The 56,502-nt window shown below is 74.1% G+C and carries 56 protein-coding genes and 1 tRNA gene (2 of these 57 only partly in view); 36 read left to right on the top strand and 21 right to left on the bottom strand.

Translation table 11 applies throughout. The features are described from left to right. The 3 genes from HOP40_RS09200 to HOP40_RS09190 all read right to left on the bottom strand — a co-directional run. On the bottom strand, positions 1 to 166 hold the beginning of the coding sequence (locus HOP40_RS09200) for a dynamin family protein (RefSeq protein WP_172156672.1). The gene continues 1,301 nt to the left of window position 1, outside the view; the window shows 166 of its 1,467 coding nt (coding positions 1-166); the start codon lies at positions 164 to 166; its stop codon lies off the left edge, out of view. Beyond that, positions 163 to 1,971 carry a dynamin family protein gene (locus HOP40_RS09195; RefSeq protein ID WP_172156670.1) on the bottom strand — a complete coding sequence of 603 codons (1,809 nt, stop codon included), beginning with the start codon at positions 1,969 to 1,971 and terminating at the stop codon, positions 163 to 165. Before HOP40_RS09195 ends, HOP40_RS09200 begins: the two co-directional genes overlap by 4 nt. Positions 1,972 to 2,074: 103 nt before the next feature. Then, a complete protein-coding gene (locus HOP40_RS09190) occupies positions 2,075 to 2,851 on the bottom strand; it encodes a hypothetical protein (protein WP_172156668.1) in 777 nt (258 codons plus the stop codon). Between the two features lie 277 nt (positions 2,852 to 3,128). On the opposite strand from HOP40_RS09190, the gene HOP40_RS09185 reads away from it, so the two are divergent. The 6 genes from HOP40_RS09185 (at position 3,129) to HOP40_RS09160 (ending at position 8,104) form a co-directional block, all read left to right on the top strand. Continuing rightward, positions 3,129 to 5,120: an Hsp70 family protein gene (locus tag HOP40_RS09185; RefSeq protein ID WP_172156666.1), complete on the top strand. Its 1,992-nt coding sequence runs from the start codon at positions 3,129 to 3,131 to the stop codon at positions 5,118 to 5,120. 123 nt (positions 5,121 to 5,243) lie between these two features. After that, entirely contained in the window at positions 5,244 to 5,492 is a 249-nt protein-coding gene (locus tag HOP40_RS09180) for a hypothetical protein (RefSeq protein WP_172156664.1), read from the top strand. Then, positions 5,489 to 5,941: a GNAT family N-acetyltransferase gene (locus HOP40_RS09175; protein WP_172156662.1), complete on the top strand. Its 453-nt coding sequence runs from the start codon at positions 5,489 to 5,491 to the stop codon at positions 5,939 to 5,941. The genes HOP40_RS09180 and HOP40_RS09175 overlap by 4 nt, the downstream gene beginning before the upstream one ends. 42 nt (positions 5,942 to 5,983) lie before the next feature. Beyond that, a complete protein-coding gene (locus HOP40_RS09170) occupies positions 5,984 to 6,805 on the top strand; it encodes a hypothetical protein (protein WP_172156660.1) in 822 nt (273 codons plus the stop codon). Between the two features lie 63 nt (positions 6,806 to 6,868). Continuing rightward, positions 6,869 to 7,195 (top strand): MmcQ/YjbR family DNA-binding protein, encoded by a 327-nt coding sequence (locus tag HOP40_RS09165; protein ID WP_172156658.1) that lies wholly within the window; start codon positions 6,869 to 6,871, stop codon positions 7,193 to 7,195. A gap of 48 nt (positions 7,196 to 7,243) precedes the next feature. Beyond that, on the top strand, positions 7,244 to 8,104 hold the full coding sequence (locus HOP40_RS09160; RefSeq protein ID WP_172156656.1) for an aminoglycoside phosphotransferase family protein: 861 nt from the start codon (positions 7,244 to 7,246) through the stop codon (positions 8,102 to 8,104). Here HOP40_RS09160 and HOP40_RS09155 read toward each other — a convergent pair. From HOP40_RS09155 to HOP40_RS09140, 4 genes are all read right to left on the bottom strand, one after another. Further along, positions 8,089 to 10,473 carry an ATP-binding cassette domain-containing protein gene (locus HOP40_RS09155; protein WP_172156654.1) on the bottom strand — a complete coding sequence of 795 codons (2,385 nt, stop codon included), beginning with the start codon at positions 10,471 to 10,473 and terminating at the stop codon, positions 8,089 to 8,091. The genes HOP40_RS09160 and HOP40_RS09155 overlap by 16 nt on opposite strands. A 23-nt stretch (positions 10,474 to 10,496) precedes the next feature. Continuing rightward, positions 10,497 to 10,907, bottom strand: a complete 411-nt coding sequence (locus HOP40_RS09150) for a VOC family protein (protein ID WP_205347136.1) — start codon at positions 10,905 to 10,907, stop codon at positions 10,497 to 10,499. 5 nt (positions 10,908 to 10,912) lie between these two features. After that, positions 10,913 to 11,392, bottom strand: a complete 480-nt coding sequence (locus tag HOP40_RS09145) for a helix-turn-helix transcriptional regulator (protein WP_172156650.1) — start codon at positions 11,390 to 11,392, stop codon at positions 10,913 to 10,915. Positions 11,393 to 12,419: 1,027 nt separating this feature from the next. Then, positions 12,420 to 12,490, bottom strand: a tRNA-Gly gene (locus tag HOP40_RS09140). 184 nt (positions 12,491 to 12,674) lie between these two features. On the opposite strand from HOP40_RS09140, the gene HOP40_RS09135 reads away from it, so the two are divergent. Both HOP40_RS09135 and dcd read left to right on the top strand, forming a co-directional pair. Then, positions 12,675 to 13,895: a UDP-N-acetylglucosamine 2-epimerase gene (locus HOP40_RS09135; protein ID WP_172156648.1), complete on the top strand. Its 1,221-nt coding sequence runs from the start codon at positions 12,675 to 12,677 to the stop codon at positions 13,893 to 13,895. Between the two features lie 21 nt (positions 13,896 to 13,916). Continuing rightward, the gene (dcd, locus tag HOP40_RS09130) at positions 13,917 to 14,498 is read left to right on the top strand and encodes a dCTP deaminase (RefSeq protein ID WP_172156646.1); all 582 of its coding nucleotides are present in this window, start codon (positions 13,917 to 13,919) and stop codon (positions 14,496 to 14,498) included. Positions 14,499 to 14,511: 13 nt separating this feature from the next. Here the strand turns inward: dcd and HOP40_RS09125 are convergent, their stop codons facing one another. Both HOP40_RS09125 and HOP40_RS09120 read right to left on the bottom strand, forming a co-directional pair. Then, positions 14,512 to 15,309, bottom strand: a complete 798-nt coding sequence (locus tag HOP40_RS09125; protein ID WP_172156644.1) for an ABC transporter permease — start codon at positions 15,307 to 15,309, stop codon at positions 14,512 to 14,514. Beyond that, positions 15,306 to 16,253, bottom strand: a complete 948-nt coding sequence (locus tag HOP40_RS09120) for an ABC transporter ATP-binding protein (RefSeq protein WP_172156642.1) — start codon at positions 16,251 to 16,253, stop codon at positions 15,306 to 15,308. The genes HOP40_RS09125 and HOP40_RS09120 overlap by 4 nt, the downstream gene beginning before the upstream one ends. Before the next feature lie 136 nt (positions 16,254 to 16,389). Here HOP40_RS09120 and HOP40_RS09115 point away from each other — a divergent pair, with 136 nt between their 5' ends. From HOP40_RS09115 to HOP40_RS09105, 3 genes are read left to right on the top strand one after another with little or no spacing between them, the layout of a single operon-like run. Beyond that, positions 16,390 to 17,568 (top strand): sensor histidine kinase, encoded by a 1,179-nt coding sequence (locus tag HOP40_RS09115; RefSeq protein WP_172156640.1) that lies wholly within the window; start codon positions 16,390 to 16,392, stop codon positions 17,566 to 17,568. Next, complete coding sequence (locus HOP40_RS09110; protein WP_172156638.1) at positions 17,565 to 18,176, top strand: response regulator transcription factor; 612 nt, start codon at positions 17,565 to 17,567, stop codon at positions 18,174 to 18,176. Before HOP40_RS09115 ends, HOP40_RS09110 begins: the two co-directional genes overlap by 4 nt. A gap of 36 nt (positions 18,177 to 18,212) precedes the next feature. After that, the gene (locus HOP40_RS09105) at positions 18,213 to 19,160 is read left to right on the top strand and encodes a hypothetical protein (protein ID WP_172153782.1); all 948 of its coding nucleotides are present in this window, start codon (positions 18,213 to 18,215) and stop codon (positions 19,158 to 19,160) included. A 60-nt stretch (positions 19,161 to 19,220) separates the two neighbouring features. On the opposite strand, the gene HOP40_RS09100 is transcribed toward HOP40_RS09105, so the two are convergent. Further along, positions 19,221 to 21,614 carry a (Fe-S)-binding protein gene (locus tag HOP40_RS09100; RefSeq protein WP_172156636.1) on the bottom strand — a complete coding sequence of 798 codons (2,394 nt, stop codon included), beginning with the start codon at positions 21,612 to 21,614 and terminating at the stop codon, positions 19,221 to 19,223. 450 nt (positions 21,615 to 22,064) lie between these two features. On the opposite strand from HOP40_RS09100, the gene HOP40_RS09095 reads away from it, so the two are divergent. From HOP40_RS09095 to HOP40_RS09045, 11 genes are all read left to right on the top strand, one after another. Continuing rightward, positions 22,065 to 22,322 carry a hypothetical protein gene (locus HOP40_RS09095; RefSeq protein WP_172156634.1) on the top strand — a complete coding sequence of 86 codons (258 nt, stop codon included), beginning with the start codon at positions 22,065 to 22,067 and terminating at the stop codon, positions 22,320 to 22,322. Continuing rightward, on the top strand, positions 22,319 to 22,732 hold the full coding sequence (locus HOP40_RS09090; RefSeq protein WP_172156632.1) for a hypothetical protein: 414 nt from the start codon (positions 22,319 to 22,321) through the stop codon (positions 22,730 to 22,732). The genes HOP40_RS09095 and HOP40_RS09090 overlap by 4 nt, the downstream gene beginning before the upstream one ends. Continuing rightward, positions 22,719 to 25,553, top strand: a complete 2,835-nt coding sequence (locus tag HOP40_RS09085; protein ID WP_172156630.1) for an ATP-binding protein — start codon at positions 22,719 to 22,721, stop codon at positions 25,551 to 25,553. The genes HOP40_RS09090 and HOP40_RS09085 overlap by 14 nt, the downstream gene beginning before the upstream one ends. Continuing rightward, positions 25,550 to 27,466: a hypothetical protein gene (locus tag HOP40_RS09080; RefSeq protein WP_172156628.1), complete on the top strand. Its 1,917-nt coding sequence runs from the start codon at positions 25,550 to 25,552 to the stop codon at positions 27,464 to 27,466. The genes HOP40_RS09085 and HOP40_RS09080 overlap by 4 nt, the downstream gene beginning before the upstream one ends. Further along, a complete protein-coding gene (locus HOP40_RS09075) occupies positions 27,456 to 28,064 on the top strand; it encodes a hypothetical protein (RefSeq protein ID WP_172156626.1) in 609 nt (202 codons plus the stop codon). The genes HOP40_RS09080 and HOP40_RS09075 overlap by 11 nt, the downstream gene beginning before the upstream one ends. 1 nt (position 28,065) lies before the next feature. Continuing rightward, complete coding sequence (locus tag HOP40_RS09070; protein ID WP_240157594.1) at positions 28,066 to 29,079, top strand: C40 family peptidase; 1,014 nt, start codon at positions 28,066 to 28,068, stop codon at positions 29,077 to 29,079. Between the two features lie 48 nt (positions 29,080 to 29,127). Then, a complete protein-coding gene (locus tag HOP40_RS09065) occupies positions 29,128 to 29,556 on the top strand; it encodes a hypothetical protein (RefSeq protein ID WP_172156624.1) in 429 nt (142 codons plus the stop codon). Positions 29,557 to 29,694: 138 nt separating this feature from the next. Beyond that, positions 29,695 to 31,548 carry a molecular chaperone DnaK gene (gene dnaK, locus HOP40_RS09060; RefSeq protein WP_172156622.1) on the top strand — a complete coding sequence of 618 codons (1,854 nt, stop codon included), beginning with the start codon at positions 29,695 to 29,697 and terminating at the stop codon, positions 31,546 to 31,548. Next, the gene (gene grpE / locus HOP40_RS09055) at positions 31,545 to 32,243 is read left to right on the top strand and encodes a nucleotide exchange factor GrpE (RefSeq protein WP_172156620.1); all 699 of its coding nucleotides are present in this window, start codon (positions 31,545 to 31,547) and stop codon (positions 32,241 to 32,243) included. The genes dnaK and grpE overlap by 4 nt, the downstream gene beginning before the upstream one ends. A gap of 15 nt (positions 32,244 to 32,258) precedes the next feature. Next, positions 32,259 to 33,434, top strand: coding sequence for a molecular chaperone DnaJ (gene dnaJ / locus HOP40_RS09050; protein ID WP_172156618.1), 1,176 nt, complete (start codon positions 32,259 to 32,261; stop codon positions 33,432 to 33,434). After that, entirely contained in the window at positions 33,431 to 33,853 is a 423-nt protein-coding gene (locus HOP40_RS09045; protein WP_172156616.1) for a heat shock protein transcriptional repressor HspR, read from the top strand. The genes dnaJ and HOP40_RS09045 overlap by 4 nt, the downstream gene beginning before the upstream one ends. Before the next feature lie 21 nt (positions 33,854 to 33,874). On the opposite strand, the gene HOP40_RS09040 is transcribed toward HOP40_RS09045, so the two are convergent. Beyond that, the gene (locus HOP40_RS09040) at positions 33,875 to 35,047 is read right to left on the bottom strand and encodes a globin domain-containing protein (RefSeq protein ID WP_420821795.1); all 1,173 of its coding nucleotides are present in this window, start codon (positions 35,045 to 35,047) and stop codon (positions 33,875 to 33,877) included. 154 nt (positions 35,048 to 35,201) lie between these two features. Here HOP40_RS09040 and HOP40_RS09035 point away from each other — a divergent pair, with 154 nt between their 5' ends. Further along, positions 35,202 to 35,870 (top strand): pyridoxamine 5'-phosphate oxidase family protein, encoded by a 669-nt coding sequence (locus tag HOP40_RS09035; protein ID WP_240157593.1) that lies wholly within the window; start codon positions 35,202 to 35,204, stop codon positions 35,868 to 35,870. Between the two features lie 6 nt (positions 35,871 to 35,876). Here the strand turns inward: HOP40_RS09035 and HOP40_RS09030 are convergent, their stop codons facing one another. Next, a complete protein-coding gene (locus tag HOP40_RS09030; RefSeq protein ID WP_240157592.1) occupies positions 35,877 to 36,902 on the bottom strand; it encodes a tetratricopeptide repeat protein in 1,026 nt (341 codons plus the stop codon). Further along, positions 36,899 to 38,101, bottom strand: coding sequence for an ATP-binding protein (locus tag HOP40_RS09025; RefSeq protein WP_172156610.1), 1,203 nt, complete (start codon positions 38,099 to 38,101; stop codon positions 36,899 to 36,901). Before HOP40_RS09025 ends, HOP40_RS09030 begins: the two co-directional genes overlap by 4 nt. A gap of 68 nt (positions 38,102 to 38,169) precedes the next feature. Here HOP40_RS09025 and HOP40_RS09020 point away from each other — a divergent pair, with 68 nt between their 5' ends. Next, positions 38,170 to 39,216, top strand: coding sequence for an NAD(P)H-dependent flavin oxidoreductase (locus tag HOP40_RS09020; RefSeq protein ID WP_172156608.1), 1,047 nt, complete (start codon positions 38,170 to 38,172; stop codon positions 39,214 to 39,216). On the opposite strand, the gene HOP40_RS09015 is transcribed toward HOP40_RS09020, so the two are convergent. Further along, complete coding sequence (locus tag HOP40_RS09015; RefSeq protein ID WP_172156606.1) at positions 39,205 to 39,615, bottom strand: type II toxin-antitoxin system VapC family toxin; 411 nt, start codon at positions 39,613 to 39,615, stop codon at positions 39,205 to 39,207. The genes HOP40_RS09020 and HOP40_RS09015 overlap by 12 nt on opposite strands. Then, positions 39,612 to 39,845 carry an AbrB/MazE/SpoVT family DNA-binding domain-containing protein gene (locus HOP40_RS09010; protein ID WP_172156604.1) on the bottom strand — a complete coding sequence of 78 codons (234 nt, stop codon included), beginning with the start codon at positions 39,843 to 39,845 and terminating at the stop codon, positions 39,612 to 39,614. The genes HOP40_RS09015 and HOP40_RS09010 overlap by 4 nt, the downstream gene beginning before the upstream one ends. Before the next feature lie 131 nt (positions 39,846 to 39,976). Here HOP40_RS09010 and clpB point away from each other — a divergent pair, with 131 nt between their 5' ends. The 7 genes from clpB (at position 39,977) to HOP40_RS08975 (ending at position 49,372) form a co-directional block, all read left to right on the top strand. Further along, a complete protein-coding gene (gene clpB, locus HOP40_RS09005; protein WP_172156602.1) occupies positions 39,977 to 42,583 on the top strand; it encodes an ATP-dependent chaperone ClpB in 2,607 nt (868 codons plus the stop codon). Between the two features lie 63 nt (positions 42,584 to 42,646). Further along, on the top strand, positions 42,647 to 43,300 hold the full coding sequence (locus tag HOP40_RS09000; protein WP_172156600.1) for a type III secretion system chaperone family protein: 654 nt from the start codon (positions 42,647 to 42,649) through the stop codon (positions 43,298 to 43,300). Positions 43,301 to 43,302: 2 nt separating this feature from the next. Next, positions 43,303 to 44,061 (top strand): SDR family NAD(P)-dependent oxidoreductase, encoded by a 759-nt coding sequence (locus HOP40_RS08995; RefSeq protein ID WP_172156598.1) that lies wholly within the window; start codon positions 43,303 to 43,305, stop codon positions 44,059 to 44,061. Next, positions 44,058 to 44,624 (top strand): orotate phosphoribosyltransferase, encoded by a 567-nt coding sequence (gene pyrE / locus HOP40_RS08990; RefSeq protein WP_172156596.1) that lies wholly within the window; start codon positions 44,058 to 44,060, stop codon positions 44,622 to 44,624. The genes HOP40_RS08995 and pyrE overlap by 4 nt, the downstream gene beginning before the upstream one ends. A 93-nt stretch (positions 44,625 to 44,717) precedes the next feature. Then, positions 44,718 to 45,392 (top strand): hypothetical protein, encoded by a 675-nt coding sequence (locus tag HOP40_RS08985; protein WP_172156594.1) that lies wholly within the window; start codon positions 44,718 to 44,720, stop codon positions 45,390 to 45,392. Beyond that, positions 45,389 to 47,776 (top strand): AAA family ATPase, encoded by a 2,388-nt coding sequence (locus HOP40_RS08980; protein WP_172156592.1) that lies wholly within the window; start codon positions 45,389 to 45,391, stop codon positions 47,774 to 47,776. The genes HOP40_RS08985 and HOP40_RS08980 overlap by 4 nt, the downstream gene beginning before the upstream one ends. Before the next feature lie 933 nt (positions 47,777 to 48,709). Beyond that, a complete protein-coding gene (locus HOP40_RS08975) occupies positions 48,710 to 49,372 on the top strand; it encodes a TrmH family RNA methyltransferase (protein WP_172156590.1) in 663 nt (220 codons plus the stop codon). A gap of 7 nt (positions 49,373 to 49,379) precedes the next feature. Here the strand turns inward: HOP40_RS08975 and HOP40_RS08970 are convergent, their stop codons facing one another. Then, positions 49,380 to 49,808 (bottom strand): DUF4262 domain-containing protein, encoded by a 429-nt coding sequence (locus HOP40_RS08970; protein ID WP_205347135.1) that lies wholly within the window; start codon positions 49,806 to 49,808, stop codon positions 49,380 to 49,382. A 63-nt stretch (positions 49,809 to 49,871) separates the two neighbouring features. Between HOP40_RS08970 and HOP40_RS08965 the strand changes: the two genes are divergently transcribed. Then, complete coding sequence (locus tag HOP40_RS08965; RefSeq protein WP_205347134.1) at positions 49,872 to 50,297, top strand: NUDIX domain-containing protein; 426 nt, start codon at positions 49,872 to 49,874, stop codon at positions 50,295 to 50,297. Between the two features lie 45 nt (positions 50,298 to 50,342). Here the strand turns inward: HOP40_RS08965 and HOP40_RS08960 are convergent, their stop codons facing one another. From HOP40_RS08960 to HOP40_RS08940, 5 genes are all read right to left on the bottom strand, one after another. Beyond that, positions 50,343 to 50,978, bottom strand: a complete 636-nt coding sequence (locus HOP40_RS08960) for a DJ-1/PfpI family protein (protein ID WP_172156584.1) — start codon at positions 50,976 to 50,978, stop codon at positions 50,343 to 50,345. A 1-nt stretch (position 50,979) separates the two neighbouring features. After that, the gene (locus HOP40_RS08955) at positions 50,980 to 51,948 is read right to left on the bottom strand and encodes a GlxA family transcriptional regulator (protein ID WP_205347133.1); all 969 of its coding nucleotides are present in this window, start codon (positions 51,946 to 51,948) and stop codon (positions 50,980 to 50,982) included. A gap of 61 nt (positions 51,949 to 52,009) precedes the next feature. Continuing rightward, complete coding sequence (locus HOP40_RS08950; RefSeq protein ID WP_240157591.1) at positions 52,010 to 52,657, bottom strand: DedA family protein; 648 nt, start codon at positions 52,655 to 52,657, stop codon at positions 52,010 to 52,012. Between the two features lie 53 nt (positions 52,658 to 52,710). Further along, positions 52,711 to 52,929, bottom strand: coding sequence for a hypothetical protein (locus tag HOP40_RS08945; protein WP_172156580.1), 219 nt, complete (start codon positions 52,927 to 52,929; stop codon positions 52,711 to 52,713). Further along, positions 52,926 to 53,507: a SigE family RNA polymerase sigma factor gene (locus HOP40_RS08940; RefSeq protein ID WP_226370083.1), complete on the bottom strand. Its 582-nt coding sequence runs from the start codon at positions 53,505 to 53,507 to the stop codon at positions 52,926 to 52,928. Before HOP40_RS08940 ends, HOP40_RS08945 begins: the two co-directional genes overlap by 4 nt. 70 nt (positions 53,508 to 53,577) lie before the next feature. Here HOP40_RS08940 and fbaA point away from each other — a divergent pair, with 70 nt between their 5' ends. From fbaA to HOP40_RS08920, 4 genes are all read left to right on the top strand, one after another. Further along, positions 53,578 to 54,609, top strand: coding sequence for a class II fructose-bisphosphate aldolase (gene fbaA / locus HOP40_RS08935; RefSeq protein ID WP_172156578.1), 1,032 nt, complete (start codon positions 53,578 to 53,580; stop codon positions 54,607 to 54,609). Positions 54,610 to 54,695: 86 nt separating this feature from the next. Then, the gene (locus HOP40_RS08930; RefSeq protein WP_172156576.1) at positions 54,696 to 55,109 is read left to right on the top strand and encodes a DUF3151 domain-containing protein; all 414 of its coding nucleotides are present in this window, start codon (positions 54,696 to 54,698) and stop codon (positions 55,107 to 55,109) included. Positions 55,110 to 55,111: 2 nt separating this feature from the next. Next, positions 55,112 to 56,194, top strand: coding sequence for an FUSC family protein (locus HOP40_RS08925; RefSeq protein WP_205347132.1), 1,083 nt, complete (start codon positions 55,112 to 55,114; stop codon positions 56,192 to 56,194). Between the two features lie 22 nt (positions 56,195 to 56,216). Further along, positions 56,217 to 56,502 carry the 5' end (the start) of a DUF6986 family protein gene (locus HOP40_RS08920; protein ID WP_172156574.1) on the top strand. 932 nt of this gene lie beyond the right edge of the window, so the window shows 286 of its 1,218 coding nt (coding positions 1-286); its start codon is at positions 56,217 to 56,219; its stop codon lies off the right edge, out of view.

Raw genomic sequence — 56,502 nt, 5'->3', positions numbered from 1 at the left:
GCAGCGTCGACTTGCCGGCCTTGACCTTGCCGGCGATCGCCACCCGCAGCGGCTCCTCGAACCGGGCCAGGTGCTGGCGCAGCCACGCCGTGGCCTGCGGGCTGTCGCGGTAGGCCTCGACGCCGTCGCGCAGCACGCCGCGCACGGCCACCCCGAGCGAGCTCACACCAGCACCTTGCGGGCCCCGGGGACCAGCGCGCGCGCCTTGTCCTCCAGCTTGGCGATCCGGGCGAGCTCGGCCTCCAGGTCGCGGATGCGCGCGTTGCGGACGTTCTCGTCGCCGCTGACCGCCTTCTGCGCCGCCTTCACCGAGCTGTCGACGGAGGTCTGCAGCTCCTCGGCCAGCGAGGTGAAGTGGTCGCGCAGCTGGCGCTGGACCTGGCGGAGCATGTCGCGGGAGTCCTTGCCGACCTGGAAGGTCACCTCGTCGAGGTGCTTGCGCACGGCCGCCTTCGCCTCGGACGTGCGGCGGGCGAGCTGGCGGGCCTGCTCCTCGCGGACGGTCTTCGCGCCGAACAGCAGCCCGGCCCCGATGGACAGCGGGTTGAGCATCGCGAACCCGGCCAGCGTGGTGGCCAGGCCGATCATCAGCATGCCGCCGTAGCCGCCGCGCGCACCGATGTAGATCTTCTGGCCCAGGCCGATGCGCTCCTGGTCGGGGCGCTCGAGGCGCTGCACCTGCCCGCCCATCTCGCCGCTGCGGTCGGTGCGCAGCGCGGGGAGCACCGAGTCGCCCTCCGCGGCGAAGTGCTCGGCGACCTGGCCCGCGAGCCACTCCGCCCGCTGCCCGGCCCACACGAAGTTGGCCGACGTCGCCGTCGCGACCTGGCCCTCCAGCCACTGCCCGAACTGGTCCCAGATGTCGGCGGGGTCGGCGGCGTCGAGCAGGCTGTCGGCCTCGCGCCCGATGGCGCGCAGGCGGTCGCGCAGGTCGTGGTCGATGTCGGCGGCCAGGTCCTGCACGCCGTCGTTGAGCGTGTGCTGCCAGCGCGCCGACCGGTCCTTGAGCGCCACGGCGCGCCCGCGCGCGATCTCCAGCTCGGACACCAGCGCCCCGGCCTGCTGCGGGTCGCGCTGGGCGGCGAGCTCGGCGCGCATGCTCGCGGCCAGCTGGTCGGCCACCGCGAGCACGTCCTGGCTGGTGGAGCGGCGGTCGAGGTCGTCGGCGCGGGCCAGCACCTCGGTGCGCAGGTAGGTCACCAGCGCGGCGAACCCGGACTCCGCGTTGAGCTCGGCGTCCTCGCTGCGCACCGCCTCCAGGCGCAGCACCGAGGACACCGGGAACAGCTCGGCGGTGATCCCGGCGCCCGCGAGGTGCCCGCGGTCGAGGTCGGTGATGCGCCGCCACTGCGGGTAGAGGTCGGTCTTGGTGATCACGCCGGCGACGTTGGGGCACAGGCGCATGGCCGTGGCCAGGAACTCCAGCTCCGGCGCGGTGTACTCCTGCGAGGCGTCGGAGACGAGCAGGACGGCGTCGGCCGTGGGCAGTGTCGCCATCGTGGCCGCGCCGTGCGCCGAGCCGAGACCGCCGACGCCCGGGGTGTCGACGAGGACGAGCCCGTCCTTGAGCAGGTTGCGCGGCAGCCCGACCTCGGCGCGAGCGAGGCCCTGCCGGTTGCCGGGGTTGCCCGCCTCGGAGACGTAGTCGGCGAGCTTCGCGACCGGCACGTCGCTGCGGCGGCGCTGCTCGCCGTCCCAGACGAGGGTGACCGACGGCTTCTCGGCGTAGAGGACGGCCGTGGGCACCGCGGTGGCGAGGTCGTCGTCGACGGGGCAGACGGGCGCGTTGATCAGCGCGTTGACGAGCTGGCTCTTGCCCTGCTTGAACTCCCCGACGACGAGCACCCGGACGTTCGGGTCCTCCAGCCGCCGGCGCGTGTGCTCCAGCCGGGCCGTCAGGTCGGGACGGTCGTACGCCGTGGACGCCCGCACCGCGAGATCGACGAGCTCCACCGCAGCAGGTACCGCCACCGACGCATCCCTCCCCTGGCAACGGGGCCACCATACGGCGAAGCCGGCTCCACTCCCGGGTATCCCCGGGGGTGGAGCCGGCTCCGTGTCGTGCAGGGGTGGATCAGAGCTCGATCTCGTTGTCCTCGACGTTGACGTCGAGGTTGCCCGAGTCCTCCACCGAGTTGTCGGTGTTGCCCGAGTCGTTCACCGAGTTGTCGATGTCGGTGTCGATGTCGGTGTCGATCTCGGTGGTGGTGGTGGTCGTGGTGGTGGTGTCGTTGTCCTGGTCGTTGTCCTGCGAGTTGTCGTCCTGCGAGCCCGACGCGCTGCTGCCGTTGTTGCCGAAGGCGCCGCCGTCGTCGACCGTCACGCCGCCCTGGATGGAGCCCTCGCCGAAGGCGCCGTCGCCGACCTGGTTGCCGTCGCCGATCACGTTGTCGTCACCGGTGACGATGTTGCTGTCCTCGATGTCGTCGCCGGCCGCCACCGCGCCGTCGCCGGAGGCGGAGACGATGTCGTTGTCGAAGGTGACGTCGCCGTCGGCGATGACCGTGCCGTTGAAGGACTGGTCGTTGTAGACGTCGTTGTCCTCGTTGGTGACGTAGGTGTCGCCGTAGTTGTGGACGATCTCGGTGAGGTGGCGGGCGATGGCCTCGTGGTCGCTCTCGCCGTCGTGGGGGACCGTGTTGGTGAAGGTGCCGCCCAGGTTGACGTCGTCGCGGCCGTTGTTCTCGACGAAGGCCACGATGGCGTCGTCGAAGTCGGCGCAGGACAGGTCGCCGAGGCCGTGGTCGGTCAGGTAGCCCGACGGGTCGGCGAGGTACTCGGCGCGCTCCTCCGGGTCACCGAAGATGTTGTTCAGGAACTCCATGATGGTGGCGCTGAGGCTGGTGCTCATGATGACTCCAGGGTGTGGGGAGGCGTTCTGGGTGGGTATCGCGTCACCGGCTGATCCGGCGTTGAGGTGAACGTTAGGAGTCGGCGGGCCCCGGGCCATCGGGGATCACCCACAGTTCGCGGGTGGTCACGCCCGGGGAACGGCGTTGGGGGGTCGTTAGGGGGTTGGGGGATGCACTCCCCGATCGGGTCGTGGTCGACACTGGGGGCTAACAACTGGGCGTGTTCCTCCGATGGCGAGGAGTAGGGCGCGCCATCGGGGGCACGAGGGGACGACCATGGGATACCAGCTGGGGATCGACCTGGGGACGACGTACACGTCCGCAGCGGTGTGCCGGTCCGACGACCGGCGCTGGGTCGAGCCCGAGGTCGTCACGCTCGGGACGCGCGGCGCGACCGTGCCGTCGGTGCTGTTCCTCGCCCCCGACGGCTCCGTCGTCGTCGGTGACGCGGCCGAGCGCCGCGCGCTGACCGACCCCGACCGCGTCGTCCGCGAGTTCAAGCGCCGCATCGGCGACGACACCCCGATCGTCGTCGCCGGCCGCGCCTTCGCCCCCGAGGAGCTGTCGGCGCGCCTGGTGCGCTGGGTCGTCGACCGCGTGGCCGAGCGCGAGGGCGGCCCCGCCACCCGGATCGCCGTCACGCACCCCGCGTCGTGGGGCCCGCACAAGCGCGACCTGCTGGCCGGCGCACTCGCCGCGCAGGGCGTCTCCGTCACGTTCCTGGCCGAGCCGCAGGCCGCGGCGCTGCACTACGCCGCGGCCGAGCGCATCGAGCCGGGCTCCACCATCGCCGTGTACGACCTGGGCGGCGGCACGTTCGACGCCGCCGTCGTCCGCAAGGCCGACCCGGCCCGCGCCGGCGCCGGCACAGCCGGGTTCGGCCTGCTCGGGCGCCCCGAGGGCCTGGACCGCCTCGGCGGCATCGACTTCGACGAGGCCGTCTTCGAGCACGTCCGCGACGGGCTGCCCGAGGTCTTCTCCTCCCTCGACCCCGCCGACCCGGCCACGCTGTCGGCCGTGGCGCGCGTGCGCCGCGACTGCACCGAGGCCAAGGAGGCGCTGAGCAGCGACACCGAGGTCTCGATCCCGGTCCTGCTGCCCGGCGCCCGCGGCTCGGTGCGGCTGCACCGCAGCGAGTTCGAGTCGCTGATCCGGCCCTACGTGGAGGAGACCGTCTCCGCGCTGCGCTCGGCCGTCGGCTCCGCCGGGCTCACCCCCGACCAGCTCACCGCCGTGCTGCTGGTGGGCGGCTCGTCGCGGATCCCGCTCGTCGCGCAGCTGGTGTCGGAGCAGCTCGGCCGCCCGGTCGCCGTCGACGCCGACCCGAAGAACGCGATCGCGAAGGGGGCGGCGCTGTCGGTGTCGCCCAAGCCCACGGCGTCCTGGCCCGGCGTGTCGATCCCGGTCGTCGCCGGGGCGGGCGCCGCCTCCGAGATGGTCACCTCCCGCGTCGCCGCGCCCGCCCCGCAGCCCCCGCGCCCGTCGCGCGGCACGCCGCCGCCGGGGATGCCGCAGACCCCGGCTCCCGCGCAGTCGTACCCGGCCCAGTCGTTCGCGCCCCAGCCCTACACCCCGCCCCGCGGCGGCCCGACGCACGAGCCGGCCACGGCGCTGCTGTCCGGCCAGGGCGCACCGCCCCCGCCGCCGCGGCCGCGCGCGGAGCCCCCGACCCGCTACGACGGCCCCGAGGACGAGCGCTACGACGACGAGCCGCGCCGCCGCCCGATCGGCGTGCTGATCGGCGTCGGCGGTCTGGTGGCGGTCGCGCTGCTGATCATCGCGGTGCTGGCCTGGCCGACCGGGGAGAACGGGCTGTCCGGCAACTCGGTCGGCACGGTCGGTGACACCGTCTCGCCGACGCCCGAGGTCACGGTCGAGCCCACGGAGGCCCCGGCCGAGCCCGCGCCCGGCACCGGCAACGGGTCCGGCAACGGCTCCGGCTCGTCGAACGGCGGCGGGTCCGGCGGCGGGAGCGGTTCCGGGTCGGGCTCCGGTGGGGGCGGCGGCGGGAACGGGGGCGGCGGTACGCCTCCCGCGTCCTCGGCCCCGCCCGTCGTCGTCGACCCGCCGCCGGTCGAGCCGACCGTGGTCGAGCCGACCGTGGTCGAGCCGACCACCGGGGGCGGCACGACGGCACCCCAGGGCCAGGGCACGACCGTCCCGACGAACCCGGGCACCGGCACGCCGGGCACGGAGACCGAAGTGGCCAGCCCGCCGTCGTCGACGGGCACGACCGGCACCCCGGTCGCCACGGGCCAGACGGTCTGAACCAGAGCTCCTCCGCCTCCGTGGCGGAGGTGGAGCCGGGACCGGTGCGGAGGGGAGCCCCGCGCCGGTCCCGGACTCGTGCACGAACCGGTCGACGAACGAGATGGTGGAGAGTTTCCTGTGGTGAGGGTGGGCGCGGCGGTCGTCGCGATGGAGGTGGCGGCGCTGGCACTGGCGGCGCTCGGTTTCGGCTGGGTGGCGCTGGTCGTCGGCGTGCCCGCGCTGCTGGCCACGGTCCTCGTGCTGGTGGGTCTGCGGCTGGCGCGGGGGCCGGTGCGGCGGCTGCAGGAGCGGCGCGCCGCGGCCTTCGTGACCGACGGGCCCGAGCAGGGCGGCCTGATGAGCGGCTTCTTCGAGGTGCCCGCGCGGTGACCGTGACGGTGCGGCCGGCGCGCGCGGGGGAAGCCGCGGTGCTGGCCGCACTGGCGGTCCGGTCCAAGGGCCACTGGGGGTACTCCGCGGCGTTCCTCGCCCGGTTCGCCCACGGCCAGGCCCTGACCGAGGACGTCCTCGCCGCCAACGACGTCCGGGTCGCCGACCGCGACGGCGCCCCGGTCGGGTTCTGCACGCTGCTGCACCGCGGCGCCACCGTCGTCCTCGACGACCTCTGGGTCGACCCGGCCGAGATCGGCCGCGGCACCGGACGGCTGTTGTTCGAGCACGCCCGCGACCGCGCGGCCGCCACGGGCGCCCGCGTGCTGGAGTGGGGTTCCGACCCGCACGCCGTCGGCTTCTACGAGCGGATGGGCGCGGTGGCCGTGGGCTGGGCCGACGCGCTCGACGGACGCCAGCCCGTGATGCGGCTCGCGCTGGACGGGTGACCCCACGGCGGTGCGGATCTGCCCCGCCCGGCGTGTCACGGCATGCTGGTCGATGTGCTGATCGGGGTGGGAGCGGCGTTCGTCGCGATGCTCCTGAACAGCGTCGGCGCGCTGCTGCAGGCCGACGGCGCGCTGCGGGCCACCCGCTCGCGCCCGGTCGCGGTGCAACCGCGGTACCTCGCCGGCCTGGGCTGCGACGGCCTGGCCTGGCTGTTCAGCGTCGTGGCCCTGCGCTTCCTGCCGGTGTTCGCCGTGCAGGCGGTGCTCGGCGGCACGATCGCGCTCACCGCACTGGCGGGGCAGCGGATGTTCGGCACGGTGCTGCGGCGCGTCGACCGCTTCGCCGTGCTCGCCTGCCTCGCCGGGCTGGTGCTCGTCGCGGCGTCGGCGGGGCGGACGCGGCCCCCGACTCGGTCGCCGGTCGTCGACGTCGTGCTGCTGGTGTCGGTGCTGCTGCTCGGCGTCGCCGTGCTCGTCCTGCGGCGCGGGCGCCACGCCTGGCCGCTCGCCGTGGTCGCCGGGCTGGGGTTCGGCGGGTCGGCGCTGGCCGTGCGCGCCGCGCACGTGCAGGGCGGGCTCGACCCCTCGAGCCTGCTGTCCCAGCCCGCCACCTACCTCGTGCTCGGCTTCTTCGCGGTCGGGCTGCTGGGGTACTCCTCGGCGCTCTCGCGCGGCCAGGTCGCGTCGATGACGGCGCTGCTCACCGTCACCGAGGTCCTCGTGCCCGGGCTCGTGGGCATCTGGCTGCTCGGCGACCCGGTGCGGCCGGGCTGGTGGCCCGTGCTGATCACGGGGCTGACCGTCGCCGTCGCCGGGGTCGTGGTGCTCGCCCGTGCGCCGACGGAGCGACCACGGCGGCGCTGACATCCGTGCGCCGAGGTCCGTTCTCTCCACGACAGCGCGCGCACGGCGAGCCAGGATGGGCCCATGCCGAGCTGGGACGACGTCGTGCGGATCGGGAGCGGGCTGGCCGAGGTCGAGGAGTCGACCTGGTACCGCACCCCGTCGTTGAAGGTGCGGGGCAAGGGGTTCGTGCGGCTGCGCAGCGAGGACGACGGGCTGCTCGTCGTGCTGTGCGGCCTGGACGAGAAGGAGGCGCTGCTCGCCTCGGGCGACCCCGCGTTCTCCACCACGCCGCACTACGACGGCCACGGCTCGGTGCTCGTCGACCTCGACCGCGTCGACCCCGCCCAGCTCGCCGAGCTCGTCGAGGAGGCCTGGCGGATCAGGGCTCCCGCCGCGCTGCGAAGGTAGCCGCAATCCCGTTGCCCCTCCCCGATCCTCCGGACGACACTCGCCGCGATGATCGACGAGCACCTCGCGCGGCGGCTGGTGGCCGCGCAGTTCCCGCGGTGGGCGCACCTGCCGGTCGTGCCGGTCGCGATCGGCGGCGTCGACAACCGGACCTTCCGGCTCGGCGACGACCTCACGGTCCGCATGCCCAGCGCCGCCGGGTACGCGGCGCAGGTCGCGAAGGAGCAGCGCTGGCTGCCGCACCTCGCGCCCCGGCTGCCGCTGCCGGTCCCGGTGCCCGTCGCCGTGGGCCGGCCCGGACCCGGCTACCCGCACCCGTGGTCGGTGCTGCGCTGGATCGACGGCGAGACCGCGACGGCCGGCCGGATCGACGACATGACCGCGTTCGCCCGGGACGTCGCCGCGTTCCTGGTGGCGCTGCGCGGGATCGACGCGACGGGCGGTCCGCCGCCGGGCCCGCACAACTTCCACCGCGGCGGCGACCTCGCCGTCTACGCCGAGGAGACGGACGCGGCTGTCGAGAGGCTGCACGGCCGGGTCGACGCCGGCGCCGCCCGCGCGGTGCTCGCCGACGCGCTGACGGCGCGGTGGGACGGGCCGCCCGTGTGGTTCCACGGCGACGTGGCCGTCGGCAACCTGCTCGTCCGCGACGGCCGCCTCGCCGCCGTCATCGACTTCGGCAGCTCCGGGGTCGGCGACCCCGCCTGCGACGCCGTCCTCGCCTGGACCCTGTTCACCGGCCCGGCCCGCGCCGCCTACCGCGCCGGCCTCGGCGTCGACGACGGCACCTGGGCCCGCGGGCGCGGCTGGGCGCTGTGGAAGGCCCTGATCGTGCTGGCCGACGACCCGGACGACGCCGGGACCCGGCGCGTCCTAGACGAGGTGCTGGCCGATCAGGCCCCGACGTAGTCGGCGAGGTGCTGACCGGTCAGGGTGCTGCGGGCGGCGACCAGCTCGGCGGGCGTGCCCTCGAACACGACCCGTCCGCCGTCGTGGCCGGCGCCCGGACCGAGGTCGATGATCCAGTCGGCGTGCGCCATGACGGCCTGGTGGTGCTCGATGACCAGCACCGACGTGCCCGACTCCACGAGCCGGTCGAGCAGGGCGAGCAGCTGCTCGACGTCGGCGAGGTGCAGGCCGGTGGTCGGCTCGTCGAGGACGTAGACCCCGCCCTTCTCCGCCATCCGGGTCGCGAGCTTGAGCCGCTGCCGCTCCCCGCCGGACAGGGTCGTGAGGGGCTGGCCGATGGTCAGGTAGCCCAGGCCGACGTCGGCGAGCCGCTCCAGGACCTTGTGCGCGGCGGGCGTGCGGGCGTCGCCGGAGCCGAAGAACGCCTCGGCCTCGGCCACCGACATCGCCAGCACCTCGCTGATGTCCCTGCCCCCGAGGTGGTAGTCGAGCACCGCCGCGTCGAACCGCTTGCCCTCGCACAGCTCGCACGTGGTGGCGACGCCCGCCATCATCCCGAGGTCGGTGTAGATGACGCCGGCGCCGTTGCAGGTGGGGCAGGCACCCTCGGAGTTGGCGCTGAACAGCGCGGGCTTCACGCCGTTGGCCTTCGCGAACGCCTTGCGGATCGGCTCGAGCAGGCCCGTGTAGGTGGCCGGGTTGCTGCGCCGCGAGCCGCGGATCGCGCTCTGGTCGATGGCGACGACGCCCTCGCGCCCCGCGACCGAGCCGTGGATCAGCGAGCTCTTGCCCGAACCCGCCACCCCGGTGACGACGACGAGCACGCCGAGCGGGATGTCGACGTCGACGCCGGTGAGGTTGTGGGTGCGCGCGCCGCGGACCTCCAGCGCACCCGTGGGCGTGCGCACCTCGGGCTTGAGGCGGGCGCGGTCGTCGAGGTGGCGCCCGGTGAGCGTGCCGCTGGCGCGCAACCCGTCGACGGTGCCCTCGAACACCACCTCGCCGCCGCCGGACCCGGCACCGGGCCCGAGGTCGACGACGTGGTCGGCGATCGCGATGGCCTCCGGCTTGTGCTCGACGACGAGCACCGTGTTGCCCTTGTCGCGCAGCTGGAGCAGCAGGCCGTTCATCCGGGCGATGTCGTGCGGGTGGAGCCCGACGGTCGGCTCGTCGAACACGTAGGTGACGTCGGTGAGCGCGGACCCGAGGTGGCGGATCATCTTCGTCCGCTGGGCCTCACCTCCCGAGAGCGTGCCCGAGGGCCGGTCGAGGGAGAGGTAGCCGAGCCCGATCTCGACGAAGGAGTCGAGCGTGTGGCGCAGGGTCGTGAGCAGGGGGGCGACCGACGGCTCGTCGAGGTCGCTCACCCACGCGGCGAGGTCGCTGATCTGCATCGCGCAGGCGTCGGCGATGCTGATCCCGCGGATCTTCGACGAGCGCGCGCCCTCCGACAGCCGGGTGCCGCCGCACTCGGGGCACGGGGTGAACGTGGCGACCCGGTCCACGAACGCGCGGACGTGCGGCTGCAGCGCGTCGACGTCCTTGGACAGGTAGGACTTCTGGATCTGCGGGATCAGCCCCGAGTACGTCAGGTTGATGCCCTCGATCTTCATCTTCGTCGGCTCGCGGTGCAGGAGGTCGTGCATCTCCTGCTTCGTGAAGTCGCGGATCGGCTTGTCGGGGTCGAAGTACCCGCAGCCTCGGAAGATGCGGCCGAACCAGCCCTCCATGCTGTAGCCGGGGATGGTGAGCGCGCCCTCGTTGAGCGACTTGGAGTCGTCGTAAAGCGCGGTCAGGTCGATGTCGTTGACCTGGCCGCGGCCCTCGCAGCGCGGGCACATGCCGCCGGTGATGCTGAACGAGCGCCGCTCCTTGATCTTCTCCCCGCCGCGCTCGATCGTGACCGCGCCCGCCCCGCTGATCGAGGCGACGTTGAAGGAGAAGGCCTGCGGCGAGCCGAGGTGCGGCTGCCCGAGGCGGCTGAACAGGATGCGCAGCAGGGCGTTGGCGTCGGTGGCGGTGCCGACCGTGGAGCGCGGGTCGACCCCCATGCGCTGCTGGTCGACGATGATCGCGGTCGTCAGGCCGTCGAGGACGTCGACCTCGGGCCGCGCCAGCGAAGGCATGAAGCCCTGCACGAACGCGCTGTAGGTCTCGTTGATCATCCGCTGCGACTCCGCGGCGATCGTGTGGAAGACCAGCGAGCTCTTGCCCGAGCCGGAGACGCCGGTGAACACCGTGAGCCGCCGCTTCGGCAGCTCGACGCTGACGTCCTTGAGGTTGTTCACCCGTGCGCCGGTGACGCGGATCAGGTCGTGGGTGTCGGCGGCGTGCGGCGCGGCCGCCGGCGCCTGCGTGCTCGTGCTCATCGGGTCTCCCTGGGACAGGCGGGTCAGCGGACCTCGAAGATCCGGATCATGTTGCCCGCCGGGTCGCGCAGCGCGCAGTCGCGCACGCCCCACGGCTGGTCGGTCGGTTCCTGCACGATCTCGGCGTCGCCGGCCTGCAGCCGCTCGAACGTGCCGTCGAGGTCCTTGGTGGCCAGGTTGATGCCGGCGTAGGTGCCCTTCGCCATCATCTCGGTGACGGTGCGCCGCTCCTCCTCGGTGACGCCGGGGTCGGCGGCGGGCGGGGTGAGCACCAGCGACGTCTGCGGCTGCCCGGGCGGACCGACCGTCAGCCAGTGCACGCCGCCGTACTCGACGTCGTTCCGCACCTCGAAGCCGAGGGTGTCGCGGTAGAAGGCGAGCGACGCCTCGTGGTCGTCGTGGGGGAGGAAGCAGTTGTAGATGCTGAGGTCCATGGCGGTCACGCTAGGTGCGGCGCGGCGGGCCGTGCTTCTCGATTCCTGACCGGTCTGGTGACCTGCTTGGCCACGCACGGCGCCATCCCCTCCGTCTCCCGCCCCACCTCCCGCTTGTAGACGCTCGGCGGCACGCCGACCAGCTCGGTGAAGCGCGTGCTGAACGTCCCCAGCGACGACGAGCCGACCGCGAAGCAGACCTCGGTGACCGACATGTCGCCGCGGCGCAGCAGCGCCATCGCCCGCTCGATCCGCCGGGTCATCAGGTAGGCGTACACCGACTCCCCGTAGGCCGCCCGGAACTCGCGCGACAGGTGCCCCGCCGACATGTGCACCCCCCGCGCCAGCGCCTCGACGTCGAGGGGCTGGGCGTACTCCCGGTCGATCCGGTCACGGACGCGGCGCAGGCGCGCGAGGTCGCGCAGGCGGTGGGCCGAGCCAGGGCTGGCGGTCACGAGCGGATCGTACGACGCACGGGAAGCCATCTCCCCGGTGTCGACGCACCGGGTGCGCCGGCGGTCGGGCCGGTGATCGCCGAGAGTGCGCGGTCAGTGCCGTCGGAAGGGCTGTGGCGTCACACTTCCGACGATCACCGGCTCGCCGTGCCGGGGGATCCGGTGACGGGTGGCCGACCGGCCCCTGTCGGTGGCGGGGCCCCGTGACGGGGCGGTGGGTGCTGTCGGCGCCCGTGGAGCAGCCGGTGATCGTCGGGAGTGCACCGTCATGGTCGTGCGGAGGGCCGTGAGGTCACACTCCTGGCCACCGCCTGCCGCTGATCACCAGAAGTGCGCGTTCCAAGGACAGTGGCGGCGCGCTTCCGACGATCACCCCCCGCCCGGCCGGGCAGCGACGCCGTCCGCGCCGTCCGCGCCATCGGGGGTGGCGGCAGGTCGGGAGGGAGCGCTGCCGGTGTGGCGGGCGGCGGGCCCGGCGGGCGGCGGGCGCGGCGGGCGACGGAGCAGTCGGTGATCGTCGGGAGTGCACCGTCACGGTCGTGCGGAGGGCCGCGAGGTCACACTCCTGGCCGCCGCCTGCCGCTGATCACCAGGAGTGCGTCACCAGCGCCGTCCAAAGGACCGTGGCGTCGCACTTCCGACGATCACCGCCCCGCCGGCCGGGGCAGCGAAACCCGTCCGCGCCACCAGGGGTGGCGGGTGATGGGAGCGGCCCGGCCCTCGGCGGTGGCGGGGAACGACGGACGGCAGTGCGGCCGGTCCGCCGAGCCCCGTGATCACCGAGACCGCAACGGCACGGCCGTGGAGGGTGCATCCCCGACGCCCGCCGCCCAGTGATCACCGGGACCGCAGCACCACGGCCGCGCGGAGGGCCGTGAAGTCACAGTCCCGGTCACCGCCTGCCAGTGATCAGGAGTGCGCCACCACCGCCGCCCGGAGGACCACAGCGTCACACTCCCGACGATCACCGCACCGACCGCCGGGCCGCCGGCGGCCCCGGACACGACGAAGGCCCAGGACCGGAGGAAACATCCCCTGACCTGGGCCTTCGCAACCGAGCGGATGACGGGAATCGAACCCGCGTATTCAGCTTGGGAAGCTGATGTTCTACCATTGAACTACATCCGCACTGCGTCCCGAACTCTATCAGCTCACTCTGAGTGAGGGTAGTGACGCTTCGAGTACCACCATCCGAGTGGTATCCCCCCCTTGTGCCTCGCCTGATGAGATGCCCCCTCGACGCGCGGTGCCCCGGCCCCCACACTGGCGGGGCCCCGTAAGGCCAGCTCCCCCGGCCGAGAAGGACCCGAGCATGACCCAGATGGAACCTCCGCTGGGCTCGCTCCCGGTTCAGGACCACGACCACGACGTCCTGTTGATCGCCGGCAGCCGCCCAGAGGTCGCCCGCCTCGCTCCCGTGGCGACGGCGTTCAACGACGCCGACCGCATCCGCGCCCTCACCGTCGCCACCGGTGCCGATCCGATGGGCGTGCACGAGGCGTTCGAGGCCCTCGGTGTCCCGGCCGACGTCACGCTGCTGCTCCGCGAGCCGCCCGGCACCCACCCGGCGGCGATCGGCGCGATGCTCATGACGCGGATCGACGAGCTGCTCGTCGACCTCGACCCGTCCGCGGTGATGGTCTACGGCGGCGGGATGACGGCCGCGATGGCCGCGCAGGTGGCGTTCTGGCGCCAGATCCCGGTCGTGCACCTGCAGGCGGGGGTGGCCAGCGACGACCTGCTGTGCCCGTTCCCGCAGGAGGCCAACCGGCGCATCATCGGCCAGCTCGCCTCCCTGTTCCTCACCACCGGCGGCGCGGCGCTGGGCAGCCCGATCGGGCCCAACGCGATCCCCGTCGGCGACACGATGGCCGCCAACCCGCAGCCGGCCGACCTCCGCTTCGCCCGGCTGGTCCGCCGCGTCCGCGCGGGCGACTCCAAGCTCGTGCTCGTGGGCCTCGACCGCGCCGACTCCCTGGGTGTCCTCGCCGGCCTGCCCGACCTGCTGGAGCGCGAGTCCGACGTCGAGATCGTCGTCTACGGCGAGCTCGCGGCGCACGGCGCGGCCGCCCCGCTCGCGCAGCACGACCGCGCGTTCGTGGCCCGGACGCTCCCGCTCGCCGAGCTGGTGGGGCTCATCGCGGCGGCCACGGTGCTCGTCTCCGACGACCCCGAGCTCGTCACCGACGCCCCCGGCCTCGGCACGCCCGCGGTGCTGGTCGACGGGCCGCACATCGCGCAGCCGGGCGACTCCATCCGCAGCATCCTCAGCCCGCGGGTCATGACCACGGTGCGCCAGGTGCTGGCCGTCGCGCCCAAGGTCGTCGACGAGCCGTCCGACGGCAAGGAGGCGGTCCGCGTCGAGCAGGCGGTGGCGTGGATGTTCGGCCTCACCCCGTCGCCGGTGCTCGCCGAGCCGGTGCTGCCCGAGCAGTCCCCCGCGCCCGCGGCGGAGGCCACCCCGGCCGTCGCCGCGAGCGCCGACGACGACGCCGACGACACCGCCGACGAGCCGTCCACGACCGAGGCCTGAGCCCGTCGGTACGCTGCGCCCGTGCTGCTGTCCGACGGTGACCTGCTCAAGGAGCTCGACGGTGGGCGCCTGGTCCTGGACCCGTGGGACCGCGCGATGCTCCAGCCGTCGAGCATCGACGTCCGCCTGGACCGCTACTTCCGCGTGTTCCAGAACTCGCGCTACACCCACATCGACCCGGCGGAGCAGCAGGACGAGCTGACGTCCGCCGTCGAGCCCGACGGCGACGACCCGTTCGTGCTGCACCCGGGCGAGTTCGTCCTCGGGTCGACCTTCGAGTCCGTGACGCTGCCGGACGACCTGGCGGGGCGGCTCGAGGGGAAGTCGAGCCTCGGGCGCCTCGGCCTGCTCACCCACTCCACGGCGGGCTTCATCGACCCCGGCTTCTCGGGCCACATCACCCTCGAGCTGTCGAACGTCGCCAACCTGCCGATCACCCTGTGGCCGGGCATGAAGATCGGGCAGCTGTGCCTGTTCCGCCTGTCCAGCCCCGCGCAGCGCCCCTACGGCAGCGACGGCGTCGGCTCGCGCTACCAGGGGCAGCGCGGCCCGACCCCGTCGCGGGCCCACCAGAACTTCCACCGCATCGACACCCGGCGCTGACGCCGGGGCCCGGTCAGACGCGCGGGTCCCAGCGGAACCGCCGCTGCGCGATCACCGTGAACGCCGCCGTCCAGCCGACCAGGCTGACGATCCCCGGCAGCGCCGCCGGCAGCCCGAGCAGGCCGGGCGCCCAGGTGCCGCCGGTGAACGCGAGCTGCGTCAGCAGCCCGACCGGCGCGCCGGGCACCAGCACCAGCGCCTGCCACCACGAGCCGACCGGCAGGACCGGCACCACGAACGCCGCGGCGAACATCACGAAGAACAGCGGCAGCGTCGTGATCTGCGCCCGCTCCGGCGTGGGGGTGACGATCGTCGTGGCGAAGCCGGCCGTGACGCACACCGCGAGCCCCCCGGCCACGGCCAGCACCAGCGGCACGACATCGGCCGGGAACGGCGCGCCGAGCACGGTGTCGATGACGGCGTAGAGCACGAGGTGCACCACGGCGATCGCCACGGCGGGCCCGGTCGTCGCGACGAGCAGACCCGCGTCGGACAGGCTGCTGGTGCGCATCCGCTTCAGCACCCGCGTCCGCCGCCGGGCCACGACCGTCTGCGTGATCGTGACGTAGACGCCCATCGTGAACGTGACGACCAGCTGCAGCGCCACGATCGTCGCCCAGACCCCGGGGCCCGCCGCCACGCCCGCCTCGAAGGTGAACGCGAAGAACACGCCGAACGCGATCGGCAGGAACAGCGACGAGATGGCCGCCGTGCGGTTGCGCAGCAGCAGCCGCACCTCGGCGGCGCCCAGCGCGAGGACCCGCGACGCGGGGCCAGCGGTGGCGGTGGCGGTGGCGGTGGAGGTGGTCATGACTGCTCCGATCCGGTGCGGACGGCGTGGTAGATGTCGGCGAGCGAGGCGGGCGCGGCCCGCAGGTCGGGCAGCCGCACCCCTCGACCGGCCGCCCAGACCAGGAACGCGGTGAGGTCGCCCTGCAGGTCGTCGGTGCGCACCCGGACGCGGTCGCCGTCGCGCTCCACCTCCCCGCCGACGACCGGCAGCTCGCCCACCCCCGCCGGGAGCGTCGCCGAGAAGCCCGAGGGCTGCGCCGCGACGATCTCGGCGAGCGAGCCCGACACCGCGACCCGCCCCTCGTGCATGATCGCGACCCGGTCGGCGAGCGCCTCCGCCTCCTCCAGGTAGTGCGTCGTGAGCACGACGGTGCGCCCGGCCTCCTGCAGCTCCTGGATCGCGTCCCAGGTGCGGCGCCGCGACTCCGGGTCGAGCCCGGTCGTCGGCTCGTCGAGGACGACGAGCTCGGGCGAGCCCCACACCGCCATCGCGAGGTCGAGCCGCCGCTTCTCCCCGCCCGACAGCTTGTTCACCCCGACGTCGCGCCGGGCCGTCAGCTCGAAGCGCTCCAGCAGCCGCTCGGGCCGGTCCGGCCGCTCGACGAGCCGCTGCCACAGCCGCAGCGTCTCCAGCACCGTCAGCTCGTCGACGAACCCGCCCTCCTGCAGCTGGATCCCCATCCGCGGCTGCAGCGCGGCGCGGTCGACGGCCGGGTCGAGCCCGAGCACCGACACCGTCCCCCCGCTGCGCCGGCCGAACCCCTCCAGCACCTCCAGCGTGGTGGTCTTGCCCGCCCCGTTCGTGCCGAGCAGCGCGAAGACCTCGCCGCGCCGGACCTCGAGGTCGATGCCGCGCACCGCGTCGAAGTCGCCGTAGCTCACGCGCAGCCCGCGCACCGAGATCGCGGCGTCGAGGTTCGCCGGCCGCGGGACGGCGGCGGGTCCGGTGGTCGTCCGTGTCATGCCGCAAGGCTCCCGCCGGGGGCCGGTGACGCAGTAGTCGCGACGGTCACCGGCCGCCGTGACACCGCGCAGGAGCTGCGATGACAGCTGTCATCGACCGCCGCTGGGAGCGGCCCCGCTCGGCTACGGTGATCACGTGGACACCTCGCCGCCCGGGTTCGAGGAGCGCCGCGTGCGCACCGCGCGCCGCTTCGGGCGCATCGGCCTGGCGAGCACCCTGCTCTACCTGTTCCTCGTGCCCGTCCCGCTGTTCCTCGGCGCCGTGCGGCCCGACCTCGTGGTGGTCGTGGTGGTGCTCTACGTCGTCGGGTTCGGGCTGCACCTGTGGCGCATCCGGGAGCTCATGCGCTCGCTCGGCACGCCCGCCGCGCCCTGGTTCAGCGTCGCCGCGTCGGTCGTCGGGCTCGCCGTCACCGTCGTCGGGCTGGGCAGCGGGGCGCTGGGCTTCACGTGGTCCCTGCTCGGCGGCGTGCTGCTCGGCGACGTCGTGGGGGGCCGGCGGGCGCGGACCACCGCGATCTGGGTGGTGGCGGCGAGCGTGCTGACCGCCGTCCTCGGCTGGTGGGCGACCGGCCTGGTCCACCCGCCCGGCGCCGACTCGCAGTCGTTCCGCGCCTTCTCGGTCGGCCTCGCCGTCACCTACGTCGGCGCCATGTGGATCCTCGACGTCGAGCGGCTGTGGTGGCTCAAGGCCGTGATCGACATCGACGGGTCGCGCCGCACCGCCGCCGAGCTCGCGACGGCCCGCGAGCGGCTGCGCCTGGCCGACGACCTGCACGACATCCTCGGGCACGCGCTGGAGGTGGTCGCGTTCAAGAGCGAGCTCGCCGCACGGCTGCCCGACCACGAGCGGGCGCGCGCGGAGATGGTGGAGGTGCAGCGGGTGGCACGGGAGTCGCTGACGGAGGTGCGCTCGCTGGTCCGCGACACCCGCACGATCGACCTGGTCACCGAGCTCGCGGGCGCGCGGGCGGTGCTCGGGTCGTCGGGCATCACCCTCGTCGTGCACGGGGACCCGGCGGCCGTCGGCCCGACCGCTCGCACCGTGCTCGGCCGCGTGCTGCGCGAGGCGATGACCAACGTCCTGCGGCACGCCGAGCCCAGCCACTGCACCATCGAGATCGACGTCGACGGCGACGCCGCGCGGCTCGTCGTCGTCAACGACGGGGCGCTGCCCACCGACGACGCCGACCCGGGCACGGGGCTCGCCTCGCTCGGCCGCTACCTCGACGAGCACGCCGGACGCCTCGCCGCCGGCCCGGCGGGCGACGGCACGTTCCGGATCGACGCGTCCCTGCCCGCGGGTGCGCGGTGAGCGCGATCCGCGTGGTCCTCGCCGACGACGAGTCGCTCACGCGCGGTGCCGTCGGCGCGCTGCTGGGCCTGGAGCCCGACCTGGTGGTCGTGGGCGAGGCCGGCACCGGCGACGAGGCCGTCGCCGCGGTACGGGAGCACCGGCCCGACGTCGCCGTGCTGGACGTCGAGATGCCCGGGCGCGACGGCGCCGAGGTCGCGCAGTGGGTGGCCACCCACGAGCCCGGCACGCGCTGCATCATCCTCACCCGCCACGCCCGGCCCGGCGTGCTGCGCCGCGCGCTGGCCGCGGGCGCCGCCGGGTTCGTCACGAAGAGCGCGCCGGCCACGGTGCTCGCCGACGTCATCCGGCGCGTGCACCGCGGCGGCCGCTACGTCGACCCGGACCTGGCCATGACGGCGCTGATGACCGAGGACTGCCCGCTCACCGACCGGGAGCTCGACGTCCTGCGCCACGTCGACCCCTCGAGCACCGCCGCCGAGATCGCCGAGCGCGTGCACCTCTCGCCCGGCACCGTCCGCAACTACCTGTCCTCGGCGATGCACAAGCTCGGCGCGGGCAACCGCTCCGACGCCGTGGCCCGGGCGCGCGACCACGGCTGGCTCTGACGGTCGAGGGGGCCCGGCCAGTACTGTCGGCGAGCGATGGACGAGCCGCGCAGCACCCCCGGGGGCCCGCCGGTCCCGTGGACGCCCGCCCCGCCCCCGGCGCCGGTCGACCCGGCCCCGGCCGGTCCTCCGCCCGTCGGCCCCCCGCCCGCCGACCCGCCGCCCTCGCGCGCCCAGGTCGTCTGGAAGCGCCTGACCCGCACGCCCTACGGCACCGCGAGCCTCGGGGTCGGGGCCACCGCGCTGCTGCTGACGCCGTTCTCCGGGTGGTCGCCGTGGCCGTGGCTCGCGGGCGTCGCGGTGCTGGTGCTGCTGGCGCTGCTGCGCGTCGACCGGCTGCTCGGGCGGTGGGTGTGGCCGCTGGGCGGGCTCGTCGTCGTCGCGGGGCTGATGCTGTCGACGACGCCGTGGGCGTGGGCTCTGGCCGCGAGCATCGGCGTGCTCGTCGCCGGCCTGCTGCGGCTGCCGGCCTGGCGGCTCGCCGCCGTCGGCGGGGTGCTGTGCCTGCTCAGCGGTGCGGCGTACGCCTGGGTCAGCGCGCAGGAGGCGCAGGTGACGGCGCAGGAGCAGGCGCGCACGCAGGAGGAGAGCAAGGGGTTGCAGGGCGTCCCGGCGCCCACGCGGCTGCTGCCGACGCTGCTCAACCGCATCGCCTACGGCGACCGTCCCGAGGCGCCCGGGGCGGTGTGCGACAACCTGCTCGCCGCGCCCGCCCGCACGGCGTTCGTCGCGTCCGTGGGCGCGCCCGACTGCCTCACCGCGGTGCGGACCGTGACCGCGGAGATCGTCGACCGCAACGAGTACGCCGACGCGCAGGCCCCCACGATGGAGCGCGCCGACGGCCTCGTCGTCGACGCCTGCGCGCTGACCTGGGAGGACGCCGCCCCGGCCGGGCCGCAGCTCGGCGTCCTGACCGTGGGGCGGGAACCGACCGGCCAGAGCTACGTGGTCACCGCGTTCACCGCCTGCGCGTCCCCGTCCTGACCGACGACGGCGGGGGCCGGCCCGGGAGGTCCCGGGCCGGCCCCCGCCGGTCGGCCGTGCTCAGCTCTGCGCGTCGCCCGTGGCGGGCTCCTCCGCGGGCTCCTTCGCCGGCGCGGTGCCGTTCGACGTGGATCCGTTCGTCGAGGAGCCGTGGGCGGAGTGGCCGTTGGTGGCGCTGTCGCCGCGCTTGACCGCGGTGAGCAGCATCTGGGAGACGTCCTGGATCTGGACGTTCTCCCCGGCGCCCTCGCCCTGCTTCTGGGTGAGCCCGTCGGACAGCATCGTCTTGCAGAACGGGCAGCCCACGGCGATGGTGCCGCCGGCGGCGGCGCCGTCGGAACCCTTCACGCCGCTGGTCTGCTCGTTCGCGCCGGTGTCGTTGAGCGTCGTCTCCGAGGGAGCACCTGCTCCGAGGGTGGCCAGGGCCTCCTCGGTGCGGTTGACGTTGACCCGCTGCCCGATCCGCTCCTCCATCCACATCCGCGCACCGCCCGCGCCGCAGCACATCGAGCGGTCGGCGTGGCGCGGCATCTCGGTCAGCGTCGCGACGGCGCCGATGAGCTCGCGCGGCTCCTCGTAGACCTCGTTGTGCCGGCCCAGGTAGCACGGGTCGTGGTAGGTGACCGGCGCAGCCGTGTCGGCATCCGGTGCGGCGACCGGCACGAGCTTGCCCTCGCGGACGAGCTTGTTGAGCAGCTGGGTGTGGTGCACGACCTCGTAGTGACCGTCGAGCTGCGGGTACTCCCGACCCAGGGTGTTCAGGCAGTGCGGGCAGGTCGTGACGATCTTGCGGGTGCCGGCCTCGCGGCCCTCGAACACCGCGTTGAGGACCTCGACGTTCTGCTGGGCCAGCATCTGGAACAGGAACTCGTTGCCCGAGCGGCGCGCCGGGTCACCGGTGCAGGTCTCCTCCGGGCCCAGCACCACGTACTCGACCCCGGCCCGCTTGAGCAGCTCCGCGGTGGCCTGCACCGTCTTCTTCTGCCCGTCGTCGAACGCCCCCGCGCACCCGATCCAGAACAGGTACTCCACCTCGGGGGCCAGCTCGCCGTCGAAGACGTTGACCTCGAAGTCGAGCTTCTTGGTCCAGTCCAGGCGCTCGCGCTGGTTCTGCCCCCACGGGTTGCCCTTGTTCTCCAGGTTCTTGAACAGCACCCCGAGCTCGGAGGGGAACTCCGACTCGATCAGGACCTGGTTGCGGCGCATGTCGACGATGTGGTCGACGTGCTCGATGTCGACCGGGCACTGCTCCACGCACGCCCCGCAGGTGGTGCACGACCACAGCACGTCGGGGTCGATCACCCCGCCCTGCTCCGCGGTGCCGACCAGCGGACGCGCGGCCTGCTCCGGACCCGACCCGCGCACGCGCTCGTACCCGGACTCGGGGACCCCGTGGTAGCTGTCGTCGGAGAACCCCGCCTGGAAGTCGATGCCGCCTTCCTCGGGCATGTCCTTGCCGCCGATCATGTACGGCGCCTTGGCCAGCATGTGGTCGCGCAGGTCCATGATCACGAGCTTCGGGGACAGCGGCTTGCCGGTGTTCCACGCCGGGCACTGGGACTGGCAGCGACCGCACTCGGTGCAGGTCGCGAAGTCCAGCATGCCCTTCCACGTGAAGTCCTCGATCTTCCCGCGGCCGAACACGTCGTCCTCGCCCGGGTCCTCGAAGTCGATCTTCTTGCCGTTCGACTCCATCGCCGGCAGCGGGCCCAGGGCCTTGGGGAAGCGCTTGGCCGAGACGTTGATCGGCGCGGTGAAGATGTGCAGGTGCTTGCTGTAGGCGATGATCACCGTGAACACCAGCATCACGCCGATGTGCAGCAGCAGCCCCACGCTCTCCAGCACGTGCAGCGTCGGCTCGGACAACCCGGCGAACAGGTTGCCCACCCCGATCGACGCCCACGCCCCCGACTCGTAGGGCAGGTAGCCCAGCGCCGAGGCCGCACCGCGGAACAGGAACATCGTCCACAGCACGTTGAAGATCATGAACAGGATCAGCCACGCACCGTTGGTGTGCGAGCCGTAGAACCGCGACGCCCGCGCCTTGCGCTCGGGGGCGTTGCGCAGCCGGATCACCGAGAACACGCCCAGCGAGATCAGCGCCAGCACCGCGATCGTGTCCTGCAGGAACCCCAGCACCGGCCAGCGCCCGATGAACGGGATCGCGAACTCCGGGTCGAACAGCGCTCCGTAGGCCTCCAGGTACACCGAGGCCAGGATCACGAAGGCGTAGAAGGTGAACAGGTGCGCCAGACCGGGCACCGACCACTTCAACAGCTTGCGCTGGCCGAACACCTCGACGAACTGCGCCCGGATCCGCTGGTTCAACCCGTCGGTGCGGTCGTGGGCCGGTTGACCCGACGAGATCAGCTTGTAGATCCAGAACGCGCGGCGGCCGGAGACCGCCAACGCGATCACCGTCATCGCCAGGCCGATGATCAGTCTCACAACCACGGGTGTTCCTCCCAGGACTGGTCCGCGAGTGGTGGATCGCGGACCTCGCGCAGCAGACTAGCCCGCCGCCACCTGCTCCGACGGTGTCCGGACCGGCCTACAACCTACCCAGCGGTAACCGGACGCCGCGACCTCGGGAGGCCGCGCCGCGAGTGAGAAGGCTCGCACCGGATCGGAGGAGCGACCCGCACACGGAGCCGCACGGGGTACCGCCGAACGGCGGGCCGCGGGAGCGCACCCGGCCGCGTTCGGTGAGATCCGTGTGTGCCCGCGCGAACGGCGCGCGCCCGGACGGGCCGTAACCGGGCGCGCACTCTAGGCTTGCCCCTGCAGCTCGTGTTTCACTCGGAGCAGAGCTGTGCCGAACGGCACCGCCTGCCCGCACTCGGACGTGCACGCCCGTGGCCACGCGACCACGTGACGTCCACGATCGTCGGAGGAGTCACCGTGATGGACCCAGAACTGCTCGCCCTCGCGCAGGGTGGAGTGGGTACCGGGGGTCTGCAGACCTGGATCCAGGAGAACGTGGTTCCGCTCGTGCTCCTCGGGATCGCCGTGATCCTGCTGTGGATCGGAGGGCGCGGCGACAACGCCGGCGTCGCCCGCCGCAGCGTCGGACTCATCATCGGGCTGGTCGCGCTCGGGATCGCGGTGTCGGGCAACGGCCCGCAGATCGGCAGCTTCCTGGCCAGCCTCCTCACGGGGTGACGGGAGTGCTCGTCCGCACCGACGACGAGGTGTACCGGGTCGACTCCGTCTGGCTCGGGCCACCGCGCGCCACGTTCCCGTGGCGGGCCCGCTACGTCTCCTACGGCGTCGGCCTGCTCACGATGATCCTCGTGATGTTCGTCCAGCGTCGCCTGGGCATCGGGCTCGACTTCTTCTCCGTCGCCTGGGCGCTGGTCATCACCGTGCTGGTCACCCGCTTCCTGGGCCAGCGCATCGACTACGAGCGCCCGCTGGGCCAGGTCGTGTCGCTGTTCGGCCACGAGGTGCGGGGTCCACGGGCCAGCACCGCCGTGGCCGGCGGCGCCGTGCGCTCCGGGCACGTCCGCACCGGGCCGGCCGTCACGGCCCGGCCGCGTCGCAGGGGAGGTCGCCGGCGTGGCGCGGCGTGACGCGGCCCGCGCCTCCTCCGACGAGCCGCGCCGCCGTCGAAGACGCGCGCTCGCCGGGGAGTCCGGCCTGCCGAAGTACACCCCCGACATCGCGCTGCGCTCGATCGACGGCCACCTGACGCGCACCAGCACGCAGGTCATGGCCTGGTACCGGCTCGCCGCGCAGGCCTGGAGCTTCCGCTCCGACTCCCAGCGCGAGGTGCTGATCCGCCAGATCGCGGCGCAGCTCGGCGAGCTGCAGGGCCGCTGGCTGCACCTGCGCGTCACCACGCGCCCGTACCCGGTGCACATGTGGGCCGAGTCGTTCGACAACAACGCGCTCGGCCGCATGCCCGACGTCGCCGGCGCCCTCGGCTGGGACGGCTTCCTCGAGGGCGAGCAGCGCCACCTCATGGGCCTGTCGATGAGCGACAAGGAGGTCTTCCTCGGCGTCGAGGTCTCCGGTCGCGGGATGCTCGACCGCTGGGTCGACGCCGCCGCCCCCGTGCTGGAGCGCATCGCGCCCGCCGCGGTGCGCGCCGAGCTGGCCGCGCTCGACTCCGAGGTCGCCCACATCGACGAGCTGGTGGCGGGCAGCGGGCTCGACGCCATCCCGGCGCGGCCCGACGACGTCGCGTGGCTCATGCAGCGCTCCTGCGCGCTCGGGCTGCCCGCACCGCGCACGCTGTCGGTCGTCCCCGGCGGGGTGTCGCGCTGGGAGACCGAGGACCTCGCGGGCTTCACCGACGGCGTCGACATGCACCAGGAGCCCTACGCCCCCACCGTGAAGGTGGTCGGGCGCATCCGCTCGCAGACGGTGCAGCGCAACGTCGCCGTGCTGTCGGTCGGGCTGATGGAGGGCCTGCGCATCCCCGAGGTCGACGACCCGTGGATGCAGCACTCCGACCGCCTCCCGTTCCCGGTGGAGTGGTCGGCGCGGATCTACGTCCGGCGCCCGGAGGAGGTGGCGGGCGAGCTGCAGCGGCAGATGGGCAAGGTCCGCTCCCAGATCCGGCACTACACCCACGACCACGACCTCGACCCGCCGATGTCGCTCGCGCGCCAGGCCGACCGGGTCCTCGAGGTCGAGGACGAGCTGACGTCCGGGCTCACCCAGCTCAACACCCGCCTGTACGGCTGGTGGCGGGTCGCGGTGTCGGGCAAGGACGAGGCGGAGGCCGTCAGCCGCGCCCAGCAGGTGCTCGACGTCTACCGCCCCAAGGTGCAGATGGAGCACCCCGAGGCGCAGTACAAGTACGCGCGGGAGTTCATCCCGGGCGAGCCGCTGGCCTCCACCGCCTACCGCAGGCGCGGCTCGGTCACCTGGGCGGCCGCGGCCGTCCCGGCGGCCACGGCCAGCGTGGGCGACCGCCGCGGCATCATGATCGGCGAGACCTGCACCGCCACCCGCCGTCCCGTGGCGTGGGACCCGTGGCTCGCGCAGGAGGTGCGCCGCTCGTCCGGCCTGACCGCCGTCGTCGGCGGGCTGGGGTCGGGCAAGTCGTTCCTCACCGGCCTGATCGTCTACAAGACGCTGCGCTCCGGCGCGCGCTGGACGGTGCTCGACCCGTCGGGCCCGCTCGCCGAGCTGACCCGCCTGCCCGAGCTCGCGCCGTTCAGCCGGCACATCAACCTGCTGCGCGCCGACCCCGGCATCCTCAACCCCTACCGCGTCGTCGCCGAGCCGCGGCCCGACCACTTCGCCGACGAGGAGGACCCCGAGCGGGCGTGGCGCCGCGAGCGCAGCCTCGCCGCCGCCACGAGACGCCGGCTCGTCCTCGACGTGCTGACCGGACTGCTGCCCTACGACATCTCCCGGCTGCCGCACACCCGGATCGTGCTGCTGCGCGCCGTCCGCGAGGTGGGCGGGGCCAACGACCGCCACCCCGGGCTCGTCATCGACGCCCTGCGCCGCCACGCCCGCGACGGCGAGGAGCACGCCGGGGTCGTGGCCGACTTCCTCGAGGAGCGCCGCGAGCTCCCCCAGGCCGCGCTGCTGTTCCCCGACACCACCCGCGACGACCCGTGGCAGGACGAGCGCGACTACCGGCTCACCGTCCTGACGATGCAGGGCATGACGCTGCCGCGGCCGGGCAGCCCGCGCGAGGAGTGGACCGACGGCGAGTCGCTCGCCGTCGAGCTGCTCAACCTCGCGTCCTGGCTCACCCAGCGCACGATCTACGAGGCCGACCGCAACCTGCGCAAGGGCGTCGCGCTCGACGAGACGCACTTCCTCTCGCAGGTGCCCACCGGCAAGGTGCTCATCGACCGGCTCGCCCGCGACTCCCGCAAGTTCAACGTGCGCGCGCTGTTCGCCTCGCAGCTCGCGGGCGACCTGCTGCGGGTGTCGGGGTTCGCGTCGCTGGTCAACGCCGTGTTCGTCGGGCGCACCGACGACGGCGAGGCGCAGGACGAGGCCCTGCGCCTGCTCAAGGTGCCCACCGGCGTCGGCTACGAGCAGATGCTCGGCACGCTCTCGCCCCGCCCGCGCCACGACGACCGGCCCGACGACACGCCGCGCCAGTTCGTCTTCGCCGACGGCCACGGCGGCGTCGAGAAGATCCGGATCGACCTGGAGGCCCCGCACCTGGAGCACGTCCGGGCCGCGCTGGACACCAACCCCGACGCGAGCCGCGTCTCCGCCCGCGGGGTGCCCGTGGCGCAGGCGGCGGTCCGCGCGCCCGACGAGCCGCCGCCGGTCCTGTCCGGCGAGATCGTCGCCGAGGACCTGCCCCGCGGCGGCTACGACGAGCTCTCCGACGACGACGTCCTCGACGAGGGCTTCGCCGACGACCTCGACGACGCCGACCGCGTCCGGCCCACCGGGGGGGTCGTGCGGTGACCGGTGCACCGGCGGGGCTCCTGCCGGTGGGGCTGGTGATCGTCGCCGCCCTGCTGGCCGCGGCCCATCGACGGCGCAGGGCGACCCGCGGGGAGCGCCCGCGCTCGCGGCGCGCGGCCCTGCTCGTCGTCACCGCGCTGGTCGGCGGCTCGGTGCTGATCGGGTCCCCCGCGATGGCGCAGCCACTCGACTGCAAGGAGTCGCCGGAGCCCGACCGGCCCGGCACCGGGCTGGTGGGGTCCCTCGACCCGCCGGTCTACGGCGTCGGCGAGCCGGGCAGCGTCTACGACGAGGTCGGCTACGCCGGGCTGATCTGGCACAACTACGACCTGGGCTGCGCCGGCGCCGCCGTGTTCAACCCGGCCAGCACCACCGACACGTGGATGGGCAACCAGGCGTTCAACGTCGCCAAGTTCACCGTCGGCGGCGTCAACTGGTCGCACTACCTCATCGCCGACGGCGGCGAGCTGCTCTCCCCGCTCGACGACCTCATCACCGCCGGCACCACCGCGATGTACGACGCGGTGTTCAGCACGTTCATCGGCCCCGTCCTCGCCGTGCTCGCGGTGGTCCTGCTGCTGCTGGCGCTGCGCGGCGACCTCGCGCAGCAGGCCCGGCGGGGGGCGTTCGCGGTGGTGGCGCTCGTCGTCGGCTCCGCGGCGTACCTGACGCCCGTCGACTGGGCCAAGGCCGCCGACGGCCTGCTGCTCGACGGCGTCACGTCGATGCAGGAGGGCTTCCTCGACCAGGTCGGGCTGGGCAACCGCGACACCCTGCCGACGGTGCTCGTCGACAACGTGATCTACCAGAACTGGCTGCGCGGCGAGTTCGGCTCGCCCGACGTCCCGCAGGCCCAGGAGCTGGGGCGCGACCTGCTGCGCGCGCAGACCTTCACCAAGGCCGAGATCGCCGAGGGGCGCGACACCCTCGAGCTCGCCGAGCAGAAGAAGAACGACTTCGCCGCGATCGGCGAGCGGATGGGCGACCGCTACCCCTACTTCACCGGCGAGGCGGGCAGCCGCACCGGCGCCGGGATCCTCGCGGTCGTGCAGGCGCTGTGCATCGCGCTGTTCCAGCTGCTGTCCAAGGTGCTGGTGCTGGTCGCGATGCTGGTGCTGCGGCTCATGGTGATGACGGCCCCCGCCATCGCCGTCGTCGCCGTGCTCAAGCCCGAGATCCTGCCCGCGCTGCTGCGCGTCGGCGGGGCGGCGATCGTCAACACGCTCGTCGTCGGTGCCCTTGCCGGCCTGCACGCGCTGCTGGTCGTGTCCCTGTTCCGCCCGGACTCGGGCATCGACCTGTGGCTCGCGCTGCTCGTCACCGGCGTCGTCACGGTGGTGCTGTGGGCCGTGGCGCGGCCGTTCCGCCGGCTGGTGTCGATGGTGTCGCTCACCCGCGAGCAGTTCGGCGGGATCGTGCCCGGCGCGGGCTCCGGCCCGATGTCGCGGGTGTGGCAGCGGGTGCGCGGCGGCCCCGAGGACGACCGGCAGTCGCGCTGGTGGGACGAGCGCCGCGGCGCCGCGGCCGGCGCGTCCTACCCCGGCGGCCCCCGCCCCGAGGCCGACGCGCCGATGCGGGTGCGGGCCACCGCGGAGCGCGTCACCCGGCCCCGGACCGAGATCGAGATCCCGTCCACGCCCACGCTGGTGCCCGGGGCACGGCGTCCCGCGCTGCCCGGGGGCGGCGGCGGCGTCGGCGGCGCGGGGGCGGTCCCGCGCTGGTCCGAGCCCGGCGAGGTCGACGACCGCACGATCTACCGGCGTCCCGACTCCACCCCGCGGCGCCCGGGCGCCGCCCGCCCGGTGCAGGCCGAGATCGTCGACGGCGTCCCCGTCTACCGCATCTACCGCCCGCCGGCGCGCGGGTTCTCCGGCCCCGTCTACGACCGCACGGGCGGTGGCCGTGCCGATTAGGTCCCCGCGCGGCCGCGCTGCGGCCTACCGGGCGATCTGGCAGTGGCCGCTGCGCTCCCCCGCCCGGCTCGCTTTGTCCGCGGCGGTGCTGCTCGCGGTGGTGCTCGCCGTCAGCACGGTGCTGGGGCGGGTGGCGCCCGAGCCCGCCCCGACCGCCGCGCCGTCGACGACGTCGGGCACGCGCGCCCCGCAGACCACGGGACAGGCGAGCGCCCCGCGCACCCCGACCCCGACCGCACTGCCCCCGGTGCCCGACCTGACGCCCAGCCCGCTGCCGGTGTCGAGCGCCCCGGCGGCCGCCCTGGACGTGGCCGCGCAGTGGGCCGCCGCCTGGGTCCGCCCGCCCGACGGCACCCCGCCCGCGCAGTGGCTGGAGGGGCTGCGGCCGCTCACGACCGACGAGTACCTGGGCGTGCTCGCCACCGTCGACCCGTCGGCGGTGCCGGCCACCCGCGTCACCGGGGCGCCGTCGGCGCAGCGGGTCGCCGCCGGGTCGGTCGACGTCGCCGTGCAGACCGACGCGCTCACGCTGCTGGTCCTCGTCGTGCTCACCGAGGACGGCGTCTGGCGCGTCGCCGACTACGACCGGGCGGCCTGACGTGCGTCTGCTCCGCCCGGTGCGCCTGCTCGTGCCCGCCGTGGCGGTGCTCGCCGCGCTGGGCCTGGTGCTCGTCGTCAGCCTGATCGCGTTCACCGTCAACGGCGGGGGCGGGCAGTCCGGGGCGTCCTCGCTCGCCTGCGACGCCGGGCTGCGCGGCGGGGTCGCGCCGGTGTCGGGCCGGGCCGGCGCGACCGCCGACACGCTGTCGGAGGAGCAGCGGGCCAACGCGGCCACGATCATCGGCGTCGCGCGGGAGATGGGGGCGCCGCCGCGCGCCTGGCTGGTGGCGCTGGCGACGGCGATGCAGGAGTCGACGCTGCGCAACATCGACTACGGCGACCGGGACTCCCTCGGGCTGTTCCAGCAGCGCCCGTCGCAGGGCTGGGGGAGCCCGGCCCAGGTCACCGACCCCGTCTACAGCACGACGATCTTCATCGAGCGGCTGCTGGAGGTGCCGGGCTGGGACGCCATGCCCGTCACCGTGGCCGCGCAGACCGTGCAGCGCTCGGCCTTCCCCAACGCCTACGCCAAGTGGGAGGGGCTGGCCGCCGAGCTCGTGGAGGGCCTGGCCGACGTCGCCGACCCCGCGGGCTGCGGACGGACCGCGGTGCTCGCCGAGGGGGCGGCGGGCACGGCGATCGCGTTCGCGCTGGCCGAGGTCGGCAAGCCCTACCTGTGGGGCGGCACCGGGCCCGACCGCTACGACTGCTCGGGGCTGATGCTGCGCGCGTTCCAGGCGGCGGGGATCAACCTGCCGCGGGTGTCGCGCCAGCAGTTCTACGCGGGCGGACACGTCCCGATCGACCAGGCCCAGCCCGGCGACCTGCTGTTCTACGCCACCGACCCGTCCGACCCGCGCACGATCCACCACGTGGCGCTCTACATGGGCGACGGGCAGATGGTTGAGGCGCCCTACACCGGGGAGTTCGTCCGGGTGCGTCCGGTGCCCTACGAGTTCCGCGAGCTCGTCGCCGTCGTCACACGCCCGGGAACCACCCCGAACCGGGCCTGAACCCTCTGGGACAGTGGAGGGGCACGTCGCACGCAGCCAGGAGAAGCGATGCCCACCGATCCCCCCGCCCCGGCCTCCACGACGCCGGTGGCGGACTACCTCGACCGCCCCGCCCGCGGAGCGACCGAGGACCACATCGTCGTGCCGCGGTCGCTCGCGCAGTCGATGCCGCTGCGCTGGCAGCAGGTGTTCGTCGGCCTGCTGGCCGACCTGCACGACGCCTACGGCGACCTCCCCTGGCCCGACTACCAGGTCGTCCCCAGCCGCTGGGAGCTGCTCACCGACCTCGACGAGGAGCAGCTCGCCGCGGTCGGCTACGTCGCCGACCTCGGCCCCGACGGCGAGCTCGAGTACCGCGACGCCCGCGACGAGCCCGTCGCCGACCCGGCGTCGCACCGCGTGCTGGCCCCCGTCGACGACCCGCTGCCCCGGGTGTCGGGCGGCCGCGTCCCGCCCCGTCCCGCCGAGCCCCTCTAGCGGCCGGGGAACAACTCCCCGACTCCGTCCGTTGGGACGACTGAGCAAGTTGAGCGCGGGCCACTCAACCCCGAGTGGACAGCCCGTGGCAGACTTGAGTCGAACCAACGCAAGCACCACATCACGGAGGCAACCACCATGGCTCGTGCGGTCGGGATCGACCTCGGGACCACCAACTCCGTCGTCGCCGTCCTGGAAGGCGGCGAGCCGACGGTCATCGCCAACTCGGAGGGTGCGCGCACCACCCCCTCCGTGGTGGCCTTCGCCCGCAACGGCGAGGTGCTCGTCGGGCAGTCGGCGAAGAACCAGGCCGTGACGAACGTCGACCGGACGATCCGGTCGGTCAAGCGCCACATCGGCACGGGCTGGGCCACCGACGACATCGACGGCAAGAAGTACTCCGCCCAGGAGATCAGCGCGCGCGTGCTGCAGAAGCTCAAGCGCGACGCCGAGTCCTACCTGGGTGAGGAGATCACCGACGCGGTGATCACCGTCCCCGCCTACTTCGAGGACGCCCAGCGCCAGGCCACCAAGGAGGCCGGCCAGATCGCGGGCCTCAACGTGCTGCGCATCGTCAACGAGCCCACCGCGGCCGCGCTCGCGTACGGCCTCGACAAGGGCGGCACCGACCAGACCATCCTCGTGTTCGACCTCGGTGGTGGCACGTTCGACGTGTCGCTGCTGGAGATCGGCGAGGGCGTGGTCGAGGTCAAGGCCACCAACGGCGACAACCACCTCGGTGGCGACGACTGGGACGAGCGCGTCATCAGCTGGCTCGTCGACAAGTTCAAGAACAGCCAGGGCATCGACCTGACCAAGGACAAGATGGCGATGCAGCGGCTCCGCGAGGCCGCGGAGAAGGCCAAGATCGAGCTGTCGAGCCAGAACACGGCCACGATCAACCTGCCCTACATCACGGTCGACGCGGACAAGAACCCGCTGTTCCTCGACGAGACGCTGTCGCGCTCGGAGTTCGAGCGGATCACCTCCGACCTGCTCGACCGCACGCGCAACCCCTTCAACCAGGTCGTGAAGGACGCCGGCATCTCGGTCGGCCAGATCGACCACGTGGTGCTCGTCGGCGGCTCCACCCGCATGCCGGCCGTCACCACCCTGGTGAAGGAGCTCACCGGCGGCAAGGAGCCCAACAAGGGCGTCAACCCGGACGAGGTCGTCGCCGTCGGCGCCGCCCTGCAGGCCGGCGTGCTGCGCGGCGAGGTCAAGGACGTCCTGCTGCTCGACGTCACCCCGCTGTCCCTGGGCATCGAGACCAAGGGCGGCGTGATGACCAAGCTCATCGAGCGCAACACCACGATCCCGACCAAGCGGTCGGAGATCTTCACGACGGCCGACGACAACCAGCCGTCCGTGCAGATCCAGGTGTTCCAGGGCGAGCGCGAGATCGCGGCCTACAACAAGAAGCTCGGCATGTTCGAGCTGACCGGGCTGCCGCCCGCGCCCCGCGGCGTGCCGCAGATCGAGGTGTCCTTCGACATCGACGCCAACGGCATCGTCAAGGTCTCGGCCAAGGACCAGGGCACCGGCAAGAGCCAGGACATGACGATCACCGGTGGGTCCGCCCTGGGCAAGGACGAGATCGACCGCATGATGCGCGAGGCCGAGCAGCACGCCGACGAGGACCGCAAGCGCCGCGAGGAGGCCGAGGTCCGCAACCAGGCGGAGTCGCTGGTCTACCAGACGGAGAAGTTCCTCAAGGAGAACGACGAGAAGCTGCCCGCCGACGTCAAGGACGGCGTGCAGGCCGCGATCACCGAGACGCAGGAGGCCCTCAAGGGCACCGACGTCGACGCGATCAAGGCCTCCTCGGAGAAGCTCGCCACGGAGTCGCAGAAGCTGGGCGCCGCGCTGTACGGCCAGCAGGACGCCGCGGCCGGTGACGCCCCCGGTGCCGACGGAGCCCAGGCGCAGGCCGACGCGGACGACGACGTCGTGGACGCCGAGATCGTCGACGAGGAGAAGAGCGAGAAGTGACCGACCACGACCGCAACTCCGAGCAGGAGCAGGAGCGGGTCGTGGTCCGGGACCGGCGCCGGATCGACCCGGAGACCGGTGAGGTGCGCACCCCGGGCGAGGACGACTCGCCCGGGGGTGCTGCCCCCGTGGAGGAGCCCGTGGAGGAGGAGGACGTCACCGTGACCGACACCGGCCTCGACCCCCGGGTCGAGGAGCTCGCCGCCGAGGTGGCCGAGCGCACCGCCGACCTGCAGCGGATCAGCGCGGAGTACGCCAACTACCGGCGCCGCGTCGACCGCGACCGCGAGTCCGTGCTGGTGGGGGCCCGGGTGCAGTTCGTGTCCGAGCTCCTCACCGTTCTCGACGACATCGACCGCGCCGCCTCCCACGGCGACCTCACCGGCCCGTTCAAGTCGGTGGCCGACAAGGTCGTCTCGGTGGCGCAGAAGCAGGGGCTGGAGCCGTTCGGGTCCGACGGGGAGCTGTTCGACCCGTCGGTGCACGAGGCCGTGCAGCACGAGAGCGGCGACGTCACCGGGCCGACGGTCACGGTGGTGTCGTCGGTGCTGCGCCGCGGCTACCGCATCGCCGACCGCGTCCTGCGGCCGGCGATGGTCACCGTCGTCGACCAGGCCCCGGACCCGGCGGCGCCCGCCCAGGACCCGGAGCCCGAGCCGGCCGGGAGCACCGGCACCGAGAGCACCGAGCAGTAGACGAGAGGAGGCGGGATGACTCAGCGCGACTGGATCGAGAAGGACTTCTACCGTGAGCTGGGCGTCTCGTCCGACGCCCCCGCCGAGGACATCAAGAAGGCGTACCGCAAGCTCGCCCGCGAGCTGCACCCGGACGCCAACCCCGGCGACCCGAAGGCCGAGGCCCGCTTCAAGTCGGTGTCCGAGGCCTACGGAGTGCTCTCGGACGACAAGAAGCGCAAGGAGTACGACGAGACGCGCGCGCTGTTCGCCGGCGGGGGCATCCCCGGCGGCTTCGGCGGCGGGGGCTTCCCCGGTGGTGGCGCCCAGGGCTTCGACCTGAACGACATCTTCGCCCAGCAGGGCGCGGGCGGGGCGGGCGGTCTCGGCGACATCTTCGGCGGCCTGTTCGGCCAGCAGGCCGGGCGGGGCGGCGGGGCCTCCTCCGGGGCCCGCCGCGGCGCCGACGTCGAGACCGAGCTCCGGATCGACTTCGTGCAGGCCGTCCGCGGCGCCGACGTGCCGATCCGGCTCTCCTCGCCGGGCCGCTGCGACCGCTGCGGCGGCACGGGCGCGAAGCCGGGCAGCACGCCCCGCCGGTGCCCGACCTGCGACGGCGTCGGCCTGGTCAGCCGCAGCCAGGGCGCGTTCGCGTTCAGCGAGCCCTGCCGCGACTGCCGCGGCACCGGCCGGCTGATCGACGACCCGTGCCCCGAGTGCGGCGGCGACGGTGTCAGCACCCGCACCCGGTCGATCACGGTCCGCGTCCCCGCGGGCGTGGCCGACGGCAACAAGGTGCGGCTCAAGGGCCAGGGCGAGCCCGGCCGGGGCGGCGCCCCGGCGGGCGACCTCTACGTCACGGTGCACGTCACGCCGCACCGGCTGTTCGGGCGCTCCGCCCGGAACGCCGACGACCTGACGCTCACCGTGCCCGTCACCTACCCCGAGCTGGTGCTGGGCAGCACGCTGACGGTGCCGACGCTGGAGTCGACGGTGTCCCTGCGGATCCCGCCGGGCACGGCGTCGGGGCGCACGTTCCGCGTCAAGGGGCGCGGGGTGGAGCGCAAGACCTCGAAGGGCGACCTGCTGGTCACCGTCGAGGTGGCGGTGCCCGGCTCGCTCGACGACCGGGCCACCGAGGCCCTGCAGGCCTACGCCGAGGCCACGAAGGACTTCGACCCCCGCATCGACCTGCTGCGGGGCGCGCGATGAACCTGCCGCCCGGCACGTCCCCCGACCAGCCGGTCTTCGTGATCTCGGTGGCCGCGGAGCTGGCCGGACTGCACGCCCAGACCCTGCGCAGCTACGACCGGCTGGGGCTCGTGAGCCCCGGCCGGTCGGCCGGCGGCGGGCGGCGCTACTCCGCGCGCGACATCGCGCTGCTGCGCGAGGTGCAGCGGCTCTCCCAGGAGGAGGGCGTCAACCTCGCAGGGATCAAGCGCATCATCGAGCTGGAGCAGCTCGTCGACGAGCTGCGCACCCGGCTCGACGAGCAGGCGCGGGAGCTGCTGGCCGCGCGCGCGGCCGTGGAGCAGACCGCGGCGAGCGTGCACGCCTCCTACCGGCGCGACCTCGTGCCCGTGGAGCGCAACCAGGCGCTCGTCGTGTGGCGGCCGAAGCCCCGGAAGTAGTACCGCGCCCGGTCCGGCGGCTCAGTCCATGGTGAACGGGTCGTAGCGGATGCGGTCGAGCGGCGTGCCCGCCACCAGCATCCGCGAGACCGTGGCCCGGATCATCGCCGGCGAGCCGCAGACCAGCACGTCGTGGTCGGCCCAGGCGCCGTAGCGCGTGACGACGTCGGCCAGCGTGCCGCGCTCGGCGCCCGTCTCGTCCTCGTCGGACTCCACGACGGGGATCACGTCGAGCCAGTTGTTGGAGTACGACAGCTTGCGCAGCGCGGCGAAGTCGTAGAGGTCCTCCCACGAGCGACCGCCGACGAACACCTGCGTGCGCGGCCGCTTCGGCTGCGCCGCCAGCTCCTCCAGCAGCGCCTTGAGCGGGGCCATCCCGGTGCCGCCCGCGATCATCAGCAGGTCGCGGTCGGACTCCTTGTCGATGCTCATGCGCCCCATCGGGGGGCCGATGCGCCAGGTGTCGCCGACCCGGGAGTGCGCGACGATCGCGCGGCTGACCCACCCGCTGTTGACGGCGCGGACGTGGAACTCCAGCGTGCCGTCGGGGCGCGGGGCGTTGGCCGGGGAGAGGTACCGCCACAGCCGGGGGCGCTGCGGGGTCTCGACCGAGAGGTACTGGCCGGCCCGGTACGGGATCGGCTCGCTGGCCTGCACCGTGATGACGGCGAGGTCCCAGCCCTTGCGCTCGTGCGACACGACCCGGCCCAGCCAGGACGCCGGGCCGCGCTCGGCCTGCGCGGCGGTGCGCATCGCGTTCGCGACGACGCCGTACGCGTCGGTCCAGGCCTTCTCGACCGGCGGGGTCCAGGCGTCGCCCGCGAACTCGCCGATGGCCGACAGCAGCGCGCCGCCGACGGCGTCGTAGTGCTGGGTGAGGACGCCGAACTTGCGGTGGTCGCGGCCCAGCTGCTCCAGGAACGGCACGAGGTCGTCGGGCTGGTCGACCATCTGCACGACGTGGACCAGCGCGCGCAGCAGGCGGCTGCGCTGGACCTCCATGTTGACCGGGAACAGGTCGCGCGTCTCGGGGGCGCGGCTGAACAGCGTGGCGTAGAAGTGCCGGCCCACGTTCTCGGCCTGCGGCTCGACCAGTGCCCAGCTCGAACGGATGACCTCGACCATCCCGGACGCCTCGCTGCGGGACTCACCGACCGAGGGCAGATCGGCGGTGAGCAACTGTTCAGCGGTCATCAGGAGCCGGCTCTCTCTACTCGCGGGTCCTGCGTCGGGGAGCGGTGACGCGGGGTGCTAACGAGGCAGCCTAAAGCACGGACAGGGGGGTGACACCACCCGGCGACGTCCCCGGTGCGTGACGGGAGAGGGGCGCGGATGGCACGGTGGGGGCGTGACACCGCGCGATCCCGCCCTGCTCCGCCGCTCCGCGGGCGCCCCGTCCGAGGTCACGGTGCCGGTCGGGCCACCGGAGAAGCCCGGGTCGGAGGGGGAGCACGCCCTGCAGTGCGCCTACGGCACGGAGGAGCGGGCCGACCGGTTCTACGCCGAGCAGGTGCGCGGCCGGCTGCTCCCCGCGATGGTCGAGTTCGTCCGTCGGATGGAGATGGTGTTCGTCGCCACGTCCGACGCCGGCGGCGAGTGCGACGCCTCCCTGCGCTCCGGCCCGCCCGGGTTCCTCGCCGTCCTCGACGACCGCACGCTGGCCTACCCGGAGTACCGCGGCAACGGCGTGCACGCGAGCCTGGGCAACATCTCGGAGAACGCGCACGTCGGCCTGCTCATGCTCGACTTCGAGCGCGACCGGATCGGGCTGCACGTCAACGGCACCGCCCGGATCGTCGAGGACGCCGACTTCCACGCCGAGCACCCGGGCGTTCCGCACGACCCGGCGCCGGGCCGCCGCCCGGAGCGCTGGGTGGTGGTGCACGTCGAGGAGGCCTACGTGCACTGCCGCAAGCACATCCCCCAGATGCAGCGCGTCCCGCTGCGCCGGTCCTGGGGCACCGACGACCCGGCCCGCAAGGGCGGCGACTACTTCGGGGCGAAGGACGCCCGCTGACCCCCGCTACCGCGCGTCGCGCCCGCGCCGCGCGAGCCCGACCACGACGCCGATCACGGCGAGCAGCGCCAGCACCATCCACACCAGCACCGCGAGGACCCCGATCCCGGTGACGGCCACGGCCGCCACCAGCAGCACGCACACCACCAGCGCGACGCAGGTGAACGCGAGCGGGCGGTCGGCGCGCACCGCGGCCAGCGTGGCGGGCCGGGTGCTGGGGGGCAGGTCGCGGACGGTGCGCCAGGAGGCGAACGCCACCACGGCCAGCACGAGCCCGGCCGCGACCCGCACCCCCGCCGACGGCTCGGCCAGGTCCCGGCCGCCGGCCCCCGCGACGACGAACACGGCCACCACCAGCACGATCCGCAGCACCCACGCCAGCCGCCAGACCACCGCGCCGATGTTGCGCAGCACGAGCGGCTGCGTCGGGTCCATCGCGCCCGCCTCGACGAGCCCGCGCAGCGCGTCGGCCGGGCGGTTGGCCCGCAGGTCGAGCACGGCGAGGTCGTGGCGCGCGGCGGCGTTGTCGGGGTCCAGGCGCAGCGTCTCGGCGTAGGCGCGGCGGGCGGTGGCGCCGTCGCGGCGGTCGGAGGCGATGTCGGCCAGGCGCAGGTGGGCCGAGGGCTCGTCGGGCGCGAGCTCGACGGCCCGCAGCGCCACGTGCTGGGCGTCGTCGAGGCGCCCGGCCATCTGCAGGACGGTGGCGTAGCCGAGCGCGGCGAACGGCTCGTCCGGGGCGATGCTGACGGCCGCGTACCCGGCCTGCAGCGCCTCGGCGTGGCGCCCGAGCCGGGCGAGCAGCACCCCGCGGATCCGGTGCACGCGCTCGTCCTGCGGCGCGACGGCCGCCGCGGCGTCGGCGACGGCGAGCCCCTCGGCGTTGCGCGCGGCGGAGAGCAGGACGGCGGCGAGCTCGGTCAGCAGCGCCGGGTCCTGCGGGTCGCCGGCGAGCGCCTCCCGCGCGACGCGCTCGGCGTCGTCGAGGCGGCGCAGCGCCCGCAGCTGCGCCACCCGCCCTGCGGCACCGCTCACAGCCTGCGGTTCTGCTTGAGGTGCGCGGCCAGGTCGTCGTAGCTGCCGTCGGTGTTGGCGAACGCGACGACGTTGCGCGCGGTGGCGAACCACGGCCCGGTGCTCGGGCGCACCTCGCGCAGCGCCGCGTCGAAGTCGGCCCGGCCGATCGGGCGCAGGGTGCCGGTGCGCACCGAGTCGGCCAGCGCGCGCTCGGTGGCGGTGGCGCACAGGTGCGCGAGGTCGGCCCCGGAGAAGTGCTCGGTGGCGCGCACGATCCGCTCGACGTCCACCCCGTCGACGGGCCGCCCCCGCATGTGGTGGCGCAGGACCGCGGCGCGCGCGGGGGCGTCGGGCGGCAGGACGAGCAGCATCCGGTCGAAGCGCCCGGGGCGGCGCAGCGCGCTGTCGACGTCCCACGGGTGGTTGGTGGCCCCGAGCACGAACACGCCCTCGTTGCGGCCCGCGTCCAGCTCCGCGAGCAGCGTGTTGACGGTGTTGCGCATGCTCGAGGAGTGGGTGAGGTGCGAGCGCTTCTGGCCCAGGGCGTCGACCTCGTCGAAGAACAGCACGCAGGGGGCGTTGCGGCGGGCGGCGTCGAAGACGGCGGAGAGGTTGCGCTCGCTGGAGCCGGTGTACATGTCGAGGACGTCGGAGATGCCGACCTCGTAGAACGCCGCCCCCATCTCGCCCGCCACCGCACGGGCGATGAAGGTCTTGCCGCAGCCGGGCGGGCCGTAGAGCAGCAGGCCGCCCGACGAGCTCGTGCCGAACGCCTTCGCCATCTCGGGGTGGCGCAGCGGGCCCAGCAGCGCCAGCTCGAGGCGCTGCTTCACGTGCTCCATCCCGCCGACGTCGGCCAGGCGCAGCGTCGGCCGCTCGACGTCCTCGGTGACGGGGTCGGGGTGCGGCTCGTGCGCGAACTCGGGGACCGGTACGTCCTCGACCTGGGACTCGGCCTGCTGCCAGTCGAAACCGTCGGTCGACGGGGCCGGCGGCGGCTCCACGGGCCGCGCGATCGCCGCCGTCAGCCGCTGCAGCAGCGCGACGGCCCCCGGGTCGCCCGGCGCGCGGGTCAGCGCGTGGGTCACCTGGGAGAGCGCCTCGGGGAGGCGGTCGCGCTCCGCGAGCAGCTCGGCGACGTGCAGCCGGAGCGGGACGTCGTCGGGGGAGGAGTGGACCGCGGCCAGCAGGCTGGTGAGCAGGGCGTCGTCGGGCACGTCGCCCAGTATGGTCACGGCGGCCGGGCGGCCTCCCGGTCGCCGGCCCCGCGGTGTAGGACGGGCGCATGACTCCGACGCGCGTGGCCGAGTTCTGCGACCGGTACGGCCTCCGGGTGCCGATCCTGTCCTCCCCGATGGCCGGGGCCTGCCCGCCCGCGCTCGCCGCGGCGGTCGCCGGGGCGGGCGGGATGGGCGCGGCCGGGGTCGTCCTCGACACCCCGGAGCGGATCGCGGCGTGGACGGCGGAGTTCCGGGCCGCGTCCGACGGGCCGTTCCAGCTCAACCTCTGGGTGCCCGACGAGCCCGTCGACGACCCCGCGCGGATCGCGGCCGCCGCCGCGTTCCTGGAGCGCTTCGGCACGCCGGGTCCGCCCGCCGGGCCCGCGCCGGTGTACGCGGAGCAGTGCGAGGCGGCGCTCGCGGCCCGGCCGACAGCCGTCTCGTCGATCATGGGGCTGTTCGAGCCGGAGTACGTCGAGCGGCTGCACGACGCCGGCGTCGCCTGGTTCGCGTGCGCCACCACCCTCGACGACGCGCTGGCCGCGCAGGACGCGGGCGCGGACGTCGTCGTGGCGCAGGGGATGGAGGCGGGCGGGCACCGGGGCACGTTCGACCAGGCCGCCGCGGAGGCCACGTCGGTCGGGCTGTTCGCGCTGGTCCCGCGCCTGGTCGACCACCTCGACGTGCCCGTCGTCGCCGCCGGGGGCATCGCCGACGGCCGCGGCGTGGCGGCGGCGCTGGCCCTCGGGGCGAGCGCGGTGCAGGTCGGCACGGCCCTGCTGCGCACCCCCGAGCTGGGGATCCCGACGGAGTGGTCCGACTCGCTGGACGGGCTGGCCCCGGAGGCCACCGTCACCACCCGCGCCTACACCGGGCGCCTCGCCCGGGCGGCCCCGACGCCCTACGTCACGGCGTGGCGCGAGCCCGGCGCCCCGCTCCCGGCCCCCTACCCCGAGCAGCGCGTGATGGTCGCCGGCCTGCGCCGCGGCGAGCCCCGCGGGGTCGACCGCGCCAACCACTGGGCGGGGCAGAGCGCGGCGCTCGCCCGGCCGGAGCCGGCGGGCGAGGTGGTGGCGCGGATGTGGGAGGAGGCGCGCGCACTACTCGGGTGAGATGAGCTCGACGGTCGGGAAGTACGTGCGGTACCGGGCCGTGTCGCGGCTGAGCAGGCGCATGCCGAGGACGGCGGCGTGCGCACCGACGAAGAAGTCCGGGAGCGTGGAGGTGCGCGTGCCGCCGCGGCGGCGGTAGTCGGCGAAGCAGCGGGCGGCCAGGAAGCTCGCGGCCCACGGCAGGTTGCCGCGCACGAAGCGCGTCGACAGGGCCGCGTCGAGCTCCTCGATCGTCGTGAAGCGCAGGGACACCTCGGCGTGGACGATCTGGTTGACGACCACCGGTCCCCGGTCGAAGGCCTCGGCCAGGTGGCGCCCCGACCAGTCGGCCCACTGCGCGTCCCGCGTGAACAGGTCGAGCAGGACGTTCGAGTCGACGAGGGTCGCCTGCTCCGTCACCCGTCCTCGCCCCGCGTGAGCGCCATGATCTGGTCGGTGGAGAGCTCGACGTCGCCCCGGCCGAGCAGTGCCTCGACCATCCGGCGGCCCCGTCCGGTCGGACCCGTGGCGGGGACGATGGTGGCCACGCCGTCCCGCACGACGACGTCGACCTCGTCGCCGGGCTCGAGGCCGAGCTCCTGCCTGACCTGCTGGGGGATCGTGATCTGACCCTTGCTGGTGAGGCGCACGAAGTAAGAGTAACACCGGTAAGAATAATGCCGGCCCATTCAAGGCTGAGCGGAACACACTCAACTTTCCTGACGTTGGGTACAGCGACGGGCACGATGGTGCCCAGCGACACGCAGGAGGACCCGAGGGAATGGACTCGTTCAACCCCACCACCAAGGCCCAGCAGGCCATCTCCGCCGCGGTGCAGGCCGCGGCGCTCGCCGGCAACCCCGACGTCGGCCCCACGCACCTGCTCGGCGCCCTGCTCGCGCAGGGTGACGGCATCGCCGGGCCGCTGCTCACGGCGGTGGGCGCCGATCCGGCGGCCGTGCGCTCCGAGCTGACGGCGCTGGGCAACCGGCTGCCGTCGGCGTCCGGGTCGACGGTCGGCGCACCGCAGCTGTCCCGCCCCGCGCTGGGCGCGATCACCGCGGCGCAGCAGCTGGCCACCGAGATGGGCGACGAGTACGTCGCCACCGAGCACCTGCTCGTCGGGCTCGCCTCGGCGCGCAGCGAGGTGGCCGACCTGCTCGCGCGCCACGGCGCCACGCCCGACGCCCTGCGCGAGGCGTTCACGCAGGTCCGCGGCTCGGCGCGGGTCACCAGCCCCGACCCCGAGGGCACCTACCAGGCGCTGGAGAAGTACGGCGTCGACCTCACCGAGCGCGCCCGCTCCGGCGCGCTGGACCCGGTGATCGGCCGCGACACCGAGATCCGCCGCGTCGTGCAGGTGCTCTCGCGCCGCACGAAGAACAACCCGGTGCTGATCGGCGAGCCCGGCGTCGGCAAGACGGCGATCGTCGAGGGGCTGGCGCAGCGGATCGTCGCCGGCGACGTGCCGGAGTCGCTGCGCGGCAAGCGCGTGGTCTCGCTCGACCTCGGCTCGATGGTCGCGGGCGCGAAGTACCGCGGCGAGTTCGAGGAGCGGCTCAAGGCCGTGCTCAAGGAGATCACCGACTCCGCGGGCCAGGTCGTCACGTTCATCGACGAGCTGCACACCATCGTCGGCGCGGGCAACGCCGAGGGCTCGATGGACGCCGGCAACATGATCAAGCCGATGCTGGCCCGCGGCGAGCTGCGCCTGGTCGGCGCCACCACGCTCGACGAGTACCGCCAGCGCATCGAGAAGGACCCGGCCCTGGAGCGCCGCTTCCAGCAGGTCTACGTCGGCGAGCCCTCGGTCGAGGACGCCGTCGGCATCCTGCGCGGGCTCAAGGAGCGCTACGAGGTGCACCACGGCGTGCGGATCACCGACGCCGCGCTCGTCGCCGCGGCCACGCTGTCCGACCGCTACATCACCGCGCGGTTCCTGCCCGACAAGGCGATCGACCTCGTCGACGAGGCCGCGTCCCGGCTCCGCATGGAGATCGACTCGCGGCCCGTGGAGATCGACACGGTCGAGCGCGCGGTGCGCCGGCTGGAGATCGAGGAGATGGCGCTGGCCAAGGAGTCCGACGCCGCGTCGGTCGACCGGCTCGCCTCGCTGCGCTCCGAGCTCGCCGAGAAGAAGGAGGAGCTCGCCGCGCTCACGGCCCGCTGGCAGAACGAGCGGGGCGCGATCGAGGGCGTCCGCGAGCTGAAGGAGCAGCTGGAGGCGCTGCGCGGGGAGTACGAGCGCGCCGACCGAGACGGCGACCTCGGCCGCGCGTCGGAGCTGCTCTACGGCCGCATCCCGGCGATCGAGAAGCAGCTCGCGGCGGCCACCGAGGTCACCGCGCCCGACGCGGACCTCATGCTCAAGGAGGAGGTCGGCCCCGACGACGTCGCCGACGTGGTCAGCGCGTGGACCGGCATCCCCGCCGGCCGCATGCTGGAGGGCGAGACGGCCAAGCTCCTGCGCATGGAGGACGAGCTCGGGCGGCGCGTCGTCGGCCAGACCGAGGCCGTGCGCGCGGTGTCCGACGCCGTGCGCCGCGCCCGCGCCGGCATCGCCGACGAGAACCGGCCCACCGGTTCGTTCCTGTTCCTCGGGCCCACCGGCGTCGGCAAGACGGAGCTGGCCAAGGCGCTGGCCGCGTTCCTGTTCGACGACGAGCGCGCGATGGTGCGCATCGACATGAGCGAGTACTCCGAGAAGCACTCGGTGGCCCGCCTCGTCGGCGCCCCTCCCGGCTACGTCGGCTACGACCAGGGCGGGCAGCTCACCGAGGCCGTGCGGCGCCGCCCGTACACGGTGGTGCTGTTCGACGAGGTCGAGAAGGCGCACCCGGACGTGTTCGACACGCTGCTGCAGGTGCTCGACGACGGCCGCCTCACCGACGGCCAGGGCCGCACGGTCGACTTCCGCAACACGATCCTGGTGCTCACCTCGAACCTGGGGTCCGCGGGCGGGGCCGACCTCGACGACGACGCGCGCCGCGCGTTCGTCATGGACGCCGTGCAGCGGCACTTCAAGCCGGAGTTCCTCAACCGGCTCGACGACGTCGTGGTCTTCCACGCGCTGTCGACCGAGGAGCTGACGCACATCGTCGACATCCAGCTCGACGTGCTGCGCACCCGGCTCGCCAAGCGCCGGCTCACCCTCGAGGTGTCCGACGCCGGGCGCGAGTGGCTCGCCATGAACGGGTTCGACCCGGTCTACGGGGCCCGGCCGCTGCGGCGGCTGGTGCAGAGCGCCATCGGCGACCAGCTCGCCAAGGAGCTCCTCGCCGGTGACGTCCGCGAGGGCGACACGGTGCGCGTCGACCTCGACCCCGGCGCCGGCGGCGGCACCGGTGGCCTGATCGTCGGGCGGGGCGTGCCGGTCACGGCCCGCTGACGCTCCCCCGGCCCGCGCGTGGCGATCACCGGCGCGGGCCGGTCACGGGGCTAGGGTGCCGCCGTGGGCATCTCCTCGGGCGTGTGGTTCGTCATCGCGGTGATCGCGCTGCTGGTCGGCATCGGGCTGCTGGTCCTCGACCGCGCCCGGTCCGAGGGCGGCGGCGCCCGCGACCGGCGCCGCTGGGCCGCGGCCCGCGGCTGGGAGTACCTGGACAGCGATCCGGTCCTCCCCAGCCGCTGGCGCTACGGCACGATCCACCAGGGCGGGCCGGGCGTCGCCCGCAACCTGATCAGCGGCGACGTCCCCACGCCCGACGGCCCGCGCCAGGCCTACCTGTTCGACCACGAGCAGGCCGGGCGCCTGAGCTCGGTGCTCGCGGCCGTGCAGGTGCGCAACCCGGTGCCCGCGGCCGTCGAGCTGCGCCTGCCCTCCGCCCCGCTGCCCGACGACGCCGGCCTCGACCTGCTCGAGCCGGTCGGCGCCCGCTACGCGTTCGTCGCCGACGCCGAGGCCGTGCGCCCGCTGCTGACCGAGCGCCTGGCGACGGCGGCCGACCAGGTCGGCGACGACGTCGAGCTGCTGTGGGCCGAGGAGGCCTGGGTGCTGGCGACGGCTCCGCTGAACTCCACCGTCGAGCGGCTGCAGGACCTGCTCGCCGACCTCGCGGGCGTGGCCGCCGCGCTGGAGCAGCGCACGGCGCACTCCGGGAGCTGACCGTGCCCACCGCGCTCGTCACCGGCGCCACCGCCGGCATCGGCGCCGCGTTCGTCCGCAGGCTCGCCGCCGCGGGCCGCGGCCTCGTGCTCGTCGCCCGCGACCGGGAGCGCCTCGACGCCACCGCCGCCGCGCTCACCGGCGTCGACGTCGAGGTGCTGCCCGCCGACCTCTCCACCGCCGACGGGCGCGCCGCCGTGGCCGAGCGGCTCGCGGCCGACCCCGTCGACCTGCTCGTCAACAACGCCGGGTTCGCGCTGCACGGCTCGTTCCTGGAGTGCGCGCCCGACGACCTCGCGCGCCAGCTCGCCGTCAACGTCGAGGCGGTGCTGGTGCTGACCCGGGCCGCGCTGCCCGGGATGGTCGCGCGCGGGAGCGGCGGGGTGGTCAACGTCTCCAGCGTCGCCGGGTTCCTGGCCGGGCGGGGCTCCACCTACAGTGCCGACAAGGCGTGGGTCACGACGTTCACCGAGGGGATCTCGGCCTCGCTGCACGGCACGGGGGTGCGCGCGATGGCGCTGTGCCCCGGGTTCGTGCGGACGGAGTTCCACGAGCGCGCGGGCATCGACGTCGGCACGCGGAGCGGACCGCTGTGGCTCGACGCCGACCGGGTCGTCGCCGACGCCCTGGCCGATCTCGCGAGGGGGAAGACCGTGTCCGTGCCGGGTCCGCAGTACAAGGCGATCGTCGCGGTGGCCGACGTGCTGCCGCGCGCACTCCTGCGCCGCATCACCGCCACGTTCGACCGGGACCGGACGTGACCACCCCGGCGCAGGCGAGCGCGGAGCTCGCGGAGCTGGCCGCGCTGGTGCGCGAGCTCGGCGTGGTGCACGGGAAGGTCACGCTGTCGTCCGGGCTCGAGGCCGACCACTACGTCGACCTCCGCCGCGTCACGCTGCACCACCAGGCCGCGCCGCTGGTCGGTCGGCTGGTGCGCGTGCTCACCGCCGACTGGGACTACGAGGCCGTCGGCGGGCTGACGCTGGGCGCCGACCCGATCGCCGACGCCGTGCTGCACGCGGCGGCCGTCGAGCCCGACGCCGCACCCGTCGACGCGTTCGTGGTGCGGAAGTCGACCAAGGAGCACGGGATGCAGCGGCTCATCGAGGGTCCGGACATCGCCGGCCGGCGCGTGCTCGTCGTCGAGGACACGTCGACGACGGGCGGCTCGGTGCTCACCGCCGTGCGGGCCGTGCGCGAGGCGGGGGCCGAGATCGTCGGCGTCGCCACGATCGTCGACCGCGACACCGGCGCCCGCGAGGCCATCGAGGCCGAGGGCGTGGCCTACCGCGCACTGCTCGGGCTGCCCGATCTCGGCCTCTGACCCGTAACGCACCGGCAACCGTTCGGACGATCCCCCCGGCCCTCCCGTGACGCATACTCGTCTATCACGAGAAGGTCACGGCGGGAGGCCCTCATGCGTATCCGCACTGGTAGTCGACCCGTCGGCCTCCTGGTCGCGACCTTCGTCGTGGGGCTCCTGACCGTTTCGTGCGGTGCGCCCGAATACACCTACGTCGCGAACTCCGACGACCGCACCTACGTCCGGCTGCCGGTCGCCTGGCGGGCCGTCGACGAGGCGGAGCTCGGCGCGGCGCTCGGCCTCGACCCGGGCACCTCGGCCGAGGACCAGGGCATCTGGATGGAGGGCTACGACGCCGACGCGGCGCCGTCGACGGTGCACGTGCTCGGGCCGCACGCCCCGTCGCCGACCGGGCTGCTGATCGTCCAGGACGTCCCGCCGCAGCAGCGGGGGACCTACTCGCTCGACCGGCTGCGCGACCTGTTCCAGCCGACCTCGACCACCGGGCGCCAGGGGCTCGAGGGCAACCCGATGGCGGCGCTCACCGACTTCGCGCTCCTGGCCGACGAGGTGCTCACGCCCGGCGACGGCATCCGCGGGGTGCACGTCGTCTACCGCTACCGCGTCCGCGGCGGGCCCGTGCAGGTGTTCGACAAGACCGCGTACGTCAACGACGACGCCAGCAAGCTGTACGTGTTCCTCGCCCGCTGCTCCTCGGAGTGCTACGGGCAGCGCCAGGAGGAGATCGAGCGCGTCGTCTCCTCGTTCACCGTCCTGGAGGGCCCGTGACCGCCGCCCCGTCCCCCGAAGCCGCCGCGCCGGAGGGCCTCACCCCTCCCGACGAGCACCCCGCCCCGGCCCGCCCGACGCGCAAGCCGCTCGCGCTGTGGGACCGCGTGCGCCTGCTGCTGCTCCTCACGATCGCGTGGTTCTTGGTCGTGTGGGCGGCGATGGCGGACAACCCGCTGCTGCCCTTCGTCGACGCGATGCGGATCCACGTCGTCGAGTCGCAGTGGCTGCTGTGGCTGGCCGGCGCGGAGGTCGTCCGCCAGCTGCACTTCCTCGTCAGCGAGCGCTCGGCGGGCTACCACCGGTTCTGGTCGCACACCCTGTTCGGCGGCACCGACCGCGCCGTCCGTCGCCGGTTCTCCGACTGGACGCGCTTCCGGCTCGCGCGGATGCTCAAGTGGATCGCGTTCATCGCGCTGTTCGCGCTGGTGGCGGCCCAGATCCTGGAGACCAGCCCGGCGCTGGCCCTGTTCGAGGCCCCCGCGCTGATCTTCGCGGCGCTGCCGTTCGTGCTGCAGCTCTCGTTCGGGTTCCTGTTCATCGCCGTGCAGTTCATCGGGCTGTTCTGGCTGCTCTCGCGCGGCGGCGTCGACACCTACTACCCCGACGACATCACCACCCGCTTCCACGACGTGTGGGGCCAGGACCACGTCGTCGACCGGATCAAGGAGAACATCCTCTTCTTGGAGGACCCCGAGGAGATCGAGCGCAAGGGCGGCTACGTCCCCGGCGGCATCCTGCTCTGGGGCCCGCCCGGCACCGGCAAGACGCTGATGGCCGAGGCGGTGGCGGGCGAGACCGGCAAGCCGTACGTGTTCGTCGACCCGGGCGCGTTCATCAACATGTTCATGGGCGTCGGCATCCTCAAGGTGAAGTCGCTGTTCCGGAAGCTGCGCAAGCTCTCCCTGCGCTACGGCGGCGTGATCGTGTTCTTCGACGAGGCCGACGCGCTGGGCAACCGCGGGTCGCTGGCCGGCACCGGTCCCGGCGGGGTGCGCGGCTTCGGGCCGTACCACGCGGCGGGCTGCCACGGCGCCACGTACCTGTCGAACGACACGCGCTGGATGCTGGCGCGCTCGTCGGCGTCGGCGTCCCCCGAGCCGGTCGACACGGGTCGCAACAAGATCATGATGGGCGGCATGGGCGGGGGTGGCGGCGGCATGGGCACGCTGCAGGCCCTGCTGACGGAGCTGTCCGGGCTCAAGAAGCCGCGCGGGCTGATCAACCGCTGGGGCCGCCGGGCGCTGGGGATGCGCCCGAAGCCGCCGCCCAAGTACCGGCTGCTGGTGATGATGGCGACGAACATGCCCGAGTCGCTCGACGAGGCGCTGCTGCGCCCGGGCCGCATCGACCGCATCTACAAGGTCGGCTACCCGAGCAAGGCCGGGCGGATCCGCACCTACTCCGGCTACTTCGACAAGGTGCCCCACGAGATCACCGACGAGGAGCTCGACAAGCTCGCGACGATCACCCCGTACGCCACCGGCGCCACGATCAAGGACCTGGTGAACGAGGCGCTGATCACCGCGATCCGCGACGGCCGCGAGGTCATCGCGTGGCGCGACGTGCTGAAGGCCAAGAAGCTCAAGGACCTCGGCCCGCCCGAGGACGTCGAGTACATCGAGCGCGAGCGGCACGCCGTCGCCGTGCACGAGGCCTGCCACGCCGTCGTCGCCTACCGCACCCGGCACCACATGGAGATCGACCTGGCGACGATCGAGAAGGGCAGCGACTACCTGGGGATGGTCGCGTCGATCCCACCGGAGGACCAGTTCACCCGCTGGCGCTCGGAGTTCGAGGCCGACATCCTCGTCTCGCTCGCGTCCCTGGCCGGCGAGCGGATGTTCTTCGACGGCGACTCCTCCTCCGGCGTCTCCGGCGACCTGGAGTCCGCCACCGCCATCGCCTCGTTCATGGAGGGCTACTGGGGCATGGGCGCCACCGTGTCGTCGTACTCGACGGCCCGGCGCCTCGAGGTCGGCAGCCCGGGCGGGCGCGGGGCGGCGACGCCCGAGAGCCCCGAGGCCCTGCTGCGGCGCGCCCTGGCCGACCGGATCGAGGACTCCCTGTCCGGCCTGCTCGAGCGCGCCGGGCAGATCCTGCGCGACAACCGCTCGTCGGTCCTCGCCGTCGCGCACGCGTTGGAGACCCACAAGACGCTCACCGGTGACGACATCGAGGCGGTGCTCGACGGGCGCGAGGGCCTGTCGGTGGACGGGCGCGACTACCACGACCCCGCGTTCGTGGCGAAGCTCGAGGAGTACCACGCGGCCGCGGCGGGAGCCCACCACGGCCACAGCGCGGTCACCCTCGCCCTGCCCGCCGGGGGGCGTCTGGCGAGGCCGGGTTCGGAGGCGGCGGCGGTGGTGCACGGGGAGCCGTAGTCCCTCACGTCTTCCCGCGCGGGTTCCCTGGTGCCGCGCGGGTTCTCGGGCGCCGCGCGGGTTCTCGTGCGCCGCGCGGGGTTCTCGGCTGCCGCGCACGTTCTCGGGTGCCGCGCACGTTCTCTGGTGCCGCGCACGTTCCGAGCTCCCGCGCACCTGCTCCGGTCCCGTGCACCTTTTCTCGGGTCCCGCGCGCCTTCCCGGGTCCCGCGCACCTGTTTGGTTCCCGCGCACCTGTTTGATTCCCGCGCGCGACCGGGGGCGCGCGGGAACCTGAACGGCGCGCGGGAGCCCGGGGTAAGGGGCGGGGGCCGAGCGCTGATCGTGAAGATCGGCGAGAAGGTGACGTCAGCGCCCTCGCCGCGACCCTGGCGGCGCGGTCTCGGTGATCACCGCCGGACGAGGACCGGTGATCGTCAGGAGTGCACCGCCAGCGCCCTCGCCGCGACCCTGACGGTGCGGTCTCGGCGATCACCGCCGGGCGCGGACCGGTGATCGTCAGGAGTGCGACACCAATGCCCTCCACACGACCCTGGCGGTGCGGTTCCGGTGATCACCGCCGGACGAGGACCGGTGATCGTCAGAAGTGCGCCACCAGTGCCCCCCTCACGACCCTGACGGTGCGGTTCCGGTGATCACCGCCGGACGCGGACCGGTGATCGTCAGGAGTGCACCGCCAGCGCCCTCGCCGCGACCCTGACGGTGCGGTCTCGGCGATCACCGCCGGGCGCGGACCGGTGATCGTCAGGAGTGCGGCACCAGTGCCCTCCTCGCGACCCTGACGGTGCGGTTCCGGCGATCACCGCCGGGCGCGGACCGGTGATCGTCAGGAGTGCGACCCCACGGCCCTCATCACGACCCCGGCGGCGCGGTCTCGGTGATCAGCGGCGGGGTGGGGGTCGGTCGGGAGCTGGGGGCGCGGATGATCGGGGGGTGGGTGACGAGGGGGGCGGGCCGAGCGAGTGGGCCGTGCCGGGGCAGGTGGGGGTCGGGCCGTGGCCGGGCGGGCCGGAGGCCTGGCCCCGCGGTGAGCACTACGACCCCGAGCTGCTCGAGCACGGCGACACCCGCAACGTCGTGGACGCCTACCGGTACTGGCGGCGGGAGGCGGTGGCCGCGGAGCTCGCGCGGCGGGCGCACCCGTTCCACGTGGCCATCGAGAACTTCGGCCACGACCACAACATCGGCACCGTGGTGCGCACGGCCAACGCGTTCGGGGCGGCGGGGGTGCACGTCGTCGGGCGGCGGCGCTGGAACCGGCGGGGCGCGATGGTGACCGACCGCTACCTCGACGTGCACCACCACGACGACGTGGCCGGGCTCGCGGCGTTCGCGCGGGCGCACGGGCTCGCGGTCGTGGCCGTGGACAACACCCCGGGCGCGCAGCGGCTGGAGACCGCCGACCTGCCGCGCGCGTGCCTGCTGCTGTTCGGCCAGGAGGGCCCGGGCGTGACCGGGGAGGCCAGGGAGGCGGCGGCGCTGACGGTGTCGATCGCGCAGTTCGGCTCGACGCGCTCGATCAACGCGGGCGTCGCGGCCGGGATCGCCATGCACGCCTGGGTCCGCCAGCACGCGGACCTCGACACGGCCTGGTGACGCGGGATCAGCGGCAGAACGCGCAGGGACCGTCCACGCCGGGGGTGTCGACGAGGTCGTCGGCCGGCACGACGAGCATCGCGGGGACGCTGCCGCCGTAGAGGTCGTGGGCCGCGTAGAGCCAGTGCTCGGACTCCGGGAACGCCAGCAGGTGCACCCCACCGCTGGGCAGGGCCACGCGCTCGCCCGGCTCCAGGATGCGGCCGGCGCGCACCAGCTCGCCGAGGTCGTTGAGCACCGTGGCCGCGGTGGCCTGTGACGTGGCGAACAGGATGAGCTCGGGATGGCCGAACCCGTAGAGCCCGATCGTGTAGACGAACGGGGGCGACTCCTCCTCGCCGAGCACCGCCTGCAGCGCCCAGCCGTGGCCGCGGATCGTCTCGCGCTGCCACGCGTCGTACTGGTCGACCTGGTGGATGAAGCGTTCGGTGCTCATGGTGGGGACGGTAGAGCCGACCCCCGACAGTTCCGGGCCGAGCGAGAGCGGGAGGATCGCGCCGTGCCCGCCGACCCGCTGACCGCCCCCGCCGTCTCCTGCGTCTTCGTCTGCCACGACGCCGAGGGCCGGATCCTGCTGGCCCGCCGCGGCCCCGGCGCCCGCGACGAGCCCGGCACCTGGGACTCCGGCGCCGGCGCCCTGGAGCACGGCGAGGAGCTGGCCGCGGCCGTCGCCCGGGAGGTGCGGGAGGAGTACGCGACCGAGCCCGTCGCCATCGAGGCCATCGGCGTGCGCAACGTCCTGCGGGGCGACCCGGTGGCGCACTGGGTGGCCGTCGTGCACGCCGTCCGCGTCGACCCGGCCGGGGTCGCGCTCGGCGAGCCGGACAAGTTCGACGAGCTCGGCTGGTTCACCCTCGACGACCTGCCGCACCCGCTGCACAGCCAGCTCCCCGCCACGCTGGCGCTGTTCCGCGACCGGCGGTAGGTCCCGTCCCCCGAGCCCCGAGACGCGGCACGGCCGGTCCCGGGGTCACCTCCTGACCGCTGCGTACTCCGCGATCCGCTCCATCACCTCCGGCCCGACGCGCGACGGGTGGCCGGCGGCGAAGGGCGGGTGCGGGTCGTACTCGACGAGGGTCTGGGCGGCCTGCGCGGCGACGTCGTCGACGAGGAGCTCGACCAGCCGGATCGCCATGTCGATCCCCGCCGACACCCCGGCCGCGGTGATCAGCCGCTCGGGCAGGTGCTCGACGACGCGCTGGGTCACGGGCTCGGCGCCGAGGCGGCCGAGCAGGTCGAACGCGCCCCAGTGCGTGGTGGCCGTGAGGCCGTCGAGCAGCCCCGCCGCGGCGAGGACGAGCGCGCCCGTGCAGACCGACGTCGTGAACCGGGTGCCCGGGTGCACCGCGGCGACCCACTCGGGCAGCGGCCCCGCGAGCACGTCCCGGGACCCGATCCCGCCCGGCACCACGACGACGTCGGGCGCGGACACGTCCTCGAACGCGGCGTCGACGGTGAGGCCGAGCATCCCGTTCTCGGTGCGCACCTCCCCGCGCCGCTCGCCGACGAACACGACGTCCAGCGCGGGGATCCGCTGCAGCACCTCGTACGGACCGATCGCGTCGAGCGCGGTCACGCGGGGGAAGAGCGCGATGGCGACCTGCATGTCAGCTCCCGTGGGCGGCGCCGAAGCGCCGCCGGTAGTGGTCGGGCGGGACGCCGAGGCGGCGCAGGAACGCGCGCCGCATGGTCTCGGCGGAACCGAAGCCGGCACGGGCGGCGGCGACGCCGACCAGCAGCGGCTCGGACTCCAGCAGGCGCCGGGCCGTGTCGACCCGCACTTGCTCGACGTAGTCGCCGGGCGGGCACCCGACGAGCCGGGCGAACTCGCGCCCGAAGTGCCGCTCGCTCATCCCGACGTGCGCGGCGAGCACGGGGACGCGCAGGTCGGCGGTGGGATCGGCGTGCACGAGGTCCTGCGCGGCGCGCACCGACGGGCGCGGCGCGGGCTCGGTCCAGACCGGCGCGGTGAACTGGCTCTGCCCGCCCGGACGGCGCAGGAAGACGACGAACTCCCGCGCGATCTCCTGCGCCACGGCGGCCCCGTGGTCGGCCTCGACCAGCGCGAGCGCGAGGTCCAGGCCCGCGGTGACGCCGGCGGAGGTCCAGATCCGGCCGCTGCGCTCGTAGATCGCGTCGGGGCGGACGTCGACGGCGGGGTGCGCGGCGGCGAGCGCGCCCGCCCAGCGCCAGTGGGTGGCGGCGCGCCGGCCGTCGAGCAGGCCCGCCGCGGCCAGCAGGAACGCGCCGGTGCACACCGACGCCACCCGCTCGGCGCGCGCGGCGGCCCGCCCCAGCCAGGCGACGAACTCCGCGTCGGCCACCGCGGAGCGGCTGCCGCACCCGCCCGGGACCAGCAGCGTCCCGATCGGCCCGCTCTCGGGCAGCGCCTGCGTGGCGACGAGCTGCAGCCCGCTCGTCGCGACGACCGGCCCGGGCTCGCGGGCGACGAGCGCGAGGTCGTAGCCGTCGCCGTCGACCAGGTGGTTCGCCGCGCTCAGGACCTCGAACGGACCGGTGACGTCGAGCGGCTGGATCCCGTCGAACACCGGGACGACGACGGGGTGGGCGGGCACCCGACCACGGTCCCGCGGCGACGGGAGGGCGTCAACGACGCACCTCCCACGCTTTCCGCCATCAGCGGGCGTGCGCCCCGGGGGTGCGCCGCGCGCGCACGATCTCGACGACGATCGGCACCACGGACAGGAACACGATCAGCAGCAGCATGAACTCGATGTTGTCGCGCACGAACTGGAACTGGCCGAGCCAGAACCCCAGCACCGTGACGCCCGCGGCCCACAGCACGCCGCCGATCAGCGAGTACGTGAAGTAGCGGCGCGCGTCCATCCGGCCCACGCCCGCCATGACCGTGATGAACGTGCGGACGATCGGTACGAACCGGCCCAGGACGATCGCCCGGGTGCCGTACTTGTCGAAGAACTCCTGCGTCCGCGCGACGTGCTTGGGCTTGAACAGCCGCGACTCGGGCTTGTCGAACACGGCGGGCCCGGCGGCGCGGCCGATGTAGTAGCCGACGACGTTGCCGACGAACGCGGCGACGACGAGCAGCACGCACACCATCCACAGCGGGAACTGGATCGCCCCCTGCGCGACGAACAGGCCCGCGGTGAACAACAGGGAGTCACCGGGGAGGAAGAAGCCCAGCAGCAGGCCGCACTCGGCGAACACGATGAGCGCCAGCCCGACCAGCGCCCACGGGCCCAGCCAGGTGATGATCGCATCGGGCTGCAGCCACTCCGGGCCCAGGGCCAGCGTCGTCGTCACGGGACGTGACGGTACCGGCACCCCGGCCCGGCACCGGACCCAGCCCGCGGGGCTCAGCCCAGCGCGGGCAGCAGACCCGGCGTCAGCAGCGAGAGCAGCGCCAGCACCGTGCCCAGGATCGCGCCGCCGAGCAGCGCCAGCAGCAGCGCCGTGCGCACCGACATCCCCGGAGGGGGTTCGGGCTCCCCGCGGGGCGGCAGCACCGGCCGGCCGCCGCCGCGGGCCTGCGCGCGCAGCGCCTCGGCGAGGCGGCGCTCCGGGTCGGCGGTCACGGCGCCCCCTTCGGCCGCAGCACGTGCGACACCGCGTCGAGCGCCCGGCTCGCCGTCGACTTCACGGTGCCGCGGCTGATCCCGGTGGCGTCGGCGATCTCCGCCTCGCTCAGCCCGCCGTAGTAGCGCAGCACGAGCACCTCGCGCTGGCGCGGGGGCAGCGTCGACAGGGCGTCGACGACGGCCTGGTGCTCGGCCGACAGCATCGCCAGCGACTCGGCCGAGCGCGCGTTGACCTGGTGCGGGGGCACGTACTCGCGCGCGGTGCGGCGGCGGCGCAGCACCGACCGGGACCCGTTGACGACGGCCGTGCGCAGGTACCCGACGGCCGCGGCCTCGTCGCGCAGCCCGGACCAGTGCCGGTGCAGGCCCGCGAACGCCTCCTGGACGACGTCCTCGGCGGTGGCCGGGTCGTCGACGAGCAGCACCGCCAGGCGGACGAGCCGCACGCGGTGGTCGCGGTAGAGGTCGGCCAGCGTCAGGGGGGCGTTCGGGGCGGGCGCGGGCGGGACGGGGTCCAGCCTGCGCAGGCCGCTGAGCGTCTGCTCGACGGCGCGCTCGATCCCGTCGGCAGCCACGGGCCCCAGACTAGTGCGCGATACTGCGTCCGAACACGCGCACCGGTCAACGTCGAGGAGGGCCACACCCGTGCCTATCGCCACGCCCGAGATCTACAACCAGATGCTGGACAACGCCAAGAGCGGTCGGTTCGCCTACCCCGCCATCAACGTGACGAGCAGCGAGACCCTGAACGCGGCTCTGCGCGGCTTCGCCGAGGCGGAGAGCGACGGCATCATCCAGGTGTCGACGGGTGGCGCGGAGTTCCTGTCCGGCACCCGCGTCAAGGACATGGTCGTGGGCGCGACCGCGCTGGCCGAGTTCGCGCACGTCGCCGCGCAGCACTACCCCGTCAACGTGGCGCTGCACACCGACCACTGCCCCAAGGACAAGCTCGACGGCTTCGTCCGCCCGCTGATCGCGATCAGCCAGGAGCGGGTCGACCGCGGAGAGAACCCGCTGTTCCAGAGCCACATGTGGGACGGCTCCGCGGTGGAGCTCGAGGAGAACCTCTCCATCGCCGCCGAACTGCTGGAGCTCGCGGGCAAGGCGCGGATCATCCTCGAGGTCGAGATCGGCGTCGTCGGCGGGGAGGAGGACGGCGTCGCGAACGACATCAACGACAAGCTCTACACCGCCCCCGGCGACTACGAGCGCACCGTCGAGGTCCTGGGCACCGGCGAGAAGGGCCGCTACCTGCTGGCCGCCACGTTCGGCAACGTCCACGGCGTCTACAAGCCGGGCAACGTGAAGCTCCGCCCGGAGATCCTCAAGCAGGGCCAGGAGGTGGCGATCGCCAAGCTCGGGCTCGACTCCGACGCCAAGCCGTTCGACCTCGTCTTCCACGGCGGCTCCGGCTCCCTCATCGAGGAGATCCACGAGGCGCTCGACTACGGCGTCGTGAAGATGAACGTCGACACCGACACGCAGTACGCGTTCACGCGGCCGATCGCGGGCCACATGTTCAGCAACTACGACGGCGTGCTCAAGGTCGACGGCGAGGTCGGCAACAAGAAGACCTACGACCCGCGCACCTACCTCAAGGCGGCCGAGCTCAGCATGGCCGAGCGCGTCACGCTGGCCTGCGAGAACCTGCGCTCGACGGGTCAGCGGCTGAAGTAGGCCCGGGGCGGGTGGACCGAGGACCGGCGCGGGCCGGCACGACCACTGGCGTGCCGGCCCGCGACCCCAGCGGGCAGGATGGGCCCATGACGCTGCACGGCAACCTGCTCGGACCCGACCCCACCCTGCTCCCGGTCGACCCGGCCGCGGCCGAGCTCGACAGCGGCGCCGATCCGGCGAAGGTGGCCGCCGACCACCCGACGTCGGCCATCGCCTGGGCGCAGCTCGCCGAGAACGCGCTCGACGCGGGCGAGACGATCACCGGTTACGCCTACGCGCGCACCGGCTACCACCGCAGCCTCGACATGCTGCGGCGCAACGGCTGGAAGGGCTTCGGCCCGGTGCCGTGGTCGCACGAGCCCAACCGCGGCTTCCTGCGCGCGCTGGCCGCCCTGCACCGCGCCGCCGTCGCGATCGGGGAGGCCGACGAGGCCGAGCGCACGGCCACGTTCCTCACCGAGTCCGACCCCGCCGCGCCCGCGGCCCTCGGTCTGGCCTGACCGTGCGGGGCCGGCGACTGCGCGCGCACCTGCGCGCCCGCGGCCGCCGGGTGGCGCTGTCGGCCCTGCCGATCCTGCAGTGCGCGGTGGCGGCCGGGCTCGCGTGGTACGTCGCGAACGACCTCGTCGGCCACGCCCGCCCGTTCTTCGCCCCGATCGCGGCGGTCATCTCCCTGGGCCTGTCGCTCACCAGCCGGCTGCGCCGCGTCGCCGAGCTGGTGGCGGGCGTCAGCGTCGGGGTGCTCGTCGGTGACCTGCTGATCTCCCAGATCGGCTCCGGCGCCTGGCAGATCGTGCTGGTCGTCGCCCTGGCGATGTCGGTGGCCGTGTTCGCCGACGGGGCGACGCTGCTGGTGGCGCAGGCCGGGTCGTCGGCGGTGCTGGTGGCCACGCTGCTGCCGCCCGGTGACGTCGGCGGCCTCGACCGCTGCGTCGACGCCCTCATCGGCGGGCTCGTCGGGGTGCTGGTGGCGGGCGTGATCCCCACCGACCCCGTGCGCCCGGTGCAGCGCGGCGCCCGTTCACTGCTCGACGAGCTGGCCGCGGTCCTCGCCCGCACCGGCGACGCCCTGCGCGACCGCGACCCGGCGGTCGCGCAGGCCGCGCTGGAGCGGGCCCGCGCGTCCCAGCCCCTGATCGACGAGCTGCGCACCGCCCTGCGCGGCGGGCACGAGGTCGCCACCGTCGCCCCACTCTACCGGCGGCGCCGGCTGCAGCTGGGCCGCTACGGCGAGCTGGCCGAGCGCACCGACTACGCCATGCGCAACGCCCGCGTCCTGGCCCGGCGCACCTACCAGGCCCTGCTCGACGACGAGCCCGCCGCGCCCGAGCTGGCCGACGCGCTGGGCGAGCTGTCGTCCGCCGTCGGCACGCTGACGGCCGAGCTGGGCCGCGAGGGCGACCGGGAACGGGCGCGCGAGCCGGTGCTCGACGTCGTGCGGCACGCGGTGGTGCTGTCGGAGGGATGGGTGCCCGGGCCCTCGGAGCAGGTGATCGTGGCGCAGCTGCGGTCGATCGCGCTGGACCTGCTGCAGGCCACCGGGCTCACCCGGACCGAGGCGCTGGCGGCGATGCGGGCGTCGTGACGGGCGCCGCCATGATGACCCCGTGAACGCCGACGAGCTGGACGCCCTCCTCGCCCCCTCCGACGCCGCCCTCGCGGCCCACTACCGGGGCGACCCCGGCACCCGCCGGCCGGTGCACACCGTCTACGTCCCCGCCGACCGCTTCGACTCCGGCACCGCGCTGCGCTGGGGCGCCCAGGCACTGGACCTGTTCGACGCCCACGCCCCCGGCCCCGCCGACGTCGCCGAGGTGTGGGGCCTCGCGCCCGCCCTCGCCGCCGACGTCCACGCCCGGGTGCGGGCCAAGCTCGCGACCGAGCCGATCGAGG

It is taken from the genome of Pseudonocardia broussonetiae (assembly GCF_013155125.1).
Classification (GTDB): Bacteria; Actinomycetota; Actinomycetes; order Mycobacteriales; family Pseudonocardiaceae; genus Pseudonocardia; species Pseudonocardia broussonetiae.
This window is presented reverse-complemented; position numbering and strand designations above follow the sequence as displayed.

Excerpts from the sequence above, each read along its gene's own strand:
- HOP40_RS09190 (WP_172156668.1), bottom strand. The coding sequence starts at position 2,851 with ATGAGCACCAGCCTCAGCGCCACCATCATGGAGTTCCTGAACAACATC.
- HOP40_RS09185 (WP_172156666.1), top strand. The coding sequence starts at position 3,129 with ATGGGATACCAGCTGGGGATCGACCTGGGGACGACGTACACGTCCGCA.
- HOP40_RS09170 (WP_172156660.1), top strand. The coding sequence starts at position 5,984 with ATGCTGGTCGATGTGCTGATCGGGGTGGGAGCGGCGTTCGTCGCGATG.
- HOP40_RS09165 (WP_172156658.1), top strand. The coding sequence starts at position 6,869 with ATGCCGAGCTGGGACGACGTCGTGCGGATCGGGAGCGGGCTGGCCGAG.
- HOP40_RS09160 (WP_172156656.1), top strand. The coding sequence starts at position 7,244 with ATGATCGACGAGCACCTCGCGCGGCGGCTGGTGGCCGCGCAGTTCCCG.
- HOP40_RS09155 (WP_172156654.1), bottom strand. The coding sequence starts at position 10,473 with ATGAGCACGAGCACGCAGGCGCCGGCGGCCGCGCCGCACGCCGCCGAC.
- HOP40_RS09150 (WP_205347136.1), bottom strand. The coding sequence starts at position 10,907 with ATGGACCTCAGCATCTACAACTGCTTCCTCCCCCACGACGACCACGAG.
- HOP40_RS09145 (WP_172156650.1), bottom strand. The coding sequence starts at position 11,392 with ATGGCTTCCCGTGCGTCGTACGATCCGCTCGTGACCGCCAGCCCTGGC.
- HOP40_RS09135 (WP_172156648.1), top strand. The coding sequence starts at position 12,675 with ATGACCCAGATGGAACCTCCGCTGGGCTCGCTCCCGGTTCAGGACCAC.
- HOP40_RS09125 (WP_172156644.1), bottom strand. The coding sequence starts at position 15,309 with ATGACCACCTCCACCGCCACCGCCACCGCCACCGCTGGCCCCGCGTCG.
- HOP40_RS09120 (WP_172156642.1), bottom strand. The coding sequence starts at position 16,253 with ATGACACGGACGACCACCGGACCCGCCGCCGTCCCGCGGCCGGCGAAC.
- HOP40_RS09105 (WP_172153782.1), top strand. The coding sequence starts at position 18,213 with ATGGACGAGCCGCGCAGCACCCCCGGGGGCCCGCCGGTCCCGTGGACG.
- HOP40_RS09095 (WP_172156634.1), top strand. The coding sequence starts at position 22,065 with ATGGACCCAGAACTGCTCGCCCTCGCGCAGGGTGGAGTGGGTACCGGG.
- HOP40_RS09065 (WP_172156624.1), top strand. The coding sequence starts at position 29,128 with ATGCCCACCGATCCCCCCGCCCCGGCCTCCACGACGCCGGTGGCGGAC.
- dnaK (WP_172156622.1), top strand. The coding sequence starts at position 29,695 with ATGGCTCGTGCGGTCGGGATCGACCTCGGGACCACCAACTCCGTCGTC.
- dnaJ (WP_172156618.1), top strand. The coding sequence starts at position 32,259 with ATGACTCAGCGCGACTGGATCGAGAAGGACTTCTACCGTGAGCTGGGC.
- HOP40_RS09045 (WP_172156616.1), top strand. The coding sequence starts at position 33,431 with ATGAACCTGCCGCCCGGCACGTCCCCCGACCAGCCGGTCTTCGTGATC.
- HOP40_RS09040 (WP_420821795.1), bottom strand. The coding sequence starts at position 35,047 with ATGACCGCTGAACAGTTGCTCACCGCCGATCTGCCCTCGGTCGGTGAG.
- HOP40_RS09020 (WP_172156608.1), top strand. The coding sequence starts at position 38,170 with ATGACTCCGACGCGCGTGGCCGAGTTCTGCGACCGGTACGGCCTCCGG.
- clpB (WP_172156602.1), top strand. The coding sequence starts at position 39,977 with ATGGACTCGTTCAACCCCACCACCAAGGCCCAGCAGGCCATCTCCGCC.
- HOP40_RS08985 (WP_172156594.1), top strand. The coding sequence starts at position 44,718 with ATGCGTATCCGCACTGGTAGTCGACCCGTCGGCCTCCTGGTCGCGACC.
- HOP40_RS08970 (WP_205347135.1), bottom strand. The coding sequence starts at position 49,808 with ATGAGCACCGAACGCTTCATCCACCAGGTCGACCAGTACGACGCGTGG.
- HOP40_RS08960 (WP_172156584.1), bottom strand. The coding sequence starts at position 50,978 with ATGCAGGTCGCCATCGCGCTCTTCCCCCGCGTGACCGCGCTCGACGCG.
- HOP40_RS08930 (WP_172156576.1), top strand. The coding sequence starts at position 54,696 with ATGACGCTGCACGGCAACCTGCTCGGACCCGACCCCACCCTGCTCCCG.